The sequence below is a fragment of the Companilactobacillus huachuanensis genome (assembly GCF_005404815.1).
Lineage (GTDB): Bacteria > Bacillota > Bacilli > Lactobacillales > Lactobacillaceae > Companilactobacillus > Companilactobacillus huachuanensis.
Map to the genome: position 1 here is coordinate 1 of NZ_BJDF01000009.1, position 57,671 is coordinate 57,671.

General features: G+C 36.9%; 45 protein-coding genes (1 of these 45 running past the window's edge). 33 read left to right on the forward strand and 12 right to left on the reverse strand.

Going from position 1 to position 57,671, the window contains the following annotated elements:
- The first annotated feature begins 743 nt into the window (after nt 1-743).
- From FFM71_RS06345 to FFM71_RS06450, 22 genes are all read left to right on the forward strand, one after another.
- A complete protein-coding gene (locus FFM71_RS06345; protein WP_137611337.1) occupies nt 744-1,268 on the forward strand; it encodes a GNAT family N-acetyltransferase in 525 nt (174 codons plus the stop codon).
- A 117-nt stretch (nt 1,269-1,385) separates the two neighbouring features.
- Complete coding sequence (locus FFM71_RS06350) at nt 1,386-2,555, forward strand: metallophosphoesterase family protein (RefSeq protein ID WP_137611338.1); 1,170 nt, start codon at nt 1,386-1,388, stop codon at nt 2,553-2,555.
- 14 nt (nt 2,556-2,569) lie between these two features.
- The gene (gene asnB / locus FFM71_RS06355) at nt 2,570-4,477 is read left to right on the forward strand and encodes an asparagine synthase (glutamine-hydrolyzing) (RefSeq protein ID WP_137611339.1); all 1,908 of its coding nucleotides are present in this window, start codon (nt 2,570-2,572) and stop codon (nt 4,475-4,477) included.
- Between the two features lie 694 nt (nt 4,478-5,171).
- Nucleotides 5,172-6,488, forward strand: a complete 1,317-nt coding sequence (locus FFM71_RS06360; RefSeq protein WP_137611340.1) for a BspA family leucine-rich repeat surface protein — start codon at nt 5,172-5,174, stop codon at nt 6,486-6,488.
- Nucleotides 6,489-7,368: 880 nt separating this feature from the next.
- Complete coding sequence (locus tag FFM71_RS06365; RefSeq protein WP_137611428.1) at nt 7,369-8,589, forward strand: carboxylate--amine ligase; 1,221 nt, start codon at nt 7,369-7,371, stop codon at nt 8,587-8,589.
- 17 nt (nt 8,590-8,606) lie between these two features.
- Complete coding sequence (locus FFM71_RS06370; RefSeq protein ID WP_137611341.1) at nt 8,607-9,071, forward strand: universal stress protein; 465 nt, start codon at nt 8,607-8,609, stop codon at nt 9,069-9,071.
- A 471-nt stretch (nt 9,072-9,542) separates the two neighbouring features.
- Nucleotides 9,543-11,486 (forward strand): M13 family metallopeptidase, encoded by a 1,944-nt coding sequence (locus FFM71_RS06375; protein WP_171000491.1) that lies wholly within the window; start codon nt 9,543-9,545, stop codon nt 11,484-11,486.
- 503 nt (nt 11,487-11,989) lie between these two features.
- On the forward strand, nt 11,990-13,936 hold the full coding sequence (locus tag FFM71_RS06380) for a M13-type metalloendopeptidase (protein WP_223876490.1): 1,947 nt from the start codon (nt 11,990-11,992) through the stop codon (nt 13,934-13,936).
- 231 nt (nt 13,937-14,167) lie between these two features.
- Complete coding sequence (locus FFM71_RS06385) at nt 14,168-15,418, forward strand: Mef(A)/Tet(V) family efflux MFS transporter (RefSeq protein WP_137611342.1); 1,251 nt, start codon at nt 14,168-14,170, stop codon at nt 15,416-15,418.
- A gap of 518 nt (nt 15,419-15,936) precedes the next feature.
- A complete protein-coding gene (locus tag FFM71_RS06390) occupies nt 15,937-16,638 on the forward strand; it encodes an ABC transporter ATP-binding protein (protein ID WP_137611343.1) in 702 nt (233 codons plus the stop codon).
- A 10-nt stretch (nt 16,639-16,648) separates the two neighbouring features.
- On the forward strand, nt 16,649-19,174 hold the full coding sequence (locus FFM71_RS06395) for an ABC transporter permease (protein ID WP_137611344.1): 2,526 nt from the start codon (nt 16,649-16,651) through the stop codon (nt 19,172-19,174).
- A 14-nt stretch (nt 19,175-19,188) separates the two neighbouring features.
- Nucleotides 19,189-19,893 (forward strand): SDR family oxidoreductase, encoded by a 705-nt coding sequence (locus FFM71_RS06400; RefSeq protein ID WP_137611345.1) that lies wholly within the window; start codon nt 19,189-19,191, stop codon nt 19,891-19,893.
- A 44-nt stretch (nt 19,894-19,937) separates the two neighbouring features.
- Nucleotides 19,938-20,384 (forward strand): MerR family transcriptional regulator, encoded by a 447-nt coding sequence (locus FFM71_RS06405; protein ID WP_137611346.1) that lies wholly within the window; start codon nt 19,938-19,940, stop codon nt 20,382-20,384.
- 134 nt (nt 20,385-20,518) lie between these two features.
- Nucleotides 20,519-20,734 (forward strand): hypothetical protein, encoded by a 216-nt coding sequence (locus tag FFM71_RS06410; RefSeq protein WP_137611347.1) that lies wholly within the window; start codon nt 20,519-20,521, stop codon nt 20,732-20,734.
- A gap of 193 nt (nt 20,735-20,927) precedes the next feature.
- Nucleotides 20,928-21,251, forward strand: a complete 324-nt coding sequence (locus FFM71_RS06415; protein ID WP_171000492.1) for a carboxymuconolactone decarboxylase family protein — start codon at nt 20,928-20,930, stop codon at nt 21,249-21,251.
- Between the two features lie 2 nt (nt 21,252-21,253).
- Entirely contained in the window at nt 21,254-21,664 is a 411-nt protein-coding gene (locus tag FFM71_RS06420; protein WP_137611348.1) for a cupin domain-containing protein, read from the forward strand.
- 9 nt (nt 21,665-21,673) lie between these two features.
- Nucleotides 21,674-22,309 (forward strand): NAD(P)H-binding protein, encoded by a 636-nt coding sequence (locus FFM71_RS06425; protein ID WP_137611349.1) that lies wholly within the window; start codon nt 21,674-21,676, stop codon nt 22,307-22,309.
- Between the two features lie 12 nt (nt 22,310-22,321).
- Nucleotides 22,322-23,062 carry an SDR family oxidoreductase gene (locus tag FFM71_RS06430; RefSeq protein ID WP_137611350.1) on the forward strand — a complete coding sequence of 247 codons (741 nt, stop codon included), beginning with the start codon at nt 22,322-22,324 and terminating at the stop codon, nt 23,060-23,062.
- Between the two features lie 139 nt (nt 23,063-23,201).
- On the forward strand, nt 23,202-24,290 hold the full coding sequence (locus tag FFM71_RS06435) for an ABC transporter ATP-binding protein (RefSeq protein ID WP_137611351.1): 1,089 nt from the start codon (nt 23,202-23,204) through the stop codon (nt 24,288-24,290).
- Nucleotides 24,283-25,224 carry a carbohydrate ABC transporter permease gene (locus FFM71_RS06440; protein WP_137611352.1) on the forward strand — a complete coding sequence of 314 codons (942 nt, stop codon included), beginning with the start codon at nt 24,283-24,285 and terminating at the stop codon, nt 25,222-25,224. Before FFM71_RS06435 ends, FFM71_RS06440 begins: the two co-directional genes overlap by 8 nt.
- Nucleotides 25,224-26,054 carry a carbohydrate ABC transporter permease gene (locus tag FFM71_RS06445; RefSeq protein ID WP_137611353.1) on the forward strand — a complete coding sequence of 277 codons (831 nt, stop codon included), beginning with the start codon at nt 25,224-25,226 and terminating at the stop codon, nt 26,052-26,054. The genes FFM71_RS06440 and FFM71_RS06445 overlap by 1 nt, the downstream gene beginning before the upstream one ends.
- Nucleotides 26,054-27,406: an ABC transporter substrate-binding protein gene (locus tag FFM71_RS06450; protein WP_137611354.1), complete on the forward strand. Its 1,353-nt coding sequence runs from the start codon at nt 26,054-26,056 to the stop codon at nt 27,404-27,406. The genes FFM71_RS06445 and FFM71_RS06450 overlap by 1 nt, the downstream gene beginning before the upstream one ends.
- 584 nt (nt 27,407-27,990) lie before the next feature.
- Here the strand turns inward: FFM71_RS06450 and FFM71_RS06455 are convergent.
- Entirely contained in the window at nt 27,991-28,914 is a 924-nt protein-coding gene (locus FFM71_RS06455; RefSeq protein WP_137611355.1) for a DMT family transporter, read from the reverse strand.
- 108 nt (nt 28,915-29,022) lie between these two features.
- Here FFM71_RS06455 and FFM71_RS06460 point away from each other — a divergent pair, with 108 nt between their 5' ends.
- The 3 genes from FFM71_RS06460 to FFM71_RS06470 all read left to right on the forward strand — a co-directional run bounded on the left by FFM71_RS06460 (nt 29,023) and on the right by FFM71_RS06470 (nt 34,684).
- Nucleotides 29,023-29,919, forward strand: coding sequence for an ABC transporter ATP-binding protein (locus FFM71_RS06460; protein WP_137611356.1), 897 nt, complete (start codon nt 29,023-29,025; stop codon nt 29,917-29,919).
- On the forward strand, nt 29,912-31,135 hold the full coding sequence (locus tag FFM71_RS06465; RefSeq protein ID WP_137611357.1) for an ABC transporter permease: 1,224 nt from the start codon (nt 29,912-29,914) through the stop codon (nt 31,133-31,135). Before FFM71_RS06460 ends, FFM71_RS06465 begins: the two co-directional genes overlap by 8 nt.
- Nucleotides 31,136-31,786: 651 nt before the next feature.
- The gene (locus FFM71_RS06470) at nt 31,787-34,684 is read left to right on the forward strand and encodes a glycoside hydrolase family 84 protein (protein WP_137611358.1); all 2,898 of its coding nucleotides are present in this window, start codon (nt 31,787-31,789) and stop codon (nt 34,682-34,684) included.
- Nucleotides 34,685-35,719: 1,035 nt separating this feature from the next.
- Here the strand turns inward: FFM71_RS06470 and FFM71_RS06475 are convergent.
- Nucleotides 35,720-36,439 (reverse strand): MIP/aquaporin family protein, encoded by a 720-nt coding sequence (locus tag FFM71_RS06475; RefSeq protein ID WP_137611359.1) that lies wholly within the window; start codon nt 36,437-36,439, stop codon nt 35,720-35,722.
- Nucleotides 36,440-37,556: 1,117 nt separating this feature from the next.
- On the opposite strand from FFM71_RS06475, the gene FFM71_RS06480 reads away from it, so the two are divergent.
- Both FFM71_RS06480 and FFM71_RS06485 read left to right on the forward strand, forming a co-directional pair.
- Entirely contained in the window at nt 37,557-38,501 is a 945-nt protein-coding gene (locus FFM71_RS06480; RefSeq protein ID WP_137611360.1) for a D-2-hydroxyacid dehydrogenase, read from the forward strand.
- Between the two features lie 535 nt (nt 38,502-39,036).
- Nucleotides 39,037-39,444 carry a hypothetical protein gene (locus FFM71_RS06485; protein ID WP_137611361.1) on the forward strand — a complete coding sequence of 136 codons (408 nt, stop codon included), beginning with the start codon at nt 39,037-39,039 and terminating at the stop codon, nt 39,442-39,444.
- 166 nt (nt 39,445-39,610) lie between these two features.
- On the opposite strand, the gene FFM71_RS06490 is transcribed toward FFM71_RS06485, so the two are convergent.
- The 4 genes from FFM71_RS06490 to proB form a co-directional block, all read right to left on the reverse strand.
- A complete protein-coding gene (locus tag FFM71_RS06490; RefSeq protein WP_137611362.1) occupies nt 39,611-40,087 on the reverse strand; it encodes a GNAT family N-acetyltransferase in 477 nt (158 codons plus the stop codon).
- Nucleotides 40,068-41,315 (reverse strand): glutamate-5-semialdehyde dehydrogenase, encoded by a 1,248-nt coding sequence (locus FFM71_RS06495; protein ID WP_137611363.1) that lies wholly within the window; start codon nt 41,313-41,315, stop codon nt 40,068-40,070. The genes FFM71_RS06490 and FFM71_RS06495 overlap by 20 nt, the downstream gene beginning before the upstream one ends.
- A gap of 619 nt (nt 41,316-41,934) precedes the next feature.
- On the reverse strand, nt 41,935-42,360 hold the full coding sequence (locus tag FFM71_RS06500) for a MarR family winged helix-turn-helix transcriptional regulator (protein ID WP_223876491.1): 426 nt from the start codon (nt 42,358-42,360) through the stop codon (nt 41,935-41,937).
- Nucleotides 42,361-42,777: 417 nt separating this feature from the next.
- The gene (gene proB, locus FFM71_RS06505) at nt 42,778-43,590 is read right to left on the reverse strand and encodes a glutamate 5-kinase (protein ID WP_137611364.1); all 813 of its coding nucleotides are present in this window, start codon (nt 43,588-43,590) and stop codon (nt 42,778-42,780) included.
- Nucleotides 43,591-43,683: 93 nt separating this feature from the next.
- Here proB and FFM71_RS06510 point away from each other — a divergent pair, with 93 nt between their 5' ends.
- The 3 genes from FFM71_RS06510 to FFM71_RS06520 all read left to right on the forward strand — a co-directional run bounded on the left by FFM71_RS06510 (nt 43,684) and on the right by FFM71_RS06520 (nt 46,252).
- Nucleotides 43,684-43,968 (forward strand): LysR family transcriptional regulator, encoded by a 285-nt coding sequence (locus tag FFM71_RS06510; RefSeq protein ID WP_137611365.1) that lies wholly within the window; start codon nt 43,684-43,686, stop codon nt 43,966-43,968.
- A 1,182-nt stretch (nt 43,969-45,150) separates the two neighbouring features.
- Nucleotides 45,151-45,426, forward strand: coding sequence for a hypothetical protein (locus FFM71_RS06515; RefSeq protein ID WP_137611366.1), 276 nt, complete (start codon nt 45,151-45,153; stop codon nt 45,424-45,426).
- 73 nt (nt 45,427-45,499) lie between these two features.
- On the forward strand, nt 45,500-46,252 hold the full coding sequence (locus tag FFM71_RS06520; RefSeq protein WP_137611367.1) for an alpha/beta fold hydrolase: 753 nt from the start codon (nt 45,500-45,502) through the stop codon (nt 46,250-46,252).
- On the opposite strand, the gene FFM71_RS06525 is transcribed toward FFM71_RS06520, so the two are convergent.
- The 3 genes from FFM71_RS06525 to FFM71_RS06535 form a co-directional block, all read right to left on the reverse strand.
- Entirely contained in the window at nt 46,224-47,612 is a 1,389-nt protein-coding gene (locus FFM71_RS06525; RefSeq protein WP_137611368.1) for an MDR family MFS transporter, read from the reverse strand. The genes FFM71_RS06520 and FFM71_RS06525 overlap by 29 nt on opposite strands.
- On the reverse strand, nt 47,612-48,037 hold the full coding sequence (locus tag FFM71_RS06530; protein WP_137611369.1) for a MarR family winged helix-turn-helix transcriptional regulator: 426 nt from the start codon (nt 48,035-48,037) through the stop codon (nt 47,612-47,614). Before FFM71_RS06530 ends, FFM71_RS06525 begins: the two co-directional genes overlap by 1 nt.
- 363 nt (nt 48,038-48,400) lie before the next feature.
- The gene (locus FFM71_RS06535; protein ID WP_137611370.1) at nt 48,401-49,858 is read right to left on the reverse strand and encodes an AMP-binding protein; all 1,458 of its coding nucleotides are present in this window, start codon (nt 49,856-49,858) and stop codon (nt 48,401-48,403) included.
- Between the two features lie 111 nt (nt 49,859-49,969).
- Between FFM71_RS06535 and FFM71_RS06540 the strand changes: the two genes are divergently transcribed.
- The gene (locus FFM71_RS06540) at nt 49,970-50,338 is read left to right on the forward strand and encodes a hotdog family protein (RefSeq protein WP_137611371.1); all 369 of its coding nucleotides are present in this window, start codon (nt 49,970-49,972) and stop codon (nt 50,336-50,338) included.
- Here FFM71_RS06540 and FFM71_RS06545 read toward each other — a convergent pair.
- Complete coding sequence (locus FFM71_RS06545; RefSeq protein WP_137611372.1) at nt 50,335-50,856, reverse strand: DUF308 domain-containing protein; 522 nt, start codon at nt 50,854-50,856, stop codon at nt 50,335-50,337. The two genes, FFM71_RS06540 and FFM71_RS06545, sit on opposite strands and share 4 nt — an antisense overlap.
- A 1,194-nt stretch (nt 50,857-52,050) precedes the next feature.
- Here FFM71_RS06545 and FFM71_RS06550 point away from each other — a divergent pair.
- Nucleotides 52,051-53,775, forward strand: a complete 1,725-nt coding sequence (locus FFM71_RS06550; RefSeq protein ID WP_137611373.1) for a pyruvate oxidase — start codon at nt 52,051-52,053, stop codon at nt 53,773-53,775.
- Between the two features lie 94 nt (nt 53,776-53,869).
- On the opposite strand, the gene FFM71_RS06555 is transcribed toward FFM71_RS06550, so the two are convergent.
- Complete coding sequence (locus FFM71_RS06555; protein ID WP_171000494.1) at nt 53,870-55,963, reverse strand: BspA family leucine-rich repeat surface protein; 2,094 nt, start codon at nt 55,961-55,963, stop codon at nt 53,870-53,872.
- A 717-nt stretch (nt 55,964-56,680) separates the two neighbouring features.
- On the reverse strand, nt 56,681-56,884 hold the full coding sequence (locus FFM71_RS06560) for a hypothetical protein (RefSeq protein WP_137611375.1): 204 nt from the start codon (nt 56,882-56,884) through the stop codon (nt 56,681-56,683).
- 228 nt (nt 56,885-57,112) lie between these two features.
- Here FFM71_RS06560 and FFM71_RS06565 point away from each other — a divergent pair, with 228 nt between their 5' ends.
- A protein-coding gene (locus tag FFM71_RS06565) for an aspartate aminotransferase family protein (RefSeq protein WP_137611376.1) crosses the window boundary here: on the forward strand, nt 57,113-57,671 show its 5' portion. It continues 806 nt past the right edge of the window; 559 of the gene's 1,365 nt are visible here — the first part of the coding sequence; the start codon lies at nt 57,113-57,115; its stop codon lies off the right edge, out of view.

Sequence of the window (57,671 nt, forward strand, 5' to 3'; positions counted from 1 at the left end):
GTAAACGACTAACTTGATCATCGGAAAGATTGATGTGTTGTTTAACAGGTCTGATATCTGATTTCATAAAATATATCCTTTTTTGAATTGATTATATCAGAATATAAAAGTGAGAGCTACACTCCACTAGTTTATTTTTGAATAGCAGGAATAATAAAACGAAAACTTCTGATTATTTAAATAAATTAACTCTAGGTATTTAACAACAACGGCAATATTATTTTTTCACCTTTCAACCTTTAGTAAAATACAGGTCAAGCAAACTAGTTTGCTTTTCAATAATTGCTGGATGATGTAATAAGGATTCGAGGTTTTTTTAGATAACCTTGACAATTTATTTATCAAGCGATTATTTATTACAGAATAAGTGAGAATATTTTTTATTAACTGAAAGTTGAAAAAGGGATATAAACATTGCAGTTACAGTCCTAAATTCAATTTATTTACCAATTTAGTTAAATGGCAAGAGATTACAGTTGGACATTCTTATTATAAAAAAACTAGTTGGAAGAGCTGAAAGTATTCATTTGCCGCGAAAGTGGCGTTATTGCTTCAGCAATTACACCACCGGGCGTGCTGGAGACTTACCGCTTTTTGGTAAGGCTTCAACCGAGATTCGAGACCGCTTTTTGGCTCGAATCGTACCGCGCAGCATATGAATGCTTTCAGCTCTGGAAACGGCAACAAGGGAAGATGGAAAGAAAATTTCCAATGTTAGCTCTGATGAAATAAGGAGGCATTTAATGAGTAATATTTATTTACGCCAAGCAACCATTGACGATTTGCCAAGGATTATTAAAATTATTGATAGTGCAAAGAAAACCTTACGGGACCGTGGTGTTAACCAATGGCAAAACGGTTATCCCAATGAAGAAATTTTAGAACAGGATATTCAAGAAGATATAAGTTATGTTTTAATACTTAATGGTAGGGTCGTCGGAGTTGCTGCATTGCAACAAGGTTACGATCAGAATTATCAAGAAATGACCTCTGGGTCGTGGAATGGCAATTCTGATGTGACTTATTCCGTGGTTCACCGTATAGCAATTGAAGCTGACCACCAAGGCGAACACCTTAGTTCAGCATTACTTCAACAACTATTAACAATGTCTTATCATCTTGGTTACCGTGATGTCAGAATTGATACGCATCCGGATAATCTAGTGATGCAACACATTATTGAATCCAGTGGTTTTGAAGAAAAAGGTACGATTACGATGGATGAAGATCTTGGTGTAAGAAAGGCTTATCAAATTCTTTTGAAATAAGCTTTGAAAGATTATTTTTCATATTTTTGATATATAATTGAACCATAATTAACCATCGTTAAGATGGTTTTTTTACTATATTTATATCCGTGGTTTGGATATTAGGAGAACTGCAAATTGAAAATCAAAAATATTGCAAGAAGTGTGCTTACACCTAGACCTTCAGAATTTATTTCAACTCAAACAGATAATTTTTTGAGAAGATTAAAGCCGAGACCGTTTGTCGTTGATTATATCGAAGGTGTTTATAAAAATAATGTCTTACCTAATGTCGATGATGATACAGTTACAATTTCTGTTCTAACTGATACTCACGCTAAGGCCGTTGTCAGTTCTTCCTACTATGGAATCAATGGCATGCGGCATATTATTGAGGCCAACTATGTCAGCGACCATTTGGGAGTCGATCTGAATGTTCATTTGGGCGATTTGATGGATGGCAGTGATAAGCCTGAGATAAGTCGGGGTCTTTTAAAATTTGCAGTTGAAAATTATCAGGCTAGCAAAGCTCCGTTTTTCATTGTTGAAGGCAATCATGATGAAAATGATAAATACGATGAACATCGCTTCTTTAAAACTGCTTCATTCCACCGAGATGATTATGATGCATTAGTAACAAAATATGATTATGAGCAATCTGAGATTCAACGTTTGAATCCCGTTTCAAGAGTTGGCTGGTTCGATAAGGGCAGTATACGTATTGTCTTTATTGATACGAGTGATATTCCTTATATTTTAAGTAATGGTTCCAAGAAGTATGACTTCAAGAAAGTCCGTGGAGTCAGGGAACAGCAATTAGAAGATTTAATCACCGTTTTAGAGCGTACTGTCGATAAACATGTTGTTATGATGGGACATGCAAATATTATCAGCCCAAGTGGGCGCAGTGCGTTAAACTTTAATGGTGACTTGGTGCAACAATTATTAGTTGCATTCAATAACAAAGCTTCGGGACAATTGAAAAATGAATTAACTGGAGATTTCGGAGTAAATATTCGCTATGATTTCTCGTCTACCGGCATTTCTAAGGTGACGACTTATATTTGTGGACATATGCATTACGAAAAAAACTACAAAGTTTCTGAAATTAATCATATAATATTAAATTGTTCGGCCCTTATGGGGAAGAAGCACGGGTTAACAACTGACTATAACAAAAAATGGGACAGACGATATAATGAAATCTCTGAATTAGCAGGGTATTTCGTCAATATTGACCCGAATAAACTACGCTTACAGATTTATGGTTACGGAGCCGCAACAAGGTATGTAAGTTTTGAAATATAAGGGAGAATTATTTTATGTGTGGAATTGTCGGATTCGTAGATAAAAATATTGCAGATAAGAAGCCTGTAATTGAAGCTATGATGGATACGATCAAACACCGTGGACCAAACAGTTCAGGTGAACTACTAGAAGGCGACACTGCATTAGGATTCCGTCGCTTGAGTATCATTGATATTAACAGTGGTATGCAACCAATTTATAACGAAGATAAATCAAAGGCCGTTATTTTTAATGGTGAAATTTATAACTATCAAGATGTTAGAAAAGAACTAAAGAAAGCCGGACATATTTTCACAACCGACACTGATACCGAAGTCCTTCTTCATGGATTTGAAGAGTGGGGTATCGAAGGTTTGCTTAAAAAAATTCGTGGAATGTTTGCCTTTGTGATTTATGATCTTAAGACTGGTGATATCACTGGTGCCAGAGATTTCTTTGGTATTAAACCCTTGTATTATTACAATCGTGAAGGTACATTCATTTTCGGATCAGAAATTAAGTCTTTCTTGAAAGAGCCTAATTTTAAGATGGAATTAAACAAGGCTGCCTTGAAGCCCTATTTGACTTTCCAATATTCAGCTATGAATGAAACATTTTTCAAGAATGTTTTCAAGATTCCGGAAGGCCATTTCTTCACATTTAAAAATGGTAAGTTAAGTATCAAGAAGTACTGGGATATGGAATTCAAAGAAAACAACTTGTCATTTGAAGAAACTGTTAAACGTATTGATAAGTCATTACGTGATTCAGTTGAAGAGCATGCTATCAGTGATGTGCCAGTCGGTTCATTACTTTCAAGTGGCGTGGACTCAAGTTACGTTACAGCCATTTTGAAACCACAACATACTTACTCAATTGATTTCGATACAAGTACGTATGAAGAAGGTACTGCTGCTAAAGAATTGGCTGACAAATTGGGCCTTGAAAATACCCGTGGTATCGTTACAAAGGAGGAGGCCATCAAGTCACTTCCATTGATTCAATATTATATGGATGAACCAGATGCCAACCCTTCATGTGTACCGTTATACTTCTTAACAAAATTAGCTAGCCGTGACGTTACCGTTATCCTTTCTGGTGAAGGTGCTGATGAATTGTTTGCTGGCTATGCAAATTATGGATTCCATTCACACTCAAAGGCTATCCGTGTCGTTGCTGAAGATTTGAAGAAGTTGCCAAAGGGTGTTAAATACAAGTTAGCACACGGTTTAAAGAAGATGCCTAACTTCCCAGGAAGATTGCATTTGTACGAATCAACAGCCAAGGCTGAAGAATTCTTCATCGGACAAGCTAAAATCTTTACGGAAAAAGAAGCCGCTGATTTAGTTAAACCAGAATTTGAAAAATCACGATCTGTTCACGACATCGTTATGAGAAGTTATAACAAGGTTCGTGATTATAACGATGAAGTTAAGAAGATGCAATATCTTGATATTCACCAATTCATGGCTAACGACATTATTCTAAAGGCTGACCGTATGAGTATGGCCAACTCAATGGAATTACGTGTACCATTCCTAGATAAAGAAGTTGCCAAAGTTGCGGCTGGAGTACCTACAAAATATCTTTTGAATAGTAAAGATAGTAAGTATGCACTTCGAGTTGCTGCCGAACGAGCACTTCCATCAGAATGGGCTAAACGTGAAAAATTAGGATTCCCAGTACCAATTCGTGACTGGATCAAGACCAAGGAAGTTTATGAAGACTTCCGTAAGCTATTCAGTGCCGATTTTGCTGGAGAGTTCTTCGATCAAGACGCAATTTTGAAGATGCTTGATGGTTGTTATCGTGGTGAAAATGATGATCGACGTAAAGTTTGGACAATTTATACATTCTTGATTTGGTATAAAGTTTACTTTATTGATGGTGGTAAGAAGCCAGATGTTGATCCACAAGTTTTGGTACCTGAGGACGAAAAGTAGAGAGTGGAACAAGCCCGGGAATTTCCGAGCATTTTTGTAACAAAGTGAATTGTACGCCGAACTTAGCGGACGATTCACTTTGTTATGAAAAGCGGAAGAAATTGGCTTGTGTAACTCGTTTTGGGTAGAGAGTGGAGACGGGGCGGTTAGCTCCCGAGCATTTTCGTCGTTTTGTGAATTGCCTGCCGAACTTAGCAGGCGATTTACGAAATGATGAAAAGCGGAAGGAGTTGCCCTGTTGTAACTCGTTTTAAAGTAGAGGGTGGAGACAGGGCGGTTAGCTCCCGAGCATTTTCGTCGTTTTGTGAATTGCCTGCCGAATTTAGCAGGCGATTTACGAAATGATGAAAAGCGGAAGGAGTTGCCCTGTTGTAACTCGTTTTAGAGCCACTGCCTATATATAAATAGTGTCAGTAATTTTAGAATTGATTAAAAGTATAAAAGGAGTTGCTTCCAAACTTGATATTTAATATCAAGCGAGAAACAACTCCTTTTTGTAATGAATAAGTATATCCAGAAAATATACCAGATATTTTTTGCTTTAATGGAATATTACTAACGTTGAAAGTTAAGAAACCATAAAACTATTGCCAAACTAAAATAGTAGCGAAGAATATTTGATATAGTAAACTTGATAATTTTTTAAACAGAAGCCACTGGGGGATTTTGTTTAGAACAAATTAGGGGTGTAAAAATGGATACTAGCAATGTTACAAATATGAGCCAAATGTTTTTAAATTGTCGGTCACTAAAGAAACTAGATTTATCCAGTTTCAATACAAATAGTGTCCAAGATATGTCACAGATGTTTGGTGGCTGTAGTGATTTACGCATGCTCAATATTACAAATTTTGATACCAAAAAAGTTACTAATATGAATGGCATGTTCGCTAATTGTGAAACTTTGGAAGAGTTGGATCTATCAAACTTTGATACAAAAAATGTTAAAAGTATGGATAACATGTTCCAATCCTCTGATGCTTTAAAGTCACTAAAATTAGGTGAAAAGTTTGTTGTACCCAAGAATAAAGAACATGATTTAAAATTGGTCAACCGCACTTGGGTCGACGTTGGAACCGGAACAATTATGAATCCGAAACCAACAAACAAAGAAGGTATCAGTTCAATTGATTTGTTGAAGCATCATGATAAGGGTAATTGGGTCGTTAAGCCTGAAAAAGCGTATAACGGTGGGTTTAAGTTGATTATCGCTAATAACCTCAACAAAGATATTGTGATGGATGTACCAGAAGACGTTCGTCCAGAATATATTGGTAGCAGTTTTGAAATGATGGTTCCCCAAATTATTGGCTATAACGCTGATAAGAAAGTTCTACATGTGACCGCTACAGATGAAGGCTTGATCAGCAAAGATAAAGTCAACTACACAAAAATTGCGACAGCAGTAGATCCGAGAACTGTTAATGTTGAACCAGTGAAGTCTGAAGAATCAGAAAAGCCTGAGGAATCGGTAAAGCCACAAGAACAGCCTAGTTCCACAGTTCAATTAGCTGAGAAAGTTGCAGTAAAAACAGAGAATAAAGCAGTGATTAAACCAGAAGATAAAACTGCGCCAGCAAAGCCTGAAGTAGCAGGTAAGGTTTCTAAATTTATGCATTATGTCACAATACATCCAGACGTCCAATCAGCTCAAACGTACAATACAAATGGTCAAGCTAATGATGGTGACCAATTGCGAAGAAATTATAGCTGGTTCAGTGATAAAGAACTTCAAATTGGAGCTCAAAAGTATTATCACGTCTTAGGTGACTCATGGGTAAAAGTTGAAGATGTTTACCGTTATCAGGACGCACAAAACATTGTTAAGACCAAAGATGTAGTGATGACACACTTGGTCAATAGTCGCGCTGAAGAGTTGACTAACCGTGGCCTAGGAGCCTTGAGCGCATGGCAAACTTCTAAAGAAGCAATTATTGGTGACCGCAAATATTATCAAATAACTACTAACGAATTCGTGGATGCTGACAGTGTTGATTTGATGAACGCGTAAGATTAATGTTAAAGGTTGAAAGTTTAGGTAAGTATGCCGTTTCCAGAGCTGAGAGTATTCAATTGCTGCGCGGAACGGCCCGAGCCTGGGAAGCGGTCTCGAACCTCGGTTGAAGCCTCGCAAAAACCGCGAGTCTTCAACGCGCCCGGTGGTGTAATTGCTGAAGCAATAACGCCACTTTCGCTGCAAATGAATACTCTCAGCTCTTCCAACTAGTTTATTTTTATGGCAGGAACAATAAAATGAAGATCTTGTATTATTTAAATAAATTAGCTTTGTGCCTGTAATAACAATGGTTATACTAATTTTCGCCTTTCAACCTTCAGATGTTTGAATATTTTGCATATCTTCTTACTGATTTAATAATCATGCGAGTATTTTGATTATTGGTTAATTTAAATCGTTTTAACCGTTAATAAAAATATTAATTTTAGTTCGAATTATATTTATAATTAATTATTCGAGATGTTTTGATTTAAGATGATTTATGAACTGAAAATGGCTGAGATTGTAAAGATGCTCGTATTTACACATTGTGTAGGTACGAGTTTTCTAGTTAAAGTGGCAAGCAAGACGGCGTTATGACGTTACCGTTATATGTGCTATATTAATAAATGCTGATATAAAATAATTATCAGCCGTTTCAAGAAAATTTATTAGAAATACGCAGTATGAAGCCTTTTTCAAGTGATAAATTAAAAAAAGGATAAGGCTAAATGATTAAATACTACAGCGATACTCGTTGTGATAAATTGAATATGGTATAATTTTGTTTGAAATGTGTGAAAAATTAAAAATAGAATTTTAATATAGTAAGAGGTTGATCCCTATCGAAACTGAATCAGGAAAAAAATTCACGCCTATATTATTAGGTAGTGATATGAACGTTTACGGAATGGCTCGTGCTTTCCATGAACTTTATGGTGGCACTGTTAAGGCCTATGCTGATATCCAATTGGCACCTACAAGATATACAAAAATTTTAAACTTAACACTTCACACCGGATTTTCTGAAGATCCTGTTTTTATTGAAAAAATGCGTGAAATTGCGAAAGTTTACCAAAACCATGAAGAACCAGTTATTTTAATTGGTTGTGGTGATGGTTATGCCGAACTTATCAGCAAACATAAAGAAGAATTATCAAAGACATTTGTCTGCCCATATGTCGATTACGATTTATTGAAATCATTGAATAATAAAGAGAGCTTTTATAAGGTCGCTGACAAACATGGTTTGCCACATCCTTTAACAAAAATTATTACAAAAGATATGTATGAAGATAAGCAGGATATGGATGTGCCATTTGATTTTCCAGTGGCTTTGAAGCCTGCTAATAGTGTCGAATGGTTGGATGTTCATTTTGAAGGCCGTAAGAAAGCTTTCACTATCCATTCACAAGCTGAATATATGGATATCGTCGGTAAAATTTATGGTAATGGCTATAAGTCTGACTTGATTTTACAAGACTTTATTCCTGGCGACGATTCTAACATGCGTGTCTTGAATGCTTATGTTGATCAAGATCACCATGTGAAGATGATGTGTTTAGGTCACCCAATTTTGGAAGATCCAACACCTCAATCAATTGGAAACTACGTTGCAATCGTACCGGAATTTAACCAAGATGTTTACGACCGTGTTCAAAAATTTCTTGAGGATATTGAATTTACTGGTTATGCCAACTTTGATATGAAGTATGACTCTCGTGACGATACTTTCAAATTTTTCGAAATCAACTTACGTCAAGGTAGAAGTAGTTTCTTTGTTACATTAAACGGCTACAATCTTGCTAAGTATGTTGTTGAAGATTATGTTGAAGGCAATCTTGAAAATGAGCCAACAGTTTATGCTAACAAGAACAAAGCTCAACATAAGCTTTGGTTAGGCGTACCAGTTAAGGTCTTCAAGAAATATGCTGCTGAAAATGATGCGACCGAATATGCAAACGAATTGATCAAGCAAGATCGTGTCGGAACAACAGTCTTTTATGATAAAGACAGATCGTTCAGAAGATGGATGCTGTTGACATACATGTTCCACAATTATGTTAAGAGATTTGATGAATACTTCGAAGAGAACAAAGGACGCGACTTTAAATAACTTAGGGGGCTTTATTGATGGACGAAATAAAAGGATACAAAGTTAAAAAAGTAGATTATTCTAAGATTTTAATCTGTGTCGATTCAGACGATTTTGTGTCATCGAAAAACGCTTTTAATTATGCCTGTTCACTAGCAAGACACCACGATGCCGAACTAGGAATCGTTTCAGTGTTAGAAACTGGCGATTTGAATATCTTTCAATCACTAGATCCAGAAGTTTTGAAAGAACGCCGTGAAGAGATTAAAGAATTGCTAGAATTGTATGGTCAAAAGGCCGAAGATTATGGCGTTAAGAATATCCACTTGATGGTAACCGAAGGCACACCAGGTACAACAATAGTTGATAAAGTTATTCCAAGTTTCCAACCAGATTTAGTGATTGTCGGAGTGGAAGAGAAGAATAGAACAAGAAATACGATCGGTTCACAAGCTGCAAAGATTGTGAATAATTCTAAGTGCTCAGTTAGTGTGATTAGATAGAGAGAGAGTGGAGAAGGGGCGGTCAGCTCCCGAGCATTTTCGTTGTTTTGTGAATTGCCCGCCGAACTTAGCGGGTGATTTACAAAATGATGAAAAGCGGAAGGAGTTGTCCCTTCGGAACTCGTTTTAGAGCCACTGCCTATATATATCACCAGTGCCTTAATACCAAACTATTAAGAGCAGAAAAGCACTTTCAAAAAAGCATTAAAAATAAATAACAAATTAAAAATAGTGGACAATCTAAAACAAGATGTCCGCTTTTTTAGTAGGATACTAAAGGTTGAAAGGTGAAAAATTAGTATACCTATTGCTGTTACAGGCCTAGAGCTGTTCCACACAGCAATTGAATACCCTCAGCTCTGGGAACGGCATACTTAACCAAACTTTCGGTCTTTAATTAATCATAAATATTCTAATAAATTATAAAGAGTGATATAGTAGTCACTAAAAAATAACGGCGGTGAATTATATATGTTAATGAGTAAAGTTGTCGGTGGTGCAGGTGACACGTTTAACGCCAAGCCAGCCGATTTTAAAGATAATTTGTATTTGGCTGTCAATGGTGCTTGGCAAGAAAAGGCTGAGATTCCTTCTGATAAGTCGCGTACTGGTGGTTTCATGGATCTTGATGAGGGTGTCGAGAAGAAATTGATGAAAGAATTCCATGAATTTGCTGCTGGGGAAAAAGCGGTCGATGATGAGTTGATGGAACAAGCAGTTAAACTATATCGTTTGACTAACAACGTTGATCACTTGAGTAAATTTCATCAACAACCAATTTTGAAAGATATGCAAAGAATTAGTGATTTGAACAGTTTACAAGATTTGAGTGAAAACATGGCTCAGCTGTCAAAAGATGGTTTCCCACTACCAATTGATGGTGAAGTTGATGCTGATATGAAAAATACTGCTAAGAATGCTTTATACATTGGTGGTGCTAGTTTAATCTTGCCTGACAAGTCTTACTATGATAAAGATAATGAGTCTGGTAAGAAGTTGTTAGCCAAGTATGCTGAAATTGCTGGTCGTCTGCTTTCAATGATTGGCTACAAGTTGGATGATGCTAAAGAAATTGTTGATAAAGCTTTGGTCTTTGATAAGGCATTGCTTCCCATCGTTAAGAGTTCTGAAGAATGGGCCGACTATACAAAGGTTTACAATCCAATGGACTTTACAGAATTCGTTACTAAATCGGACAAACTTGATTTGAAGACTTTAGTAACGGATTTAATCAATGATACTCCCGATAAAGTTATCATCACTGAACCAAGATACTTGGATAATTTAAACAAGTTAGTTAATGTCGATACTTTTGAAAATATTAAAGCTTGGATGATGGTTAAATTCTTAACAGGCAATGCCTCAATCCTTGATGAAGAATTCCGTCAAACAATTGGTGAGTATCAACTTGCTAAGAGTGGTGCCAAAGAACTTCGAAATAGAACTAAATATACTTATCACTTTGCTTCAGGAATATTCAGTGAAGTCGTTGGTGCTTATTATGGCAAGAAATACTTTGGTGAAGAAGCCAAGGACAACGTTCGTGAAATGGTTAAGAAAATGATTTCTATTTACGAACAAAGACTTTCTAACAACGATTGGTTGAGTGAAGATACTAAGAAAAAGGCTATTGTTAAACTCGATAAGATCGTAATCAAAGTTGGTTATCCTGATAAGATTCAAGATATTTACAGTAAATTCCAAATTAATGAAAATGATTCATTATATGACAACGTTTCTAGAATCAAGAAGATTATTACTCAAGATTCCTTGGATCAATTTCACAAACCAGTTGATCGTGAAAAATGGTTGATGCCAGGACATATGGTTAACGCTTGTTACGATCCTTCAAGAAATGATATCACCTTCCCAGCCGCTATTTTGCAAGCACCATTCTACAGTCTGGACCAAACAAATAGTCAAAACTTTGGTGGTATTGGTGCTGTTATTGCTCATGAAATTTCCCACGCCTTTGATAATAATGGGGCTCAATTTGATGAATACGGCAATATGAATAATTGGTGGACTAAAGAAGATTATGCTAAGTTCCAAGATTTAACTAAGAAAGTAATCGATGAATTTGACGGCATTCCATATGCTGGAAGTAAGGTCAACGGTACGTTAGTTGTCAGTGAAAATGTAGCCGATGTCGGTGGATTGCGTTGTGCATTAGAAGCTGCTAAGGAAGATTCAGATTTTGATGCCAAAGCATTCTTTACTAACTGGGCAAAAGTCTGGAGAAACAAGTCAACTAAACAATTGACAGAAATGTTCTTGTCAGTTGACGTTCACTCACCAGCTCCATTGCGGGCAAACGTTATGGCTCAAAACATGGATGAATTCTATGATGCCTTCGATGTAAAACCTGGTGATGGCATGTGGTTAGATCCTGATAAGCGAGTTAATATTTGGTAAAATTAATATAGAAGCGGACAAACCTTTTAGTTTGTTCGTTTTTTTGTATGTTTAACTAAAGGTTGAAAGGTGAAAAACTAATATAACCATTGTTATCACAGGCATAGAACAAATTTGTTTAAATAAACAGAAGTTTTTATTTGGCAGTTTTTATTTTAGTTGATCCTACAATTAAAAAAAACTAGTTGGAAGAGCTGAGAGTATTCATTTGCAGCGAAAGTGGCGTTATTGCTTCAGCAATTACACCACCGGGCGTGTTGGAGACTCGCGGGTTTTGCGAGGCTTCAACCGAGGTCCGAGACCGCATTTTGGCTCGGGCCGTTCCGCGCAGCAATTGAATACTCTCAGCTCTGGAAACGGAATACTTAAATATACTTTCAACCTTTAGTTAGTAAACTTAGCCGGAGGCGACAATAATATGTAGCAATTTTTAATATTATAATTGCTCTAATTAAATTAGAAGAGTACCATGGAAATACAAATAAGTTGTGGCGGTGAGTTAATTGAGAATTAATAAAATTATTGGTGGTGCCGGAGATTTGGCACTTGATACAAAACCAACTGATTATAAAAATAATCTATATTTAGCAGTTAATGGTGAATGGCAAGAAAAGGCTGAGATTCCAGCTGATAAATCAAGTGCCGGGGCCTCTGTCGATTTGGCATTGAAGATTGAAAAAAATCTTATGCAAAAATTTCACGACTTTGCTAAAGATGACAGTTCAATTAATGACTCAGAACTTTTACAAGCCATCAAGTTATATCGAGTAGCAAATAATGAAGAGACTTCTCACATGGTACAAAATAATTCGATCTTAAAAGATATTGATCGTATCAAAGCCTTGGGCTCAGTAGCTGATTTGAGCAATAATTTTGCTGAATTAGGCAAAGATAACTTTATTTTACCGTTGAGTTTATTCGTCGAAGCAGATATGAAAGATACTGCCAAAAATGTTGTCTTTGTTAACGGGGCCGATTTATTCTTACCTGATAAGTCTTACTATGATGACCACAATGAATTTGGTCATAAATTATTGGCTAAATACGTCAATGTGGCTACCAAGCTTCTAGAAAAATTAGGATACAGTGATGTGGATGCCAAAGAGACTGTTGATAAGGCCTCATCCTTTGATAGTTCATTGGTTCCAATTGTCAAGACTGCGGAAGAGTGGGCTGAATATACTGAAATCTATAATCCTTATGAATTTTCTGATTTGGGTGCTACGTCGAAAGCCTTGGACTTGAAGACTTGGGTTATTGATGAAATTAAGGCGAATCCAGAAAAAATTATCGTAGTGCAACCAAGATATATGGACAATCTAAATAAGCTTGTTAATGACGATACTTTTGAAAATATCAAAGCTTGGATGATTGTTAGATATTTGATGGACAATGCTGAATTCGTTAGTGAGGATTTTCGCCAAATTTATGGTGAATTTAAATTAGCTCGTAGTGGTGCTAAAAAATTGCCTACAAGAACTAAATTTTCTTATCATATCTCAGAGAGAATGTTCAGTGAAGTTGTCGGAGTTTATTATGGCAAGAAGTACTTTGGTGAAAAGGCCAAAGCAGACGTTCGTGAAATGATAAAAAAGATGATTGTTATTTATGAACAACGAATCAATGACAACGATTGGTTGGGCGAAGACACTAAGAAAAAAGCTATCGTTAAGTTGGAAAAAATCGTTCTTAAAGTTGGTTATCCTGATAAAATTGAAACAATTTATAAAAAACTAATAGTAGATGAAAATGCTACTTTGTATGACAACATGATAAGATTAGATAAAATTTTGACGCAAGACAATTTAGATGATTATCAACGCCCAGTTGATCGGACTAAGTGGGCAATGCCTGGTCACATGGTAAATGCTTGTTATGATTCAATGCGTAATGATATTACATTTCCTGCGGCAATTTTGCAGGCACCTTTTTACAGCTTGAAGCAAACAAGCAGTGAAAACTACGGTGGGATCGGGGCAACGATTGCTCACGAAATTTCCCACGCTTTTGACAACAATGGTGCGCAATTTGACGAATACGGCAATATGCATAATTGGTGGACTAAGGAAGATTACGTTCATTTCAAAAATTTAACACAAGATATGATTAACCAATTCCAAGGAATAGTTTATGCAGGTGGAAAGGTTAATGGAAAGCTTGTAGTTAGCGAGAATATTGCCGATGTTGGTGGGATGCGTTGTGCCATTGAGGCGGCTAAATTGGAGTCAGATTACGATCCTAAACAATTCTTCATCCAATGGGCTAAGTCATGGCGTTTTAAGGCAACGCAAGAGTACAACGAAGACTTGCTAGCAACTGATGTACATGCTCCACAACCCATGCGTGCAAACGTAATGCCACAAGATTTAGATGAATTCTTTGATGCATTTGATGTCAAAGAAGGAGACGGCATGTGGCTAGCGCCAAACAAACGTATTAATATTTGGTAATTTGAATAGTTATAGAAAATAATTGATTTCAACAATCAGAAAGGTTGTTGAAATCTTTTTTTGCGATGTGAAATCTAAAGTTTTTTCTCTTTAAATGTCTAAAAATATAGTGTGATTAGTAAATCAAAATCGCTGTCGCCGAAGTCCAATAAATAAAAATCTTGATAACCAAAAATAAATATGATAAAATTTCTCAGCTTGTGACAAATCCAAAATAAAGGGGGGATTTTTATGGAACAAGATACTTTTAAAATGGAAAATTGGCGCCGAAATATTTACTTATTTTTAACGGGTCAATTTTTATCAGGAATTACTAGCATGATTGTTCAGTATGCGATTATTTGGTATTTGACTAAACAGACGGGTTCGGCGACAGTCCTGAGTATGGCGACATTACTAGGTATGTTGCCAATGATTCTTCTGAGTCCTTTCGTAGGGCCATACGTAGACCGTTCGAATAAAAAAGCATTGCTGATTGTTCCAGATATTATTGCAGCGTTAGTGGCAGTGGTATTGGCTATGGTTGGCTTCATGACACACAATTTTCCACTTTGGTTAGTCTTTATATCCTTAGTTATCAGAGCAATCGCACAGACTTTCCAAATGCCAACGATTCAATCGATTTTGCCAACTATGGTACCCAAAGATCAATTGACAAAAATAAATGGTCAGTTGGGGATGGTTCAATCGGCAAATTACATCATTGCACCGGCATTAGGGGCCTTTCTATTCGCCATCATTTCAATGCCTGTACTGATTTTATTTGACGTTTTAGGAGCCATTGTTGGGGTAACGATTATCTTGTTCGTAAAAATCCCTGAATATCCTAAGACAGATGAAAAAGTCCGTGTACTGGCAGATGCAAAATTTGGTTTGGACTTGCTTCGTTCGAAAAAAGGCTTGTGGTATATGACCTTAATGGGTACCGTATTCACATTATTATTCATGCCGGCAGTCAGCATGTATCCACTGATGACGATGTCATATTTCAAAGGTACAGTTGCTCAGGCAGGTATCATCGAAATGATTTATTCAGTCGGAGCTTTGATTGGTGGGACGATTATTGGATTTCTAGGAAATTGGTCCGATCGTCTTAAACCGATTATGGTATCAATGTTGATTATGGGAATTACGATGGGAATGAGTGGCTTTTTACCACGAAATTATACTGGATTTTTGTGGTTCTTTGCTTTAAATGCGATTTCCGGAATAGCAGCACCATTTTTCAATACTTTGTTGATGGCAATAATTCAACAGAGTTATCCGCCAGAACAATTGGGACGAGTTCTTGGAATTATGAACTCACTGATGAGTTTGGCCGGACCGGTAGGGTTAATATTTGCTGGTCCATTGGCAGATAAAATTGGAGTTAATAATCTCTTTGTAATTGCTGGAGTAGGGACAATTGTCTGTGGTATTTTTGTATTTATGAATGCTACAACTCGAAATTACGATAAAGAATTGCAAAAAGAAATAGAATAAATGTTGGCCGCCTCCGGTTTCGAGGTAGCGAGGTAGCCTGCTGTGGGACCGGCTCGAGCCAAGGTGCGGTCTCGACCCTCGATTTTGAGCTTCGCAAAGACCGCGAATCTCAAAATACGTCCTGTGATGTAAGTGCTGAAGCACTAACATCACTGCCACTGCTGGCTACCTCGCTCCCTCGAAACCTCCGGCTAGTTGGTTGGGTTTTATGTTTCATAATGTATAAAAATTCAATAAATCAAAAAGCAAAAAGACTGCAAGGAATCTATTAAAAGATTACTGGCAGTTTTTTTTGTATCTCTAGACTAAAGGGTGAGACGTCATTAATTGAAAAATATTTTTTATTTTTTGTGATGTATCCGTTTTCTTATATAATGGTGGATAATGTATTATGCTAGTTAATAATCACATTCAACTTACATTAGAATTTTTAAGTCACTATTAAAATCTGGTCGGAAGAGCTGATGAATATTTCGCAGCTCTAAAGACGGCAAGTAATAAAGAAAGGTAATGAACTAATGGCATACATTGAAGTTAGAAATGAATCGAAACGTTACCACATGGGAGAAACAACGATTATTGCTAATAATAATCTGAACTTTAACGTCGATAAGGGAAAACTTACTGTTATCTTAGGGCCTAGTGGTGCCGGTAAGTCAACTGTCCTGAATATTTTAGGTGGTATGGATACGCCGACTGATGGTCAAGTGATTATTGATGGGACTGATATTGCTCAATTTTCAGAACGTGAATTGACTACCTATCGTCGCAATGATGTGGGATTTATTTTTCAGTTCTACAATTTGATTCCTAATTTAACAACTAAAGAAAATGTGGAATTGGCCTCTGCCATTGTCAAGGATGCTTTGGATGCCACGAGAACTTTGCAGGCGGTTGGATTAGGGGATCGTGTTGACAATTTTCCATCACAATTATCAGGTGGTGAGCAACAACGTGTTGCAATTGCACGTGCTTTGGCAAAGAATCCTAAATTATTATTGTGCGATGAACCCACGGGTGCATTGGATTATGAGACTGGTAAGCAAGTTCTGACACTTTTGCAAAATGCCAGCCATATTGATAATAAGACGGTTATCGTCATCACTCACAACTCGGCGTTGGCAAAAATGGCTGATCGGGTGATTCGAATTCATGATGCCAAGGTTCAATCAATTGAAGATAATCCTTATCCAACTCCAGTCCAAGATATTGAATGGTAGGTGATGAAAAATGAGCCCTTTAACGAGAAATATGTTGCGTGATATTAAAAAATCCAAAGGACGATTTATTGCCATTATTTTGATTATCATGTTGGGAGTTTTAATTTTCGTAGGTGTCAAAGCAGCTGGCCCTAGTTTGAATGATTCTTTGGACAAAACTGTTTCTGATAAAAATTTATCGGATATTCAGATGTTGTCGACGACTGGATTTTCTGAGACTGATCTTAAATTGGCCCGAGAGGTTCCGGGAGCGCAAGTAGAAGCTACGAAATTCAAGTATGTCATTGGTGGTAAAAGTAAGGTGGCTGTTGCACTCTATGGCTATGATGAATCTTCCAAACAGAATCAACTAATTATGAGAAGTGGACGTTTGCCCGAGAATAATAATGAGGTCGTTTTGGATAAGAATGCTAAATCCAAATATGGTTATAAACTGGGACAAAAGTTTCGATTTGCTAATGACTCTGGATTAAATCAAAAGTCATATAAGATAGTTGGCTTTGCGGATTCACCACAGTATATTGACAACCAATCACGTGGTTCAACTAATATTGCGGATGGCCAAGTGCAATTATTTGCGTATATTCCGGAAAATCAACTCAATATGTCCGTGGCAACAATGTTGGATGTACATTTTGATTCTTTAAAAGATAAAAATACCTTTAGCAAGTCTTATAAAAACGCTGTTGATAAAAAATTAACGTTACTTAAAAAGAAATTTGCAAATCGACAATATCAACGAACGACGGAAGTTGTGGCAGACTATTTAACACAGTTTGATCAGCAACAAATCCAATTGAATCAGTTACAGATAGTGGATCCACAAGCGGCTAGTCAGCAACAAGTCAAATTGAATGCAGCAAGAGTTAAAGTTCTGAAGAAGGCGAAAACAAGTTATACATGGCAGACGAGAAATGATCTACCTGGATTTTCCGCATATGGTGAGAGTTCAGATCGAATTGCGGCCATTGCAAATGTATTTCCAGTTTTCTTCTTCCTAATTGCGGCTTTGATTACTTTTACAACAATTACTCGAATGGTCGAAGAGGCTAGAAGTGAAATTGGGACGTTTAAGGCATTTGGCTATACAAAGTGGGAAATTTCTAAAAACTACTATTACTATGCAATTTCTGCGGGTGTCATTGGAGCTGTTTTAGGTGCCTTGATTGGAAATGAGAGTCTACCGAGAATTGTTTTAGCACTCTATAAACAATATATTGCGCTCGATTGGGTTGTTAGTTTGCAGTGGTGGGTGATTCTTATTGCTCTGATATTCTCACTGTTGGCAACTCTGGGTGCGGCAATAATTGTTATTAGAAAAGAATTGGTCGAAGGGCCTGCGGCTTTAATGCGTCCGAAATCTCCGAAGTCAGCAAAGAAGATTCTACTGGAACGAATCAAACCGTTGTGGAATCGTTTGAGTTTTAATAGCAAAGTCAGTTATCGAAATCTATTTCGTTTCAAGTCACGAATGTTTATGACAATTATCGGAATAGCAGGTGGGACTGCATTGATTTTAACTGGTTTTGGGATTCAGAATTCCATTGGAGCAAGTGGAAATCGACAATATGGTGAGATATTTGATTACCAAGCAGTTGTGAAGTTGAATGATGATGCTAATTTCTCGAAAGTTAAACAAGTTTTGACGAATGATAAGCAGTATCAAAGCAGCACTGCCATTAATTCGACGACTGCAAAGTTGAAGGCTAATGGACAACAAGTTAATGATGTAAATATTTATACGCCAAAATCAATTAATAAATTTGATAAATTTGTGCATCTAGATACGAGTTTGAATCAAAATGGCGTAATTTTATCAAAGAAGACAGCACAACTGTTAGATATTAAAAAGGGTGACAAGTTAGATGTTACGACAACTGGCGGAAAAAAAGTTACAGTCAAAGTCAAGGCAATTACAGAGAATTTCATTGGACACTTCTTATATTTGAGTCCGAAAGTTTATCAGCAAAAATTTGGTGAAACGGCTAAATCTAACACTCTGTTGCTACACATGAAGTCACAAACCAGTTCTCAACGAAAACATTTAGCTAATAAGTTATTGGATTCTGGCGAAGTGATGGGAACTAGTTATACCCATGATGTTTTGAGTACTGTTTCTAAGATGTCGTCGTCATTGAAACCAATTATTTTGATTTTTGTCTTGCTATCAGGGATTTTGTCATTTGTTGTGCTATATAATTTAACCAACATCAACGTTTCTGAAAGAATCAGAGAGCTGTCGACAATCAAAGTCTTAGGATTCTACAATAATGAAGTCACAATGTATATTGTCCGTGAAAATATTATTTTGACGATATTTGGAATCATTGTTGGATACGGAGTTGGTAATTTATTGACGGCCTATATCCTGAATCAAGCTGCGACGGAATTAGTGATTTTTCCACTGACAATCAGCTGGTTTGGTTATTTAGTTGCAACTTTATTGATGATAATTTTCACAGCGATTGTTATGCTAGTAACACATAAGAAATTACAGCATATTGATATGATTGGTGCACTAAAATCTAATGAATGATTGAGGGTAGTATTATGAGTCTAGAGAACGATAAAGTTCTGATTATTGGTGGTACTTCAGGCTTTGGTAAAGAAGTTGCTATTATGGCTAAGCACAAAAAGGCCGATGTTTATGTTATTGGTCGTGACCAAGAGCGTGTTAACAAGTTGAGATACGATGAAAATATCCAAGGCAGTTCATTAGATGCCCAAAATAAGGAACAATTGGAACATTTCTTTGATAAATATGGGTCGTTTGATCATATCATCTCGATGCTCGGCGGTGCTATGGGTGGTGGCTTTTTGGATAGTCCCATGGCTGAAATCCGTGAAGCAATTGAGGATAAATTCTTTGCTAATTTACAATTAGTTCAAATTGCCAGCAAACATTTGCGCAATAAAGGCTCAATTATTTTGACATCCGGATCTGGTGGTCATCCTTACGATGCTTCTGGTGCAATCATTGGTAATCAAGCTATCAATACGATGGTCGAAGGCACAGCCGTTGAATTGGCACCAGATCATAGAATAAATGCCGTATCTCCAACATGGACTCCAACGGGCTTGTGGCGTGATATGAATTCTAAACAATTAGCTCGACAAAAAGATAATGTGGCCGAAAATGTACCATTAGGTCGTGTGGCAAGGATTGATGAGGTTGCTTCTGCCTATATTTATTTGATGGAAAACGACTTCATCACGGGACAAGTTTTGAGAGTTGACGGTGGAGTTGATCTCTAATTGGTGTTACACTTAAAGCCAACTTTAAGTAGAGGTGAAAAATAATGCCAGTAGAAATTGAAAAAAGATACCGGATTGGTGACTTTTCCGAATTGGTCGGATTGAATAGCCCAACGCTTCGTTATTATGAAAAAGAGGGACTTATCAAGCCTCATCGAACTGATAATGGGGTGCGTTACTATACCGATATGGATGCCAAATGGGTCCGTTTCTTATTACATTTGAAGAGTACCGGGATGACCATTGAGCAGCTGAAACGTTATGTTAAATTACGTGCTGAAGGTGATTCGACAATTAATCAACGAATCGAATTGCTTGAAGAAGTTCGAAAAAACTTTGAAGTCGAATTTCAACAATTACAGGATAGTTGGACTATTCTGAATGATAAGTTGGATTGGTACAAAGGTAAAATGGGCGGTCATATTGAAGATAGTGAGCAGTTTTCTGAATACTTACAGAGCTTGAATCATGGGTATTTGGAAGAGCGATAGTTAATATGTTATAAATCAACCATAGATTTGGTTTACATAAATACCCCTCAAATTACAGTAATTATTGTTATCTGTAATTTGAGGGGTATTGTATTATACAAATTTATTTATAATAGGAGAGGGAGATATACATAATGAAAATTAATTTTTTTAAAAATCATATTGTCTATTTCATTTTTCAATCTATTGCCTTTATATTAACGGGAAATATGTTATTAATGCAAAGAACTCATAAAAACTATTCATTACAGGGAACAACATTGGCAATTATTTTAATAATTATTTCAATACCGGTTGATATTTTTTTTTATGATTATTTGCCATACCGAAAAAACAAATTTAAAGAATAAAAGGATAATAAGTACAGTCATAAATATACATTTAATATATTATGCGGCTAAATACATTGTATCTTTCGATTGACTATTAAAAATATGAAGAGAAAGTTCAACATCGTTGAATTTTCTCTATTTTTTTTGAATTGCCCTTGACTTAAAGTTAACTTTAAGTAGTTTAATAGAAATCGTCAAGGAGGAATTGATTATGGCAAAACAAACAGCAGGACACGATATGTTAGGAGATTTTGCTCCACAATTTGCAGAATTAAATGATGATGTATTATTCGGAGAAGTTTGGAGTAAGGAATCTGAACTTTCTGCGCATGATCGTTCTCTTATTACAATCGCAAGTATTATTTCGGCAGGAAATATTGAGCAATTAGATGCTCATCTAAAAATTGGTAAGAAAAACGGTATTACTAAAAATGAAATTGTAGCAGAAATTACACATTTGGCTTTCTACGCAGGTTGGCCTAAGGCATGGTCCGCATTTAATAGAGCTAAAGAAATTTGGAAGGATGAAAAATAATTATGGCAAAAAATGAAGAATTAAAGACAAACGGAGTTTTCCCCGTTGGTGACAAGAATGATGCATACGCACAATACTTTATCGGACAAAGTTACCTTAAAGGTTTAGTAAGTCCTGAAGACAATATCGACTTTGGCGTTGGTAACGTTACTTTTGAACCGGGATGTCGTAACGACTGGCACATTCACCACAATGGTTTCCAAATTCTTTTGGTTACTGGTGGCGAAGGCTGGTATCAAGAATGGGGCAAGCCAGCTCAACTATTGAAACAAGGTGATGTTGTTGTCATCAAAGAAGGCGTTAAGCACTGGCACGGAGCAACTAAGGACAGTTGGTTCAGCCATGTTGCAATTACAAAAGGTACATCAGAATGGCTTGAAAAAGTTACTGATGCTGAATATAACAAATTATAAGAGGTAAAGATGGCAGAAAAAGTTTTAATTTTAGGTGCCGCTAGTCAAATTAGTCAGTATTTAATTCCTGATTTATTGGAACAAACGGATGCTAAGTTAACGTTATTTGCTCGTAATGGTAATCGTCGTTTGAAAAAATTTCAAAATAAAGCCGGAATCATTGATGGTGACTGGAATAATACTGAAGAATTAGTAGCTGCTTTAAAAGGACAAGATTTAGTTTATTTGGCTACGGTTCCTAATACATCGGTATCGAAAAAAATTGTTGCCGCAATGAAACAAGCTAGTGTTAAACGTTTGATCGCAGCCGGTGGACTAGGAATCTTCGATGAAGTTGCCGGAAAATTTGGTGAATGGAATGCGCGAATGATTGGCGATTATACAGATATAAAAGAAGCATCATTTACGTTGTGTGACCCAGATTTAGATGTAACATTTTTGAGAATGTCTTGGTTATATGATCAAGACAATAATACAAAATATGAAATTGTTCCCGAAGGTCAGCCTTACAAGGGGACTCAAGTAACACGTCAGGCAGTGGCACAATTGATTACTGATATTGTTAAAAAGCCATCGCTATATAGTCAACAAAATATCGGTGTAGTTGAGCCCAATACTGAGTGGGACAAACCATCGTTTTATTAGAAGAGGTAGTTTATGATTAAAGATAAAGTTGTTGTAATTACAGGTGCATCAAGTGGTATCGGTGAAGCCACAGCTAAATTATTAGCCAAGAATGGTGCTAAAGTAGTTCTTGGTGCTCGCCGTGAAAACCGTTTGCAAGCAATTGTTGACGATATTAAAAAAGCCGGTGGACAAGCTGCTTATAAAGTAACTGATGTTCGAGATGCAAAGGAAGTTTCCGATTTAGTATCACTCGCAAAATCAGAATTTGGTGGACTAGATGTTATTTTTAATAATGCCGGTATCATGCCAAGTTCACCTATCAGTGCTTTACACACAGAAGAGTGGAATAACATGATTGACATTAATATTAAGGGTGTCTTGAATGGTGTTGCCGCAGTTATGCCTGATTTTGTGAAGAATAAGCAAGGTCATATTATTACAACCTCATCTGTTGCCGGAATTAAGAGTTTTGCGGGTGCAGGTGTATACGGTGCTACTAAATTTGCAGTTCGTAATTTAATGGAAGTTATTCGAATGGAAAGTGCGCAAGAGGGTACTAATATTCGGACGACTACGTTATATCCAGCTGCAATAAATACTGAACTTTTGCATACAATTACGGATGCAGATACAAAGAAAAATATGAATGCGTTCTATGAACAAGTTGGTATTTCTCCAGAAGCCATTGCTCGTGTGGTTAATTTTGCCGTCGATCAACCCGCTGATGTTAACGTTAATGAGTTCACTATTTATCCAACAAAACAAATGTAACTTATAATACAAAATTTTAGACCGTGAAAATGGTCTATTTTTTTTACACTTTTTTTACATTAAATAGATTATATATATACATCACGTCTCCATAATATAAACGTAATATAAGCAATGACTTATTTGGAGGGATTAGATAATGTCTACAGTATTAACGAATATTACCAAGAGCTACGATTCAGAAAAACCGGTGTTGAACGATATTAATGCCGAAATTCAAACAGGGGAATTCTTTGTAATCGTCGGTCCATCAGGCTGCGGTAAGAGTACACTGTTACGAATGATTGCTGGTTTAACACAAATCAGTGATGGTGAAATCAGAATCAACGATAAAGTTGTCAATGACTTGCCACCTAAGGATCGTAATCTAACAATGGTATTCCAAAGTTACGCGCTCTTCCCATTTTTAAATGTTTGGGACAACGTTGCTTTTGGATTAAAAGCCAGAAAAAATACTTCTCAAGCTGAAATTGAAAAACGTGTTAATGAAGCTTTGAAGATGGTTAATCTTGAAAGTCTCAAGGATAGAAAACCTCGTGAACTTTCTGGTGGTCAAAGACAACGTGTTGCTTTGGCTCGTGCCGTTGCTAGTGATGCCAAGATTTGTTTAATGGATGAACCACTATCTAACCTTGATGCTCAATTAAGAATTAAAATGCGTCAAGAAATTTATGCACTTCAAAGAAAACTTGGTTTAACACTGATTTATGTTACTCATGATCAAGTTGAAGCTATGACTATGGCAGACCACATTATGGTTTTACATGATTCCAAAGTTCAACAAATTGGTACACCTGCTGAAATTTACAAGTATCCAGCCAATGAATTTGTTGCTAGTTTCTTTGGAGTTCCACCAATCAATATTTTACCGGCTGTAAAAGTTTCCAACGGTAGAATCAATGTTAACAATGATTTTGAAGTGAATATTGATCAACAAGTTCCAGCTGATAATTTCAAGGTCGGAATCAGACCTAATGAGTTGGTAATTGAACAAGCTGATGAGTTGCATGCTAATGCCTCAGTTAAATCAATTGAATTTTTGGGTGATGAGAAGATTGTCTATGCCAAGATGAGTAATAATGGTTTGGAAGTTGCCGTAGAAGTTTCCAGTGACGCTGATTTCAAGGCCTATGACACTATTAAGGTTTCAGCTACTGAAAAAGTCTTGTTATTCAATGGTGACGGGGTGAACATTACTAGAAATGCGGAGGATGTAGTCAATGCTTAAGACTTCGACAACTGACGCTATTCCGGATAAAAAGGTTAATGCCACACATCGCCACAGCTTTCGGTTAAATGCGAAGGATAAATATTATGCAGCTGTTTTCTTAGGTCCATCTTTATTAGTATTGGGATTGTTTGTTTTTTATCCCATGCTCAAAACGCTTTATATCAGTCTTTTTTTAACTAATACACTTGGTAATACTACGGTTTATGTAGGGCTAGGGAATTATGTTAACTTGATTTCTTCACCAGATTTTATTTCTAGTTTGTTTGTGACGTTATTTTATGTTTTTGCGGTAACATTTTTTACCGTAGCTTTAGGATTACTACTAGCTAACTTGGCTAGTCAAAAATTACCTGGAATAGCTATTTTTAGAACACTCTATTCAGTTACTATGGGTGTTTCAGTGGCTGTTGCTGCTATTTTCTGGCTCTTCATTTTCAATCCTTCTACAGGTTTCTTCGCACTCATGAGCAGTTGGTTTAACTTACCAGTTATGAATTGGTTAACTAATCCTACTAGTGCTATGTGGGCTGTTATTATTACAACAGTTTGGATGAATCTTGGATTTACTTTTTTGATTTTGTTAGGTGCTATCCAATCAGTTCCAAATACTTTGTATGAAGCTGCTGATGTTGAAGGAGCTTCATCAAATTTCCAATTTTTCCATATTACAATTCCAATGATTTCACCAACACTATTTTTCGTTTCTACGATTACTATCATTGGCTCATTTAAGAGTTTCGGTTTAATTGATATGATCACCAAGGGTGGTCCTACAAACGCTACTAATATGTTAGTTTATCGAATTTATAAAGATGCCTTTTACAGTGGAAATTATTCTAAATCAAGTGCAGAAGCTATCATTTTGACAGTGATTATTGCCTTCTTCACGTTGCTTCAATTTAAATTCCTCGAAAAGAAGGTGAACTACTAATGCAAAGTCTTGATGAGAGAACTGTTTTAAAGCGTGTTTTTAGTTATGTTCTAATGGCCATACTTGCTGTAATCATCTTGGCACCATTTTTTATTGGAATTTGGACTAGTTTTTTGCCAACAATGGAGATTGCTAAAGGTAATATGTTTAGTACCAATGTTTCACTTGATAATTATGTAGCTGCATTTACAAGAACACCGATTTTACGTTATCTCGGTAATACGGTTGTTATTGCTGCAGTTACGATGATTGCACAATTAATTTTTTGTTCAATGAGTGCGTATGCTTTCGTATTTCTCAAGTTTAGATTTAGAAAAACTTTCTTCACATTGTTCCTAGTTACAATGATGTTGCCTTTCGAAGCAGAAATCATTCCTAACTTTGCGACAATCAAACAAATGGGTTTACTAGATCACTTTGGAGCTTTGATTATTCCGTTTCTAACATCAGCCTTCGGTACATTCATGCTTCGTCAGTCATTTATGCAAACACCAGCCGAATTGAAAGAAGCTTCAGATATTGAAGGATTGAATCACTTCCAATTTTACTGGAAAATAGTTTTGCCATATAACAAGATCAGTATGATTACATTAGGTGCCTATAGTTTCTTGGGTGCCTGGAATCAATATCTCTGGCCAATGTTGACAACATTCAGTAATAACTCTCGTGTTATTCAAAATGGTTTGAAACAATTGAAGTCAGAGGAAACTTTTAATGACTGGGGAATGATTCAAGCTAGTGCTGCCATTATCGTTATTCCAACGATTATTGTGCTTTTCATTGGTCAACATTACTTCAAGTCCGGTATGAATGAGGGGGCAGTTAAATAATGTCAAAATATAAAAAATTAGCGTTGCCGTTGATTTTAGTTTTGGGGATTGTCTTAATTGCCGTCTTTGGTAAGGCTCTTTCAGCTAAATCTGCGGTTAAAGATAATCGAACAGAGGTAGTTTTCTGGCATGAAATGGGTGGTCCTTCTGAACAAGCTTTGGTAAAAGTGGTTGATGGTTTTAACAAATCACAAAATAAATACAAAGTTGTTCCTAAGTATCAAGGATCATATGATGAAGCGATTCAAAAGATTCTTCAAACTCACAATACAAGTACATCACCAGCAGTTTTCCAAGCATTTGATATTTCAACTGCTCAAATGTTACACAGTGGTTATACAACACCAGTTCAAAACTTCATTGATGAAGATAAGTATGATGTAAGCAAGATTTCGGCGGTTGCTAGAGCTTTCTACGCCAATGATGGTAAGCAACAAGCTATGCCATTCAATACTTCTCAACCGGTCTTGTATTTCAATGCATCCCTATTAGAAAAATACGGAATCACACCACCTCCAGTTTCACCTTCATATAGTGACATCACTCGTGTTGCCAAAGAATTATACGAGAAGTCAGGTCACAAAGTTAAAGGTATGACTGTTCAAGTTTATGGTTGGTTCCTAGAACAAGCTTTAGCTAATGCCAACAGACAATTGGCTAACAATAATGATGGTCACACTGGTAACCCAACAAAGGTTAATGTCAACAACCCTGATACAGTAGAATTTTTGAACTGGATCAAAGAAAATATTAAAGCTGGAGATTTCATTGATTATGGTTCAGGTGCTAATGCCGGAGCCAACCAAACTGCTGGTTTCCTTTCTGATAAGGTCGGAATCTTCATTCAATCATCAGCAAGTATGGGTCAGTTAAGTAAGAGTAATAAGAACAAACTGGGCATCACATACTTCCCACATCCTGATGGCAAAAAAGCTAACGGTGTTTCTATTGGTGGAGCAGCTCTTTGGATTTCAAATGACAAGCCTAAGGACGTCCAACGTGGAGCCTTTGAATTTATCAAGTATACATTGAAGCCAGAAGTACAAGCTCAATGGCAAAAGTCTACGGGTTACTTAGCCCTTAACAAAGATTCACAAAAAACTGATATCCTCAAGGAGCTATATGCCAAAAACCCTGAGTCAAAAGTACCAGGAGAACAGTTAGCTCATGCCAAGGCTAACTTCTCTAACTCTGGTATTTTGATGGAAGGTATGCAATTAACTCGTCAATTAGAGGAAGTTGCTATGGAAACCGTTTATAATGGCGGTGATATTAAAACAGCTCTCAATACAGCTGATAAAAATATTAACGATAATTTAACACAGTTGAATAAGGCAAACGGATTTAAGTAGGGTTTCCGCCTCCGGGTTCCAGCAACGATAGTCTGCTGTGCGGACCGGCGTGAGCCAAGGTCTCACACCTCGACTTTGAGCTTTGCAAAAAGCGCAAATCTCAAAGTTCGTCCTGTAGCGTAAGAACGGAAAATCACCGTCCTAACGCTACTTGCACTGTTGACTTGTTTTTGATTTAGATAGTACAATTAATTATTTTTAAAGCATTTGTATTAATCATCAAATATTAAAACTAAAAAAATGAGTTGTATCACACTTAATCATTCTCTTAAGTGTGGTACAACTCATTTTTTGTAATTGGTTTTAATTAAAAATTTAATTAAAAATCTTAATTCATAAGAAATTATTCTGACCATCATAAGTAAATTAGTCGGAAGGGCTGAGAATATTAACCTGCTATGGATGTGGCGTTACGGCTTCAGCCGTTACACCACCGGGCGAATTTGGAGACTTACCGTTCTTTGGTAAGTCTTCAAATCGAGGTTCGAGACCGCTCTTTGGCTCGGACCGGTCCGCATAGCAGGTGAATATTCTCAGCCCTGAAGACGGCAAATTTCTAATTAAATCTAAGGCCCCAAAAAAAATTAGGAGGAATGATTTTTTTGATAGTGCCTTAAATTAAATAAGTTTGGTGGTAATGCTTGTAAGAAAGTGATGCCTAGAATCAACAAGGCTCCAGCTAATTCCGCTGCACTGACATGTGTTTTCAAAACGGTTACTGCCAAAAATGTAGCTGTCAATGGTTCAAAGGCGCTCAACATCCCGGTGGTTGCTGGGGTTAAGTAGTTGAGACTTTGTAAATAGAACAGATATGAAAACATTGTCCCACCGGTGACAATGAAGATGATGCAGATCCAAGCTGTCGGTGTCAATGTGGGTACATGACTCAAGTTGGCGAAGGGTGCAAAGACGATGCCTCCTAACAACATTGACCAACCAGTTACGATTCTGGCATCGAAGCGTTTCAATAATTCTCGTGGTAGCAATGTATAAGATGCTTGACTAATACCTGCTCCAACACCCCATAAAACGGCTGCAGGTGATAACATTAACTGATTAATGTGTCCGTGCGTTACTAATAGAAAAGTCCCTAACAAGGCTAAGAAAATGGAAATTATATCAATTCTTCGAGGTAGCTGTAGTTTTCGTAATGAGATATATAAAATAATGAATAATGGTCCTAGAAATTGTAAAACTGTTGCAGTAGGCGCATTGCCATATTTAATGGCCATAAAATATGTGTACTGAGCTGGTAACATTCCCAAAAGTCCAAATGCCAACAATTGTATGATGTAACGTGGTTTCTTTAAGATTGCAAATAATTCTTTGGAATCAACGAAGTAGCACCAAATAACCAACATCAAACCAGCAAAAATCAAGCGAATGCCTACGATCCACTGTGTAGGGATGCTTTCCTGCGTAAATAAATATTGGGCAATACTTCCAGAGAATCCCCAAAGAACAGGACCAGCAATCGCATAGAAGAAGCCCTTTTGTTTGTCTGTCATAAAAAATCTCCCCCAAGACATGTTAAATATCATGCTAACACTGATGTTAACGTTCAAGCAAAAAAATATTTTGTACTGTATAATTCGATTTATATAGGAGGGAAGCTTATGCTCAAAATCCAAGATATTAGTAAAAATTTCGGATCATTGCAAGCTTTAAAGGATGTCTCATTTGATGTTGCTGACGGTCAAATTATGGGGTTAATTGGTCAAAATGGTGCCGGAAAATCAACGACATTTCACAGTATTCTGAATTTTCTCAATTATCAGGGGACTATCACGTGGAATGATCAGGCGATAACCGAACCAGTTTTTGATGAAATTGGTTATTTGCCAGAAGAGCGTAGTTTGATGCCAAAGTTGACAGTTGAGCAACAGATTGTTTATTTGGCACGACTGAAGAATCAGCCAGCAAAGAAAATTCGGCCACAGATCGATAACTGGTTAGAACGTTTTGCGGTTAAAGGAAATAAGAAGGATAAGATTAAGAGCCTATCAAAAGGTAATCAGCAGAAGGTTCAGCTAATCTGTACGTTGATTCATAATCCAAAGTTAATCATTTTAGATGAGCCGTTCAGTGGACTTGACCCAGTCAACGCCGACTTGTTGAAGCAAGCTATTTTGACAGCCAAAGAACAAGGAGCTGCCATTATTTTTTCCAGTCACGATATGGAAAACGTTGAAGAATTGTGTGACAAGTTAGTTATGTTGCGCAATGGACAAGTCATTTTACATGGAACAGTCAGAGAAGTTCGGCAATCATTTGGGAAAACTAGAATTTTAGTTACAACCAATTGGACGAAAGAACAGTTGGAAAAATTGCCTCACATCATTAAGGTTGAGCGTCACGAGGAACAACGATATCTTTTGAGTCTGGACGACGAAACAGCTGGTGAAGCGATTTTTGATGAGTTGACACAAGGTAAATATATTGAAGAATTTAGTCAACAACCACCAACTTTGGATGAAATATTCCGTTTGAAAGCAGGTGAAAAAGATGAATAAACTTTGGATCGTTACTCTGGAAACATTTTTGCGACAAGTTAAGTCGTGGAGTTTTGTCCTACTGATTTTGGGACCGTTCTTGATGTTTGGCATATCAATTGGCGCTGGTTATTTGGGTGCAAGTGGTAGTGCAAGCAGTGATGAAATTGCGGTAATCAGTGCACAGGCACAGTTACGCAAGAGTTTTATTACGAGTGACAAGGACGATGTTAATAAATCAATCACCGACAAGCAGACCGCCATAAAAAAAATGAATAATGACAAATTGGCCGGCTATCTAGAATTGAAAGTTTCTGCCGGAAAAATTAGTGGTCATTATACCGGAACAAGTTCATTGGCAACTGGTACCAAATCACGGATCAATAGTTATTTGATGCAGGCACAGCAACAACTGAATCTTGCCAACGCTCAATTAACAGCCAGTCAAATTAAGAGTTTACAACAACAGCCAACTTTAAAAGAGACTGTTCATAAAAAGACCGGGACGGCTAATATAGCCAAGAAAATTTCATTCTGGATTACAGTTATCATGGTTTACATGATTCTGAATACCTACACGTCAATTACAGCTCAGGAAATTGCTTCTGAAAAAGGTACCAAGATTATGGAAATTATTTTTTCCAGTACGACAGCATTCAAGTACTTCTTAGGAAAAATTCTCGGAGTATTATTAGTGATTTTGGCACAAGTCATGGTATATCTAGTTGGAGGATGGGGTGCGTATATATTTGCCCAGAATTCATCATTGACTAAGCCATTCATGAGTCAATATCACTCAATGATCACGTCAGTATTGAAGAACCTTTTGAGTATCAATTTAGTTTATTTATTATTAGGAGTAGTGATTTATACAATTTTAGCTGCCTTTTCAGGTGCGTTGGTAGCCAAGTCAGAAGATGCTCCTAAAGCCGCTCAGCCAGTAATAATGTTGAATTTGGCGGCGTTCTTCGTAACATTTCCATTCCAAAATAATCTCGATTCAATGGTAGTAAAAGTTTTATCATATATCCCATTTTTCTCATCGTATTTTATGCCGCTACGAATTATCAACAACAACGCCTCAGCTCTCGATATCGTGTTGTCAATTGTAATTCTGACATTAAGTATTTTCTTGTTGGCCGGATATATTGGAAAAATCTATCAAGGATTAATGTTACAGACCGATGATTCTGGATTCTGGAAGAGATTTAAGAGGGGACTTTCATATAATAAATAGTTGCCGTCTCCAGAGCTGAGAAATATTTACCTGCTATGCGGACCGATTCGAGCCTGAGAGGCGGTCTCGAATCTCGGTTTGAAGGCTTTCCATAGACCGGAAAGTCTCCAAACTCGCCCGGTGGTGTAACGGCTAAAGCCGTAACGCCACACCCACAGCCGGTAAATATTCTCAGCTCTTCCGACTAATTTCTCGTTAGTAAAAAAGTATATGATTCAATTCCGATGAAATATGATTTGGGAATTTTTAAAAGTAGAATATTACCCAGTAAGCATATTAGGTAATGTTCAGAGGGACTAAAGCAATAACAGTATTTCTAATGTTCCGTTGTCAGAAATACATTAGCCGGAGGATGCCAGAAGATTGTACCAGCAATGAAGGTATTATGAGGGCGATAGCCCTTATAATACGGACGAATTTTGAGATTCGCGGTTTTTGCGAAGCTCAAAATCGAGGTGAGAGACCTTGGCTCGAACCGGTCCCATAGCAGGTACAATCTTCTGGCATCCTCCGGCGGCCCCCCAAAAAAATAAATACCATTATATTTGCATATTAAATTGCATTTATAGTGGTATTTTTTATACAAAATGTCTATAAAAGCGTTTTACTTGCAGGTATACTCCAGATATAAAGGGAAGGGGTATTAAATATATGTCTGCAAAACAGAATCAACATGAGGGTTTCAGAAGTAGTCAAAGGTTATTTTTACTAGGAGTGACTACTTTCGGTGCAATGTTAGTTTTTGTAAGCTCGTCGACTGTAGTTCGGGCTAGCGAGACTGATGAGACAGTTTCCACAAGTACGAAAAATACTGATATGGTAACAAAGGATTCAACCGATCCTGGCATCAAAGAAACAAATGAGCCTGTAACAGACGATACTAGTGATGCCAGCAAGGTGAGTGCCCAATACCTAGTACAGGCATCTTCCGACACTTCAGCTTCTGATAAAACACCAACAGATTCCATCGAGACTAAATCAACTAAGGCGGTGACGACGACTATCGGTAATTCAGTTGAGGATACCCAGACTTATCAAGCGATTCAAAAAACTACCGACACAATGAATACCAGTCAAGTTAATATTGACCAAGCATATTTTGGATTGGCCGGGGATAAAGTGGTCGACAAACAATTGGCAAACATGGATGCAACGACAGCAGCAAAATTGAATGACGACGGTTATTTGATCAAGAGTGGCATAGTTAATAATAAGAAAACGTTGGTCGTTCAAGGAAAAGATACCACGGGATTATTTTATGGTATCAATCATCTAAACAATCTAATCGCTGAAAAATCTGATTTATCCAAAGCTAATATTTCCGAATCACCCCAGATGTCAATTCGTGGTGTAATTGAAGGATTTTATGGCGAACCATGGTCACAACAGGCTCGCAAAGATCTGTTTAAATTCATGGGTGATCATAAGATGAATGTTTATATTTACTCACCTAAAGATGATGATTACTTGCGGAAAAATTGGAAAGAACTTTATCCACAGGAAAAACTCGATCAAATCAAGGATTTGATTGTGTCAGCTAAAAAGAATCATGTTCAATTTGTCTATACCTTATCACCTGGTAATGACATCACATATTCTAGTAAAGAAGACTTCGATAAGACGGTTGCCAAGTTAAATCAATTGAAGTCAATCGGAGTAACACAGTTTTATATTGCTCTGGATGATATTCCTTTGGGGATGACAGATGCCGATGCAGCAATTTTTAAAAATCATCCGACAACTAATTATCCCAATAATCCTTGGTCAGGATTGGCAGATGTCCAAGCCTTTTATGTTAACAAGGTTCAACAAGATTACATCAAGAAAAATAATTTACCGGATCTTTGGTTAGTGCCAACGAATTACAACGGTTCCAAGCAGGATCCTTTCAAAGAAGCTCAGGGTGAAGCACTAGATAAAGACATTCATTTGCAATGGACTGGTGAAGGAGTTTTTTCAGGCGACATAACTAATGAATCGGTCGAACAGGCTAAGAAGACATATCATACCGACCACATTTTTATTTGGGATAACTTTCCAGTAAATGATTCTGATCAGGAACGTTTGTATCTTAATCCCATAAGAAGTAGAAGTAAGAAGCTTTATCAAATTATGGATGGTTTTACAAGTAATCCGATGGTACAGCCATATGCTTCATGGATCGGATTATCTAGTTATGGAGATTACATGTGGAATGCGGATAAATATAATCCGGATGCTAATTTACAAGCAACGATTCGTGAACTTGCTGGCGATGAACCGGAAGTTATTGTTGCCATGCAACAGTTCGTTGATTTGAATCAATATTGGAATTATGCAATTGAAGAAGATCAGACACATGCGCCAATTCTTTCAAGTTTCATAAATAAATTTGAACAAGCGGAATACGGTACGCCAGCCTATCAAGAGGCCAAAAATGGTTTGCTAGACCGTTTGAATATCATCAGCAACTTGCCAACGACATTGCAGAAGCTGAAGACAAGTGGATTTTACAATGATTCCTTGCCATGGATAAATGCCGCTGGTCACTGGGGGAAAGCGATGATTGCTGGTGTGGAAATCATGGATGCAATCAAGAGTAATCAGACTGACAATTTGAACGCTAATTTCAGCACTCTTAATGAACAAGTGGAATTAGCTAATGAAAAATCTTTGCCAGATAATCGGACTGGAAAGCCTGAATTGGTACTGACACCAACGGTTGGAGATGGTTTATTTGAAAGGTTCATCGCCAAAGCCAATCAAGCAGTTGATGGATATTTAGGAACAAAAGCTTTAATTGCTGGTACAACTCAAGTTGCTAGTGAAGCCACAACTAATATCCCACAAAATGGTGACTATGCTCCTAGCAATATGAATGACAATGATCTTAATACGAAATTTTGGAGTAATCGTAGTGTCAAAACAGGTGATACAATTGCCGTAGATTTGAAAGAAACCCAAGAAATTCAAAGAATCAACATCCATCAAGGTGTTTCAGATGATGCGACATCAGGTGATATTTTTAAAACAGCTACGATATATGCCGGAAATTCAGCTGACGGAAGCGATAAAGTCGCCATCGGTGAAGTGATGCCAACGGGAAATTATCAATTAGATTTAAATCAGCCTATTAAGGCTAGATATATCTTCATCACAGCGACAAGTAATTCAGACAATTGGCTTCAAATTAGAAATATTTCTGTTTTCGGCAAGACAGGATTGAGTATCAATAATATCCAAGCAACCGATAATTCCAGTTCTAAAGCCATGTTCGATGGAACGGTTAAAACAGCATTCACTGGGACATTAACTAATGATCAAACAACTGGAACAATTGAACAGACTTTTGAAGCAACCGATGCCAAATCAGTTTATCTAGCAGGAAAAGTGAGCGGGACTATCTACGTCCATCAAAATAACAAATGGCAAGAATTAGGACGAGCTGAAAGTAATCAGTCATTAAATAATTTAAAAGTTGAGAGCAGCTCGATTGACGGCATTAAGCTGGTAATCGATAGTAATACTTCAGATTTTGTAATTAATGAATTTGGATTGAGTAATAAATAATTATTTAAATATTTCTCGATTGTTTTGACTAGCGTCTCCTTAGTAACTAAAGGTTGAAAGTTAGTTAAATATGCCGTTTCCAGAGCCGAGAGTATTCATATGCTGCGCGGTACGATTCGAGCCAAAAGGCGGTCTCGAATCTCGGTTGAAGCCTTACCAAAAACCGGTAAGTCTCCAACACGCCCGGTGGTGTAAGGACTAAAGTCCTAACGCCACTTTCGCGGCAAATGAATACTCTCAGCTCTTCCAACTAGTTTATTTTAATAGACGTAACAATAAAACTAAGACTTCTGACTTATTTAAATGAATAGCTCTAGTCCATTGCTATATTATTTTTTCACCTTTCAATTTTTAACTGAAGAGTATTAGGACGCTTGACAGTTTATAATTTGGTATAATCATTGTTTACAATTTGTCGACTACTTGTATAAAAGCCAACTTCTCTTATTAACTGAAGTTGGCTTTTTTCCATCTTATTTATTTTTTAGCAAATGATATAAATACCTATGAAAAAGTCCACATTTGCGGCAACTCTAGGTGTAATAAATCTTAAAGAAGAATCGCAAATATGAACTTAAGCAATTGCATATCTAATTTTAATTAAATAAAACAGTCGTAATCAGCTGGGATTTGAAGTGGATTCTACAATTTGTTTACTAACTGAAGGTTGAAAGGCGAAAAAGTGATATATACATTGCTGTGACAGTCCTAGATTCAATTTATTTAAACAGCAAAAGAGCTCAATTGGACATTTTTATTATAAAAAAAACTAGTTGGAAGAGCTGAGAGTATTCGTTTGCAGCGAAAGTGGCGTTATTGCTTTAGCAATTACACCACCGGGCGTGTTGAAGACTCGCGGGTTTTGCGAGGCTTCAACCGAGGCTCGAGACCGCTCTTTGGCTCGAGCCGTTCCGCGCAGCAATTGAATACTCTCAGCTCTGGAAACGGCAGACTTACCTAAACTTTCAACATTTAGCTTTTCGGATAAAAAAACAACCTGCCTTTTTTCAGCAGATTGTTCACAGATATCATTATTTAAAAGAATAGTCCATAAAGTTTAACAGCTGCAACAGCACCAAGGATTGGAGCAACAACTGGAACCCAACTGTACTTCCATTGAGAAGAACCTTTAGGATTTAAAGGTAATAATGCATGCAAGATACGAGGACCAAGGTCACGAGCAGGGTTCAAAGCTGGACCTGTAGGACCACCAAATGAAATAACTAAACACATAACCAAGAATCCAAGTCCGATAAAGTCGGCACGAGGGTCGATATGATCAGAAGTTAATGCTACGGCACCAAATACCAAGATAAAGGTACCGATAAATTCGTTAATGAAACCATTCATACGACTATTTTCAGCATCGATTGTTGAGAAGGTACCAAGGATACTTTCAACATTCTCTGTTTTATTGTAATAAGGTTTGTAGGCAGCTACAATCAACAATTGACCAAAGATTGCACCTAACATCTGAGCAATGATATATGGACCAACTTCAGCCCATGGGAATTGACCATTCATAGCCAAACCTAAAGTCATGGCTGGATTAATTTGACCGCCAGAGATAGGTCCGAACATCATGGCTGGAATCATAACACCGATACCATAACCAAATCCAATCAAAATCCACCCACCGTGGAAACCTTTTGTTCCTTTTAATTCAACGTTGGCAACTGAACCATTACCGAGGGCAACCATGATAGCTGTTCCGATAAATTCAGCGATACAACGTACTAACAATGTATAATGCATAATTAATACTACCCCTAAATTTAATTAATTTGTCTCATCATGACCTATACTATCAAGCAAAACACGAATATTAAAATTCACTCAGAAATGGGTTAAATCGTATAAATTCGTAATAATTTGTCTTTTATGAGTGAATATTTTCTAAAATTCACGTAAAAAAATTGCCCCACCAATAAGGAGCAACTTTCACTAACATAAATAGTAAAATAAATCAAATAATGAGCAACGTGTAATATTGTATCATACATTCCGAATATTTTTGGGCATTTTCAGAAAAATTGGTTAGATTTTACTTTTGGGGGGTGGCCGCCAACGGGTGCGAGGATTTAAGTCCGCTGTGAGGACCGGCTCGAGCCGAAGTACGGTCTCGACCCTCGGTTTTGAACCTCGAGAAGATCACTCGAATTTCAAAACACGTCCTAATGATGTAAGAACGGGAAAACCGCCCGTCCTAACATCATTTTCACTGCAGGACTTAAATCCTCGCACCCGTTGGCTAATTTATTTGTTGTTTGAATGGAGTTAATATTCGAGTCGGTTCAAGCCAAAATGCGGTCTCGACCTTCGATTTTGAACTTCGAGAAGATCACTCGAATTTCAAAACACGTCCTAATGATGTAAGAACGGAGACCGCCCGTCATAACATCATTTTCACTGCAGGACTTAAATCCTCGCACCCGTTGGCTAATTTATTTGTTATTTGAGTGTGATTAATTTTGGGAAATTGTATTCATTTAGTATATTTTCTAAGCATAATATTAAGAGATTACTGATAATAGGAGAAATTAGTCGGAAGGGCTGGGAATATTTACCTGCTGTGGATGTGGCGTTATGGCTTTAGCCATTACACCACCGGACGTGTTTGGAGACTTACCGTTTTTGGGTAAGGCTTCAAACCGAGGCTCGAGACCGCTTCTCAGGCTCGGGCCGTTTCGCATAGCGAGTGAATATTTTCAGCCCTGGAGACGGCCATACTTAAATATCTATTTTTTCAAAGAAATGGTATTACTTTACTTGGATTTTAACTCGCAAAAGATATAATTGAGTTATTATTCCGGTGACAAGAGCTTGTCTCTTTCAATCTTTGGATAATTAATCCCAAAAACGAGGTAGAAAAATGAAGGTTCTTAGTTTAGTTAATTTAACAAAGAAACAGACAGAAAAGATTGAATCAATCTCTGGTATTGATTTAAAAGTGGTATCTCCTAAAAAAGTTACCCCTGAAGATCTTGATGGAGTCGAAGTTTTATACGACTGGTCAAATACTTTGAAAGATGCCGTTTTGAAGAGCGATACTTTGAATTGGATTCAAGTTGTTCGTGCAGGCGTCGATGCTTTACCATTGCGTGAATTGGATGATAAAGGTGTTACTTTAACTAATGGATCTGGTGCCAATGCTATCAATATTGCGGAACAAACGTTGACTTATATGTTAATGTTCATGCGTCGAATGAATTTGACTGCCAGACACCAAGACGCTCGTGAGTGGAAACAAGATGACGGTTATGATGAAGTTTATAACAAAACTGTCATGATTGTTGGCGTGGGTCACATTGGCAAACTGATTGCTCAATATGCTAAAGCTTTGGGAATGAAAACAATTGGTGTCCGTAGAACTGATCAAGAGGCTGAATATATTGATGAAATGATTCCGATGTCAGAAATTAAATCTAGAATCAATGAGGTTCACTTTGTAGTCAATTCCTTGCCAGATACCGAAGAAACTATCGGGATGTTTGACGAAACGATGTTCAAAGCTATGTCTAAAAAAGCGTACTACATCAATATCGGCCGTGGAAAAACAACTAAGATGACCGATTTGATTGCGGCCTTACAAAATGAAGAAATTGCTGGTGCTGGGTTGGATGTTACAACTCCAGAACCATTGCCAAGTGACAGTCCATTGTGGGATATGAAGAACGTTATTTTGACACCACATGATGCAGGAAATAGTGTTCATTATGAAGAAAGAGCCTTTGATATCTTTAAACAAAATTTGAAGTCGTATGTTGAAAACGGTGAAGTAGTTATTAATGAAATAAACTATTCAACCGGATATTAATTTTTCGCCTTTCAATCTTCAATAAATTAATTAAAGGTTGAAAGTTTAGTTAAATATGCCGTTTCCAGAGCTGAAAGTATTCAATTGCTGCGCGGAACGGCCCGAGCCATAGAGCGAACTCGTTCCTCGGTTGAAACCTCGCAAAACCCGCGAGTCTTCAACGCGCCCGGTGGTGTAATTGCTGAAGCAATAACGCCACTTTCGCTGCAAATGAATACTCTCAGCTCTTCCAACTAGTTTGTTTTTTGGGCAGTAGAAATAAAACGAAACGAATACTTCGGATTATTTGAATAAATTAATTTCAGACCTTTAACAATAGCGTTAGATTAATTTTTCAACTTTCAATCCTCAGTAAATAATTAAATATGAGTTCCGAGTAAAGGTTCGTTAATTTACTTGGAACTTTTTTATGTTGTTAGGGAAAAATCAGTCTGCGATGGAACCGTAATAAAACGATAGCGCTTTCTAAGATAAATAAGGTTGAGAATTACTCCAGATGTATTAAAATTAAGGTAGATACGTGAAAGGAAAAATAATGTCATCTGGTGATTGTTTTATAGGATTCATGCTTATTTTCTTGTTTTGGTTATTATTATTAATTTTGGAAATAATTTTAAACATGAGAAACACGATTATAGAATTATCTTTCTTTTCTGATGAAAAACTAAATACTTTAGATAGTGATCTAAATAAAAGATTCGGTGTTCGGTTTCAAGCTCCATTTGAGTTATTGGAATTTTTGATAGTTGGATATATTGTTTATGTACTATTGACGGATTTGCGTTTCCAAGGTATTCAATTGGATGCTGGTTCGTTAAATCAAATCATGTTCTTCTTTGCGATTGTCACAGCAGTGATGGTCGGGGATATGTTGTTGATTGCTAAAGATTTACATATTTATAAATTTATTAAGGATTATGTAGCGTTATCTCGAAAGAACTAAAAATTGTCATTACTTTAATACTCATAATATGCTACCTTATGAGACTATAATGAACCATTTAGACTCATAATTAACTCATATATGAGCTTAGTATCTACGGTAAAGGCCGCAACAATCAAATAAGATTGTTGCGGCCTTTTTTTAACTAGCATTGAAATATTTTTAATTAGCTGATAGCTTTTTTCAGACGTATCATATCTTTCAAAACTAGTTTATTTTCGATAATTGGATCAGCGTAATTATCCACAAAAAAATTGCGGTCGATGTTAACAACTCGAAAGCCACATTTTTGATAAAGATAAAGTTGTGCAAAACTCGTGCTGCCTGTGCCAATTTCGATTGTCTGATAATGTCCTTTTTCAGCCCAATCAAGTGCGAATCGAATTATTTTTTCACCTAAACCTTGATTTTGAACAGTTTCATCCACAGCAATATTAACAATTTCCACCGTTTGGGGGTGAGTATCAATCATTAAAAGGACGCCTAATAACGTGTCATTGTGCACAAGTTCAAATTTATAAGCTCGGTTGAGATAACTATCCACAATACTTCGAGATGGATCGGCTGATAAGAAAAGTTGATAATGCTTAGGAGTTATTTTGGTAATTTTTTGAATTTTAAAATTATTGTCTAATTTGACCATCGCCTTGTACCAGATATTTCGTAGTAGTTAATTCGTTGGCACCCATAGGACCTCTGGCGTGAAGCTTTTGGGTACTGATACCAATTTCAGCACCGAAACCGAATTGTTGTCCATCAGTGAAACGAGTTGAAGCATTTGTATAAACTACCGCCGCATCAATTTGTTTCATGAATTGACGACTGGCAGAGTAATTTTCAGTGATGATTGATTCACTATGTTTGGTATTGTATTTGTTGATATGTTTAATAGCATCATCAAGGCAGTCAACGACTTTGACAGCAATGATGTAATCGTCATATTCAGTTCCCCAATCCTCTTCAGTTGCGGGGACAATATCAGGAACAATTGCTTTAGCCAAAGTATCGCCACGGACTTCGACATTATTAGCGCGCAAAGCATCGTAAAGTCTTGGTAAAAATTGATTGGCAATATCCTTGTGGAGGACTACTTTTTCAGCTGAATTGCAGACAGAAGGGCGTTGAACTTTGGCATTGATGATGATTTTTAAAGCTTTTTCCAAATCAGCATCCTTATCAACATAAATATGACAGTTGCCAGCACCAGTTTCAATAATTGGAACCTTGGCCTTGTTGACGACCATTTTGATAAATTTGCCACTACCACGAGGAATCAAGACGTCAATATAGTCTGTTAATTCCATCATCTTTTGAGCCGTTTCGTGACTGACATCATCAATCAATTGAACGGCATCTGGGTTGATAGCAGAGTCTTTCAAAGCTGAACGAAGTGTTTCTGACAAAATGATATTGGAATTGATGGCTTCTTTACCACCACGCAAAATGACCGCATTACCGGCTTTAAAACATAGCCCGGCAGCATCAACGGTCACGTTAGGACGAGCTTCATAAATCATGCCAATAACACCCAAAGGAACGCGCTCTTGAGTAATATCGAGGCCAGCTACAGTTTCCCAGCCACGGTCGACTTTTCCGATAGGGTCAGGTAAATCCATTACTTGACGCAAACCATCAGACATATCATTGATACGATCAGGTGTTAACAAAAGCCGGTCGATCATCGCTTCTTTAATACCATTTTTCTTAGCATTAGCGATATCTTCCTTGTTAGCGTCAATAATTTTTTTAGTATTGAGTACTAAAGCATTGGCCATATTTAATAGGGCATTATTTTTCTTTTGAGTACCAAGTTGACCTAATTCGAAAGCTGCACTTTGGGCTTTTTGACCCATTTTTTCTAGATCTGTCATGATTTATTCACTCCTAAAATCTTTTTGAATATGTATCTCTAGTATACACAAAAAAGTAATCATCACCATTATGAGCGTCAAAGATTGAAAGTTTAGTTAGGGATGCCGTTTCCAGAGCTGAGAGTATTCAATTGCTGCGCGGAACGGCCCGAGCCTGGGAAGCGGTCTCGGACCTCGGTTGAAGCCTTACCAAATACCGGTAAGTCTCCAACACGCCCGGTGGTGTAATGGCTAAAGCCATAACTCCACTTTCGCTGCAAATGAATACTCTCAGCTCTTCCAACTAGTTTATTTTTTGGGGGCAGTAATAATAAATTATTTAAATAAATTAGTTTAGGTCTGTAATAACAATAGTTATATAATTTTTTACCTTTCAACCTCCAATTATGGAATTTGATTATTAAAGGTTACAAATTTATTTAAGTATGTTGTTTCCAGATTATATGGAGGCGGCAATAGACAGATTAACTTTTAAAAGACAAAAAAATAGTGGACGGCTGCATCCACTATTTTTTAACGTCTAAGTAATTTTTTTATTTTTTTGGTTATCGTTGATTAATATGTTGCCGTCAACGTAATATTAATTTAGCATTATTTTATGTTGCCGTCAACATAAATCTTATTTATTTAAATTTTTAGTGATTTTTTCAATCATTTCAATAAATAAACGCTGTTCCTCTGTACTCAAACCGTCAGTAGCACAGTGTTCCGAAGTAATCCAGATTGTTTCAACTTGATTGGCCAAATCACGACCATGTGCAGTCAGACTAACAAGCGTAACACGTTTATCTTCGGTCGATTTCTCAGTTTGAACTAAGTCACTACTGACCATACGACGGACGGATTTAGCAATGGTTGAGTGATCAACACATAATTCTACGACGAGTTTATTTTGAGAAACTTGTCCATGTTTTAGTAATGCTAATAGAATCATATCCTGACCGGGGTAGAGACCTAGCGGACGCATTTTCTTAGTAATTTGATTTTTATAACTCGTTATAAGGTTAATAATGGCTTTTTCAATCGGAAATTGTGAATTCATCATTATCGCCTCCTAATAGTTAATTGTTTTAGTTAAGTATGCCGTTTCCAGAGCTGAGAGTATTCAATTGCTGCGCGGAACGGCCCGAGCCTGCGGTCTCGAGCCTCGGTTGAAGCCTCTCAAAACCCCGCGAGTTTTCAACGCGCCCGGTGGTGTAATTGCTGAAGCAATTACACCACTTTCACTGCAAATGAATACTCTCAGCTCTTCCAACTAGTTCATTTTTTATGGCAAGAATAATAAAATGATGACTTCTGCGTATTTTAAATAAATTAGCTCTATGGTTGTAACAACAATGGTTATATAACTTTTCGTCTTTCAATCTTCAGTTTTTAATCTTTAATATTTAGAAATGCGACATTACTGTCAGTTAATGATTTACTTTAGAAATCAATTTTAAAGGATAATTAGTTATCAATATCATTCAGCTGTTTTAGAAAACAGAGTACCCACAGGGTCGCCTGATAAAATATTGAAGATGATGTCGGGATCTTTCCCATTGGTTAGAACCATCTGTTGATTGTGCTTTAAAATGCGTTCAGCGGCTTTTAATTTAGTAGTCATTCCACCGGTACCATATTTCGTTCCGTGACCACCAGCGGCTGCAATAATGGCAGGACTGATAGAATCAATACGAGGAACTAATTGAGCATCAGGAACTTTTAAGGGATTAGCTGTGAAGAAGCCATCGATATCTGACAACATAATTAACAAGTCAGCATCGACTAAATTAGTTACAATTGCAGAGAGTTGATCATTATCGCCAAATTTGGTGTGATGGTCCAATTCGGAAACAGTGACAGTATCGTTTTCATTGACGATTGGAATGGCATTATCCATTGACAACAATTCTTGGAAACTATTCATCACGTTGGTGTGACTTTCCGGATAATCGATTATATCACGAGTGATCAACATTTGGGCAACTGACATCCCATACTCGTGGAAAGCTTCATTATAAATTTGCATCAATTCAGCTTGGCCGACTGCTGCAACGGCCTGTTGTTTCGAAATTTTAACTGGACGCTGGTCGATTCCTAAAACTCCCATACCGACGCCAATAGCACCAGACGAAACTAGGACAACATCCTTGCCATCCTTTTTTAGAGTACTCAAAACTTTGGCAAGTTCTTTGATAACATTTAAGTTTATCTTGCTATTTTGACGAATTAAAGTGCTTGTGCCAATTTTGACAACAATTCGATCAGCGAAGATCTGACGCTTGTTTTGCATTTTTTCTTCCTCATAGATGTTTTTAAAACTAGTATTTATTTTCCATAACTATTACGATAGAACAATAGGTAGAATAAGAAAAGGGTGTATTTCATGTATAAAATATTAATCATGCTTCATGACGGTGACGACTATATCCGAATGAACAAAGTTTACATCGAAAGTATGCCAGTCGCTGGGCAATATATAATTCATTCAGATGGATTGCCATATTATGTTGAGGAAGTCACAACTTTTGTTGGTTATGTTAGCAGCAAAGGTGCGATTGCTATTGTAGTCGTTCATCCAGCTCCCAAAGATGCCGAAGTAAATAATCTTTACGGAGTTGATATTGTAAAAGATTTGGATGATCCAGAGTATAACAAAAAAGAAGAATAAATATGTTTAAACACATACATTTTTTGATTCGAATTTAGTAAACAAAGTTTAAAAAATATGATAATAATAGCAATGATCATGGATTTATCATGATAGTTGCTAATGGCAAAGCAGATTTTATTGCTTTGTCTTTTTTATTCTGAAGGATTGGATATTTAACTAAAGTGTAGTTAAGTATGCCGTTTCCAGCGCTGAGAGTATTCAATTGCTGCGCGGAACGGCCCGAGCCAAGGTGCGGTCTCGGACCTCGGTTGAAGCCTCGCAAAATCCGCGAGTCTTCAACGCGCCCGGTGGTGTAATTGCTGAAGCAATAACGCCACTTTCGCTGCAAATGAATACTCTCAGCTCTTCCAACTAGTTTGGCTTTTAATGGCAGGAATAATAAAACGAAAACTGCTGATTATTTAAATAAATTAGCTCTAGATCTGTAATAACAGCAGCTACATTAATTTTTCACCTTTCAAGCTTTAGATATTTAACTAAATCAATATTTAGTACCTAAAAACAGCAAGATAATGGTAATTATAATATTTATATGCTATTACAGCAGCATTTGACGGTGATTAATAAACCAGAAGCTGTGTATTTGAGACAAAGAATTAATCTGTGAGTATGCGAAGCTTGACAGGTTCCAGTACAGAATCATACTTGCACACAACTACAGGTGGCGTTCTTTAAGATACTTCACCCAAAAAAGGTAAAAAAAATAAAGACCTACCACAAGTCTTTATTTTTGCGAGAAATTTAGAACCAGAGCCTACCACTAACCCTGATTCTTAAGCAGTTGAGAAGGAGTACTACTTTAAAAAACGAATAACAATGAAAATATTGTTAGGTATATACATCTCGCTTATATAACCAAATTAATTATAAGTCGAATATAAAAACTTTTCTACAATTGCTTGAATATATTTTGATTAAAATAGCAATATATTAAAACTATTTACCAACTAGATACACTATCTTGGCTACTTTGTGAAATCACATGACACCAAATAGTTATGATGTCATAATTTAGTCACTGAGAGTTTCTTGATTTTATATGAAAAATTCAAAATAGTATAAGTATTTTATATAAAGTTGAAAGCACAGACCATCAATTATGAGGCATAATGATGACAATAAATGAGAGTAAATCGCATATGAATTTTGGGATTTCCGAAATAGAAGGGTGGTAACATTTTGAAACAAGTTAAAGTTTCCAACGTCGAACGTGATAACTTTATTCGTTCCGTTGAGGAGTCTGTTGGATCCTTCAATTTAGGTTCAGAAGGTTCGCTAATTAAGTTGGTGTTTAAACATCTTAAACTACTTGAATATGACTGCAACTTAGAAGTTGAATTGATTAGTTTTCGTAGTGATCTTATAAAATTTGATATGGATACAGGGCATCGTCATAGTCGTGATGTCGAGGAACTATTGTTTAAAATCAAGAACAGAAATTTGCCATATATCTAATATAATATAGGAATATTTTTTATTCCTATATTTTTTTGTATTCTGGGTGATATTATAGTTTCGAGGTGGCAAAATGACTAAAATTTATCAACAAATGATACAAGATGTACCGATTTTAGAGGTGACACCAGATGATTCATTTCACAAACAATTGCCTCTAGTGATTTTTTATCATGGTTGGCGCTCAAGTAAAGAATTAGTTTTGACACAGGCTCGAAAATTAGCTCAAAAAAATATCCGTGTAATCTTACCTGACGCGATGAACCACGGGCAAAGATTAGCGGATATTTCTTCAATTCCTTCGTTTACTTTTTGGAACAGTATTCAAGGCAATTTAACTGAGTATTCGATGATCAGAGATTATTACATGGATAAAGATCTGGTTAAAGACAACAAAATTGGTGTTGGCGGATACTCTATGGGAGCGATGACAACTGGGGTTTTGCTGACAAATCATCCAGAAATTACGGCGGCAACTATTATCATGGGAACACCGAATCTTGCAATATATGCTAAATTAGTTCGAATAGATGCCAAACATCGGGGGCTCTATATTCCTGATGATTTGGATCAATTGACAAGTTGGATAAATGCTTATGATTTGAACCAGCACCCGGAAACAATCGCACATCGACCACTTTTATTTTGGCATGGAACTGATGATTATCGGATTCCTTATCGACAATCTAAGGATTTTTTCGACCGGATTCATACTGAAAGCTATGCCGATCAAGTAGCATTTATTACTGGGTATAAGGCAGGACACTTGGTTGAACCACGTTTGATGGATAAAGTAGCTAATTTTTTTGAGTATTACTTGGAATAGCTTTGAAAAGTATCAATAAGTTTATCAAACCTAGAATTACTAAGACGATAAAAGCGTGCTGAGTTCCGATAGCAGTCGATACAGCAGTACTAAGATGAGTATTACTTTGACTTTGGGCTATGATGGCTGAGACAATCGAAGTTCCAGTTGCTCCAGCGAATTGTTGTAGGGTGTTAAAAATTGCATTGCCATCGGCCTGATCTTGACTGGAAAGATATTTCAGACCATTAGTCATGATATTACCGAAGGATAATCCCATCCCAAACATGTAGAGAATGTATATCCAGACAATCATCGTATTCGTTAAGTGTAGGCTGAAAATTGTGAAAAGTATTAAGGAAATATCGGCACATGTGACGCCAAAAAGAATTGGCAATCGCGCACCGATTTCGTCAAGTATTTTTCCACCTAAGGGGGCTAAAATCGCCCCGACGACACCAGCGGGAAAGACAGCCAGACCAGCAACTGTTGCTGAATTATTGTTTACAAGTTGAATGTAGTTGGGCAGGATAAATGCAAAACCTAACGATAATATTTGGAAAATAAAGAAACTAGTCACGTGCGCACTGAAAATATGATTCTTAAGAACTTTTAGATTAACAATTGGGTTGGATATTTTAGTTGAACGAGCGATAAAGCTCACCAGACCAATAATACCAACTAAAAATGAAATAATAACTACGATATTTAAGTTACTCATATTACTAAAGCCAAAAATCAATCCACCAAAGGTTAAAATCAAACTGAATAAACTAAGCAGGTCAAATTTAGATTTCTGGATTTGGCTTTTTTGATGGATATTTTTAATTCCTAACAAGAAGGAAACAATCAAAATTGGTAAGAGAATTACGAAAATATAACGCCAGCCCAAGGAACTGACGACCAGACCACCAAAAGTTGGGCCAATTGCAGGTGCAACGGCCGTTATTAGAGTTCCAATTCCCATCATTAGACCAATTTTTGATTCCGGGACATTTTCCAAAATGATATTGAACATCAGCGGTAAGGCGATTCCGGTTCCGAGACCTTGAATAACTCGCCCTAATAAGAGAATTGGAAAAGCTGGAGCAAAAGCATCAACTAAGACTCCTAGAATAAAGAAAACATTGGCAAAAATGAATAAGGTTTTGGTATGAAAATTTTTCTTAAGGAAAGATGACAAGGGGACAACGATAGCCACAATCAGCAGATAAATTGTAGTCATCCACTGGACCGTTGAGGTAGTTACGCTGAATTCCTTCATCAAAGTGGGAAAAGAAATATTCATGGAGGTTTCGACAATAACGCCGCAAAATGACATTAAACCAGTGGCAATGACAGCCAAAAGTACGTTCAATGGAATTTTTTCAGATCTATCCATTACGATTCACCTCCGCCAATGTAAAATTTGAGAATTTTTTCAAAAGTGGCAATTTCAGCACTCGAAAAATTTTCTTCTAAAGTTTCCTGATGTCGTTTCATGAAATAATTGATCTTCGTTTCTAAATTACGAGATTTTTCAGTTAAATAAACCGATTTTTGCCGTGCATCAGTAATGGCGGATCGACGATATAGTAAATCTCTTTTTTCCATCCGTTGTAGTAAGACTGTGGCAGTGGAACGTTGAATGAAAAATTCATGTTCAATGTCACGTTGAAACATTTCTTTATCACCTTGGCGACTCAAATAGTCGATGATAGACATTTGCATCCAAGTCATGTCATATTCGCGAGCAAAGAGGTCCAATTCTTGAGTGATGTGGTTGGTGGCAATTTTTAAAAGACGATTAGTATATTGTTCAGACATAGTTTTACCTCAATTCAATAAATAAACGTTAGCTGGCTAACGTTTATTTATTTTACAACTGATTCAGATTATGTCAATGTTCCACTTAAGTATGCCGTTTCCAGAGCTGAGAGTATTCATTTGGAAAATTTTCAGGGGGAAAATGACTTCTTTTTTATTTGCGTTTAGTTAAAAATCTGAATTCATTAGAAATAATTCTGTCTAATAAAACAAACAAATTAGTCGGAAGGGATGAGAATATTTACCCGCTGTGGGTGTGGCGTTAAGGCTTCAGCCGTTACACCACCGAGATTCGAGACCGTTTTCCAGGCTCGAATCGGTCCGCATAGCAGGTGAATATTCTCATCCCTGGAGACGGTCCCCTTAAATAGTCTTATAGTCGAGATTCAATAGTCTATTCCTTAAAATCTTTCCATTGGTTGATTTAGGGAAGTGGTCAATTTGGCGATATTCTGTTGGAACTTGATAATCATCTAAATTGTGTTGACCAAATTCCTGCAAGTCGGCGCCTGTTAAAAATGCATTATCTTGCATAGTTATGTAGGCGACTGGTTTTTCCGTGCCGTCTTTCTTAGGGATGCCAACGATACATATGTCAATGATGCCATTAATGCTATGGAAGATATTTTCGACTTCTTCTGGATAGATGATTTTGTCGTTTGAATGTATCAGATCAGCTTGACGACCCTTTAGATATAGAAAATTATCGTCGTCTAGGTAGCCAACGTCACCGGTTTTGAAAAAGCCATCTTTTGTAAAACGTGACTGATAAAGTTCCCTTTTGTTGAGATAACCGATTGCTACAGTGGGTGACTTCAATTCGATATTACCGATATTATCTTGATTGATATGTGTGATCCGGATTTGTGTCGTGAAAAAAGGTTGGCCGCAAGAACCGGCTTTGATTTCAGCATCGTCAAAGTTCAATGCGGAAATATTCGAAGTGGTTTCCGTCATACCATATGATTGAAGGACAGGAATTCCCAGTACGTTGCAACGCAATAATGTCCAATTGTCTATTAGACCTGTCCCCATAAAAACACAACGAAATTTATCGTTATAATGCTCTCCTTTGGGTAAAGTATTCAATAATTCCCGCAGCAATGAAGGAGTCAGTGAAATAATAGTGGCTCGTTCGTTGATTAGAACTTTATTGATATGACCAATATCGAAGCCATCAATCAAATAAACTCCAATGCCATAGATGAGTGAACGCATGATGATAATAAAACCAGGAACATTAAAAAGAGGTAATGTAAGTACCCAAGAATCTTGCTTGTTGATTCCGAGGTTTAAAGCTGTCCCCATGGCGGAGTAAAAGTAATTTCCATATGTCAACATAACGCCGGTATCGTTGCGGTCGGCGCTGGGTGTGTAGAAAATTGCCGAAACTTGAGTATCGGTGAATTCTGATATTGGTTGATAACTTGCAGACTTTTTTAAAATCAAAATATCCGACATAAGAGCTTTCTTCCACTCAATATGGTCGATTTCTTTCGTATTAGCCGAGTCGCTGATTAAAATCATTTTTGGATTGGAATCTTGCAATTGATTGGTCAAGGTTGACGCGGACAGTTCAGTATCAAGGAAGATAGTTCGTGCTCCTAACTGCTGAAGTGCTAAAATGGCAACGTAACCATTGAAACAATTATCAGAAAATAACGCTACGGGGTCATTTTGACGAATACCACTAGTAAATAGTTTGCCAGCGAAGAGTTGAACCGTAGAGTTGAGCTCCTTAAAGGTGAAATCTGCGTGTTCTAGTATCAGCGCAATCTTATCTGGATTGAGTTTTGCACGTTTGACTAACCAATTTTCCAAAATATGACCTCTTTTCAATTAAAAATTTGATACGATTAATACATTAAAGTTTATTTTAAAACACATATATAAGAATTTTTTACTAATTATTGAAAAAAATTGAGGTACAAAATGAGTTTACTAAAAGATTTAGGAATCGAAGTACTTGAACAAGGCAGACATAAAGTTGTCTTGCAGATGGATTTGACGGAAGAACATTTAGATATGGAGGAGAAGAAAAGTGGCAGTATCAATGCGATGCTTTCAGAAACGGCTGCCAGTATCGGTGCCAATTTAAATGTCGATCAGAATAATTCCGCTGCTATCATGGGCGTTTCCGTACATAATTTGAATGCATTCAAACTAGGAACGCTGATTGTTGAAGCCATCTCAATTCGTAATGGTGAAAACGTTCAGACTTGGCAGGCAACGACTCACTTTGAGAAAAGTGCTATTCCCAATGGTTTGAGCACCATAATGTTAAAAAAAATCCAGATCTAATGTCGATAGATTCTGGAATTTATAATTTCAAAGAAAGCTAAGATTATTAAGCTTAAACCGAATAATTGATATATAAAAATAATAGTTTTCGAAGGGTTCAGGATAAACACGATACCGGCCAGCATTAACAATGCTGAGTAGAAATAGTCAAGGTACGGTGTTACCGGAACTCTTTTTGTCATCTCATGAGAATCACGATATTGGTTGATGCCATTAACTAGGAGGATGATTCCTAAGACCGGCGGCACAAGTGGAATAAGCAATCTCACAAATAATAATACAGCCAATGCCAGAAACAATGCTCCAATTCCCAGTCCCACAGCAATATTATTTTCCCCCGTAGTTCGTCGAATGCTTAAGCCATCAAAGATGGACAGCACCCCATAAATGGCAATATAACTGGAAACGATGTAGATGATGATATCGAAACTCTTGATGGGCGCAACGACAATTAAAATACCAGCGACTAACAAGAAAATGAAACGTAACCAACGATAAAGTTGGAATTGTCTAACCATTTTTAAATCTCCCCTGATGATGTATATATATTACATGTGTTGCTAGTTAAATATCCCGTCTACAGAGCTGGGAAATATTCACAAGCTGTGCGGAACGGTCCGAGCCAGAATACGGTCTCGAACCTCGGTTTGAAGCCTTGACATAGTTCGTCAAGGCTCCAAACGCGCCCGGTGTTGTAATGGCTAAAGCCATAACAACACTTCCACGGCACACAAATATTTCCCAGCTCTTCCGACTAATTAATCGTTATTAATTGAATGTAAAAATATTTGATTGGTTTTATAACCATCTTATTTTAAATTCCAAAATATTATTGATGTGAATATTTGTAATTAACTAAAGGTTGAAAGTTTAGTTAAGTATGCCGTTTCCAGAGCTGAGAGTATTCATTTGCTGCGCGGAACGGCTCGAGCCAGAAAGCGGTCTCGAACCTCGGTTGAAGCCTCGCAAAACCCGCGAGTCTTCAACGCGCCCGGTGGTGTAATTGCTGAAGCAATAACGCCACTTTCGCTGCAAATGAATACTCTCAGCTCTTCCAACTAGTTTTTTTTATGGGTGGAACAATAAAATGAAGATTTCTGAGTATTTAAATAAATTAGCTTCAGGCCTGTAATAGCAATTGTTAGATTAATTTTTCACCTTTCGACCTTTAGTTCTTAACTGAATGTAAAAATATTCAATTGTTTTTATATCCAACCTATTTTAAATTGAAAAAATAATTGAAGTGAATATTTGTAATTAATTATCAATTAGCACTATACGTATTATTGAACGATGCCGCATATGTTAATTAATGTATTCATAAAATAAGTCGGAAGGACTGAGAACATTTACACGCTGTGGATGTGGCGTTATGGCTTTAGCCATTACACCACCGGGCGAGTTTGGAGACTTACCGGGTTTTGGTAAGGCTTCAAACCGAGATTCGAGACCGTATCTCAGGCTCGAATCGGTCCGCATAGTGAGTAAATGTTCTCAGTCCTGGAGACGGCACGACTCTTGATATTTACAACATTGCCTATAGATATATAATACCAGAAATGATTGAAAAGAGAATCAGTGGAAAATACTTATTTCACAATCTTAATTATACAGCCGTGAATAGCGTGCCATTCGGGAACCAATCAAAATTCTTTTATTGTGAAATCTTTGTGGTACGTTATAGGTATATATGATGTTAGGAGACGACAATTATGGCTGTTCGTGCATCCGATGAAATGATTAATGTTTTAACAAAGTGGGGCGTAGATAATATTTACGGCTTACCTGGGGATTCAGTTGATACTACGATTGATGCTTTATATCGAGTTCAAGATAAAATTACTTTTACCCATGTTCTACATGAAGAGGTGGCTGCATTATCTGCGGCTGCTCACGCTAAATTAACTGGTAAACTAGGTGTTTGTCTTTCAATTGGCGGACCAGGGGCAATTCATTTGTTGAATGGGCTTTACGATGCCAAAATGGATCACGTTCCAGTTCTGGCTATCGTGGGACAAGTTCAATCTAAACTATTAAATACCGATTTTTTTCAAGAAGTCGATACTCACGTATTATTTGATGATGTGGCTGTTTACAACAAAATCATTATGGATCCGCAATCATTGCCTAGAATTATGGACGAGGCAATTCGTACTGCTATTTCTAAAAAAGGTGTGGCCGTTCTAACAATTCCAGATGATATTCCTGATCACATGATTAAGGATAATTTTACGCCCAATGTTGATAATTTTGAGATGAAAAATTACAAGATTGATGATAATCAGATAAAAAAGGCCTTAGAAATGATCCAAAACCACTCTAATCCAATAGTTTTGGCTGGTGTTGGGATTAAAGATGCTAAATCAGAAATGAAGGCTTTTATTGAAAAATATAAATTACCTATTATCTTGACGATGCCTGCCAAAGGATTGGTCGATGATGATCACCCTTATAATCTGGGGCAATTAGGCAAACTGGGAACCAAACCAGCCTTTGAAATGATGCAAAAGGCCGATTTAGTGATCATGGTCGGTACGGATTATCCGTATACGACATATTTAAATAAGAAAGTTGATGCAATTCAAATTGATGTTAATGCCGATCGATTAGGCAAACGTCGTCACGTTAATATTGCGATTCAAGCCGATGCTAAAGAAACTTTGACACGTTTTAATGAATTGGGAGTCGCGGTTGAAAGCCGTCCTTATTTGGATGAAGCTGTTAAAAGGATTGGTCAATGGCGGATGTGGATGAAAGATGTTTATTCTAAAAAGCATCAAGGAGTTTTGCCATCATTGATGTTCCACAATATTAGTAAGAGTGCTCCTAGCGATACTATTTGGTCAATTGATGTGGGAACCTCCACTGCCTTTGGAGCTCGTTTTTTAACCGCCAAATCCAGTCAAATGTATACTATTTCGGCATGGCTTGGAACTATGGGCTGTGCACTTCCGGGAGCCATTGCGGCTAAAAAAGATTTTCCAGATCGTCCGGTCTATGCAATCGCAGGTGATGGTGCTACAGCCATGGTTATGCAGGATTTTGCGACTGCGGTCAGATATAATTTGCCGATTTTGTATATTGTTTTAAATAATAAGTTGTTGGCATTCATTGAATATGAGCAACAGTCAGCCGGTCAACAGAACTATGGAATAAGTTTGCCGGAAATTGATTTTGCCAAAGTTGCTGAAGCTTGCGGTGGAATCGGTGAACGAATTACGACTGATCAAGAATTTTCAGATGCAATCAAGAAATACCGTCACCCCGAAAAACCAGTTTTGCTTGATGTGGCTGTAACTGATGAAGCTCCATTGCCAGGAAAAATTATGATGGATGAAGCTCATGGTTATGCCAAGTTTGGATTTGACCATATACTTGATAAAGGTACGATGCCAAAACTGCCACCTATGAAAGAGATTTTACGGTCATTTTTGTAGAAATTAAATTGATAGACAAGATAAATAAAGAGCCACAATCCGATTTTGAGATTGTGACTCTTTATTTGGGTTAGATAATATAAGGGGGGTATTGTCATTCAGTTGTTACATCGTTGGCACTAACAAATTCGTTAGTGGCTACACGATAATATTTATCTTGGATATCATTGGTCTGTTTTATGTCGTCAGTGTTTCCAAGGTACGCTATATAATCACTGTACCAATTAGAATCATTATTTAAAGTACGGTCGGTAACATTAGTGCCTTCAGCCTTAAACAAGGGAGCAAAGCCTTGTGAGTTATTATTAACGCTAACGTTAGTTGAATTGGCAACATAGCGATAGACATCACTAGCTTTAACCCATTCATTAGTTGCAACTCTCAAATAATTTATTTTATCAACGGTGACCATTCTGTCACTGTACCAACCACTGTCAGGAGATAATTCACGATTGGTGACTTGGGTGATGGCACTAGTATTACGATCAAAAGACCATAGTTGAACAGCAGGTTTATCTGCGAAAGTGGCTACTGTTTGGATTAGGGATGTGATAGGAAGATAGTCATGACTTGAGCCTGAGTTAGAACTAGGTAAACTTCCGGTATAATACATATTTAATGTAAATGTTTTATCAATACTATTAGTAAATGTTTTTCTAAATATTATAGCAAGGTTCTCAAGGTTTATTGGCCAATCTTTATATTTGGGGAAACTCTCGCTGATCATTTGTTTTAAAACATCGATTGAAGCGGACATATCTGGGTTGCTAGTGGTTAGGTTACTTTTTTCAGAATCAAGTTTCCAAGCAGATGGAATATCAGTATTTTGAACCTTGTCCAAATCAGATTGTAGCATATCTTTAGAAAGTATGGCGAGTGAATAAACTGGTGAACTTGAATAAAGTTTACCGTTTAAGTAATCATTTTCATTAAGATATGTGTACATATAATAATGAAGTCCGCCCATAACAAATGTTTCCGTTTCACCTGGCTTAGCCTTGTAGTCAGTTAATAAATGTGTTGAATCAAATTTAAGAGTACCTTCTTTATTGATCCAATATGATGCCATCATTCCGTCAGTTGGTCCTTCTTGAGGAACATAAAAATATGGATATCCAGGTGTTGCTTTTGAAAAGTCGGCATTTGGACCAAGTTCAATTTCTGATGTTTCTGCAATATCAAATATTTGTTTCATATTATCGGCCGTTACATTGCTTGTATCAAAACTAGCGAGGTGCAGTTCCTTAAGATTAATTAAGTCATTAAACATGTAGGACATGTTTGTTACTTTCGAAGTGTCAAAATTGTTTAAGTTCAAGGATGAAATGTGTGGGGAGGCATCAAACATGTAACTCATATCTGTTACGTTTGAAGTATCAAAATTAGATACATCAATACTTGTTAGACCTGTTAAAATAGAAAGCATATGTGACATATTCGTAACTTTTGAAGTATTAAGGTTGGATAAATTCATTGATTTCATTCCCGACCAATTTGTATTATTAACGTTTCCAGCAAACAAATAGCTTGAATCCACTGGTGCGTATACTGAATTAGGACTGGCTAGACTAGTATCAATGGCCGTAATATTAAGATACGTATCACCAATTTTCTTTGTTGTTGAGCTATCCAAAGTTCCGTCAGTAAAATAAAGTGTCCCCTTATCAGTAATGAAATATGGTGAAGTTCCATCTACTCCCTGATGAACAACGGTCCCATCCATGCCAGAAGGTGGAGTGACACTATTGGTAGAATCGACAGGGTCTGCTACTTGCGTATTTTGGTCTAGCACTTGTTGATCCTGGGTTTGTGGCTGTTGAGTCTGATTTGGTACTTGCTGAGGTTGTGTTGGCGTTATCTCTTTTTCAGCTGGTTCCAAGTTTAAATTGGTTTTTGCAGCAACCGGAGTTTCAGGCTGTGTTGGTGTAGGTTGATTGCTGGTTGGTGCACTTGGAGTTGTCTCTGCAACTGGAGTTTGAGTTGTTTCAGTTGGTTGTGAATTAATATTATCATTTTGAACAATAGGTTGTTGAGTCGAAGCAACATCAGCCTTAACCGTTGTTGGACTCATGAAAAGTATTCCCCCAATAATCGATAAACTAGCAATAACAATCCAATTTTTACCGGACTTGACTAGCTTTTTCTTTAATATATTATTTGGATTTCTCTTAAGCTGTTGAAATCTCATGATTAATGCCCCTCTTAATATCATTTATAGAAAAATCATTACAATTTGAATTATAGGATTTATATATATATTTACAATATAATGGTATAAAAATATAATTAAAGGCTGAAATTTTGGGTAAGTATGCCGTTTCCAGAGCTGAGAGTATTCAATTGCTGCACGGAATGGCTCGAACCTGGGAAGCGGTCTCGGACCTCGCAAATGAATACTCTCATCTCTTCCAACTAATTTATTTTTTAATAGCAGGAACAATAAAACGAAGATGTATGATTATTTAAATAAATTAGCTCTAGGATTGTAACAGTAATGGATATATTAATTTTTCACCTATCAACCTTCAGCTAGAATTTTAAATAGTCTGGATATATATAAGCAATTGAATATTCCTGCATTCAATTAATAACGATTAATTAGTCGGAAGAGCTGGGAAATATTTGTGTGCCGTGGAAGTGTTGTTATGGCTTTAGCCATTACAACACCGGGCGTGTTTGGAGACTTGACGCACTATGTCAAGGCTTCAAACCGAGGTTCGAGACGCCTCCCAGGCTCGAGCCGTTCCGCACAGCAAGTGAATATTTCCCAGCTCTGTAGACGGGATATTTACAATATAATAATGGTATAAAAATATTACTAAATTAAAAAAGAACATCTCATTTGAGGTGTTCTTTTTGATTGACTATGTGTGACCTTATATTCAAATTATTATGATATCTAATATCACAATGGACTAAATTCCTGAATTACATACTCACTGGGAAGTGACTTATCATTATCTAAATATTTTTGATAGCGAGTTTTCTGAACAATCTCGTTATAAGCATCTTGAAGTTCTGCCATAGTATATTTTTGTTCCAATAAACTAGCAGGAGTTCTGTAAAAATCCGACATGTATTCTAACAATTTTTTGTCATCATTAATCATTGTTAAATACCTCCGACAACATAATAGTTCCTGAGTTAATTATTAGCAACTGCTCATAAATTAAAAAGTTTTTAATTTATCTTTAACCCAAATATACAGTCATAGCGGTGTACTACACGTGTTTCCTTTGATTATGTAGGATTTAACTTTCATAAAATTCTTGCAACTAAATTAAAAAACCATTAAAATATCAATATTTCAACAATAAAAAAATTAGGAGGTGTCTTTATGACAACGCAAAATGTAGATCATGACCACGAGGTGGATCACCGTTTGATTCAAAACGAAAATAAGTATTACGCTCAAGCATCTCGTATTAACTATTATGATTTGGTCATAGAATCAGCCCACGATGCAACTTTGATCGATGCTGATGGAAACGAGTATATTGACTTGTTGGCAAGCGCGTCTGCTATCAACGTTGGTCATACTAATGAAAAAGTAGTTAGAGCAATTCAAGAGCAGGCCGAAAAACTGATTCATTACACACCTGCCTATTTTCATCACCGTCCTGGACAAAAATTGGCTGAACGTTTGGTTAAGCTAGTTCCCGGTTCTGAGAAGAAAGTTGTTTTCTCAAATTCTGGATCTGAGGCTAACGATGCAATTATTAAATTCTCCAGAGCCTATACCGGTCGTCAATACATTGTTTCATACATGGATGCGTATCATGGCTCAACTTTTGGCTCCATGGCTTTGTCCGGTGTCAGTTTGAATATGACTCGCAAGATGGGTCCATTGATGCCTGGTGTCATTCATGTGCCATACCCGGATTTGTATCGCCGTT

Coding starts and splice junctions, on each gene's coding strand:
- FFM71_RS06345 (WP_137611337.1), top strand. CDS start 744: ATGAGTAATATTTATTTACGCCAAGCAACCATTGACGATTTGCCAAGG.
- asnB (WP_137611339.1), top strand. CDS start 2,570: ATGTGTGGAATTGTCGGATTCGTAGATAAAAATATTGCAGATAAGAAG.
- FFM71_RS06360 (WP_137611340.1), top strand. CDS start 5,172: ATGGATACTAGCAATGTTACAAATATGAGCCAAATGTTTTTAAATTGT.
- FFM71_RS06365 (WP_137611428.1), top strand. CDS start 7,369: ATGAACGTTTACGGAATGGCTCGTGCTTTCCATGAACTTTATGGTGGC.
- FFM71_RS06370 (WP_137611341.1), top strand. CDS start 8,607: ATGGACGAAATAAAAGGATACAAAGTTAAAAAAGTAGATTATTCTAAG.
- FFM71_RS06375 (WP_171000491.1), top strand. CDS start 9,543: ATGTTAATGAGTAAAGTTGTCGGTGGTGCAGGTGACACGTTTAACGCC.
- FFM71_RS06385 (WP_137611342.1), top strand. CDS start 14,168: ATGGAACAAGATACTTTTAAAATGGAAAATTGGCGCCGAAATATTTAC.
- FFM71_RS06390 (WP_137611343.1), top strand. CDS start 15,937: ATGGCATACATTGAAGTTAGAAATGAATCGAAACGTTACCACATGGGA.
- FFM71_RS06395 (WP_137611344.1), top strand. CDS start 16,649: ATGAGCCCTTTAACGAGAAATATGTTGCGTGATATTAAAAAATCCAAA.
- FFM71_RS06400 (WP_137611345.1), top strand. CDS start 19,189: ATGAGTCTAGAGAACGATAAAGTTCTGATTATTGGTGGTACTTCAGGC.
- FFM71_RS06405 (WP_137611346.1), top strand. CDS start 19,938: ATGCCAGTAGAAATTGAAAAAAGATACCGGATTGGTGACTTTTCCGAA.
- FFM71_RS06410 (WP_137611347.1), top strand. CDS start 20,519: ATGAAAATTAATTTTTTTAAAAATCATATTGTCTATTTCATTTTTCAA.
- FFM71_RS06415 (WP_171000492.1), top strand. CDS start 20,928: ATGGCAAAACAAACAGCAGGACACGATATGTTAGGAGATTTTGCTCCA.
- FFM71_RS06420 (WP_137611348.1), top strand. CDS start 21,254: ATGGCAAAAAATGAAGAATTAAAGACAAACGGAGTTTTCCCCGTTGGT.
- FFM71_RS06425 (WP_137611349.1), top strand. CDS start 21,674: ATGGCAGAAAAAGTTTTAATTTTAGGTGCCGCTAGTCAAATTAGTCAG.
- FFM71_RS06430 (WP_137611350.1), top strand. CDS start 22,322: ATGATTAAAGATAAAGTTGTTGTAATTACAGGTGCATCAAGTGGTATC.
- FFM71_RS06435 (WP_137611351.1), top strand. CDS start 23,202: ATGTCTACAGTATTAACGAATATTACCAAGAGCTACGATTCAGAAAAA.
- FFM71_RS06440 (WP_137611352.1), top strand. CDS start 24,283: ATGCTTAAGACTTCGACAACTGACGCTATTCCGGATAAAAAGGTTAAT.
- FFM71_RS06445 (WP_137611353.1), top strand. CDS start 25,224: ATGCAAAGTCTTGATGAGAGAACTGTTTTAAAGCGTGTTTTTAGTTAT.
- FFM71_RS06450 (WP_137611354.1), top strand. CDS start 26,054: ATGTCAAAATATAAAAAATTAGCGTTGCCGTTGATTTTAGTTTTGGGG.
- FFM71_RS06455 (WP_137611355.1), bottom strand. CDS start 28,914: ATGACAGACAAACAAAAGGGCTTCTTCTATGCGATTGCTGGTCCTGTT.
- FFM71_RS06460 (WP_137611356.1), top strand. CDS start 29,023: ATGCTCAAAATCCAAGATATTAGTAAAAATTTCGGATCATTGCAAGCT.
- FFM71_RS06465 (WP_137611357.1), top strand. CDS start 29,912: ATGAATAAACTTTGGATCGTTACTCTGGAAACATTTTTGCGACAAGTT.
- FFM71_RS06470 (WP_137611358.1), top strand. CDS start 31,787: ATGTCTGCAAAACAGAATCAACATGAGGGTTTCAGAAGTAGTCAAAGG.
- FFM71_RS06475 (WP_137611359.1), bottom strand. CDS start 36,439: ATGCATTATACATTGTTAGTACGTTGTATCGCTGAATTTATCGGAACA.
- FFM71_RS06480 (WP_137611360.1), top strand. CDS start 37,557: ATGAAGGTTCTTAGTTTAGTTAATTTAACAAAGAAACAGACAGAAAAG.
- FFM71_RS06485 (WP_137611361.1), top strand. CDS start 39,037: ATGTCATCTGGTGATTGTTTTATAGGATTCATGCTTATTTTCTTGTTT.
- FFM71_RS06490 (WP_137611362.1), bottom strand. CDS start 40,087: ATGGTCAAATTAGACAATAATTTTAAAATTCAAAAAATTACCAAAATA.
- FFM71_RS06495 (WP_137611363.1), bottom strand. CDS start 41,315: ATGACAGATCTAGAAAAAATGGGTCAAAAAGCCCAAAGTGCAGCTTTC.
- FFM71_RS06500 (WP_223876491.1), bottom strand. CDS start 42,360: ATGATGAATTCACAATTTCCGATTGAAAAAGCCATTATTAACCTTATA.
- proB (WP_137611364.1), bottom strand. CDS start 43,590: ATGCAAAACAAGCGTCAGATCTTCGCTGATCGAATTGTTGTCAAAATT.
- FFM71_RS06510 (WP_137611365.1), top strand. CDS start 43,684: ATGTATAAAATATTAATCATGCTTCATGACGGTGACGACTATATCCGA.
- FFM71_RS06520 (WP_137611367.1), top strand. CDS start 45,500: ATGACTAAAATTTATCAACAAATGATACAAGATGTACCGATTTTAGAG.
- FFM71_RS06525 (WP_137611368.1), bottom strand. CDS start 47,612: ATGGATAGATCTGAAAAAATTCCATTGAACGTACTTTTGGCTGTCATT.
- FFM71_RS06530 (WP_137611369.1), bottom strand. CDS start 48,037: ATGTCTGAACAATATACTAATCGTCTTTTAAAAATTGCCACCAACCAC.
- FFM71_RS06540 (WP_137611371.1), top strand. CDS start 49,970: ATGAGTTTACTAAAAGATTTAGGAATCGAAGTACTTGAACAAGGCAGA.
- FFM71_RS06545 (WP_137611372.1), bottom strand. CDS start 50,856: ATGGTTAGACAATTCCAACTTTATCGTTGGTTACGTTTCATTTTCTTG.
- FFM71_RS06550 (WP_137611373.1), top strand. CDS start 52,051: ATGGCTGTTCGTGCATCCGATGAAATGATTAATGTTTTAACAAAGTGG.
- FFM71_RS06555 (WP_171000494.1), bottom strand. CDS start 55,963: ATGAGATTTCAACAGCTTAAGAGAAATCCAAATAATATATTAAAGAAA.
- FFM71_RS06560 (WP_137611375.1), bottom strand. CDS start 56,884: ATGATTAATGATGACAAAAAATTGTTAGAATACATGTCGGATTTTTAC.